This is a genomic window from Paraburkholderia phenoliruptrix, from assembly GCF_019511605.1.
Lineage (GTDB): Bacteria > Pseudomonadota > Gammaproteobacteria > Burkholderiales > Burkholderiaceae > Paraburkholderia > Paraburkholderia phenoliruptrix_A.
Window position 1 is genome coordinate 1 of record NZ_JAEUAV010000035.1, and the last position, 56598, is coordinate 56598.

General features: G+C 63.7%; 51 protein-coding genes and 1 pseudogene. 20 read left to right on the plus strand and 32 right to left on the minus strand.

Features of this window, described 5'->3' with window-relative positions:
• Nucleotides 1-13: 13 nt before the first annotated feature.
• The 13 genes from JNB89_RS28635 to JNB89_RS28695 all read right to left on the minus strand — a co-directional run bounded on the left by JNB89_RS28635 (nucleotide 14) and on the right by JNB89_RS28695 (nucleotide 12345).
• The gene (locus tag JNB89_RS28635; protein ID WP_220364424.1) at nucleotides 14-1066 is read right to left on the minus strand and encodes a TadG family pilus assembly protein; all 1053 of its coding nucleotides are present in this window, start codon (nucleotides 1064-1066) and stop codon (nucleotides 14-16) included.
• A gap of 131 nt (nucleotides 1067-1197) precedes the next feature.
• Entirely contained in the window at nucleotides 1198-1581 is a 384-nt protein-coding gene (locus tag JNB89_RS28640; RefSeq protein ID WP_346655767.1) for a TadE/TadG family type IV pilus assembly protein, read from the minus strand.
• A 296-nt stretch (nucleotides 1582-1877) separates the two neighbouring features.
• Entirely contained in the window at nucleotides 1878-2834 is a 957-nt protein-coding gene (locus JNB89_RS28645) for a type II secretion system F family protein (protein WP_220364460.1), read from the minus strand.
• 38 nt (nucleotides 2835-2872) lie between these two features.
• Nucleotides 2873-3856 carry a type II secretion system F family protein gene (locus JNB89_RS28650; protein WP_220364425.1) on the minus strand — a complete coding sequence of 328 codons (984 nt, stop codon included), beginning with the start codon at nucleotides 3854-3856 and terminating at the stop codon, nucleotides 2873-2875.
• Nucleotides 3857-3898: 42 nt separating this feature from the next.
• Nucleotides 3899-5266: a CpaF family protein gene (locus tag JNB89_RS28655; RefSeq protein ID WP_013341834.1), complete on the minus strand. Its 1368-nt coding sequence runs from the start codon at nucleotides 5264-5266 to the stop codon at nucleotides 3899-3901.
• A 19-nt stretch (nucleotides 5267-5285) separates the two neighbouring features.
• Entirely contained in the window at nucleotides 5286-6497 is a 1212-nt protein-coding gene (locus JNB89_RS28660) for an AAA family ATPase (protein WP_220364426.1), read from the minus strand.
• A 72-nt stretch (nucleotides 6498-6569) separates the two neighbouring features.
• Nucleotides 6570-6908, minus strand: a complete 339-nt coding sequence (locus tag JNB89_RS28665; protein ID WP_013341832.1) for a hypothetical protein — start codon at nucleotides 6906-6908, stop codon at nucleotides 6570-6572.
• A 20-nt stretch (nucleotides 6909-6928) separates the two neighbouring features.
• Nucleotides 6929-8779: a type II and III secretion system protein family protein gene (locus JNB89_RS28670; protein ID WP_220364427.1), complete on the minus strand. Its 1851-nt coding sequence runs from the start codon at nucleotides 8777-8779 to the stop codon at nucleotides 6929-6931.
• Between the two features lie 78 nt (nucleotides 8780-8857).
• Nucleotides 8858-9694, minus strand: coding sequence for a Flp pilus assembly protein CpaB (gene cpaB / locus JNB89_RS28675; protein WP_220364428.1), 837 nt, complete (start codon nucleotides 9692-9694; stop codon nucleotides 8858-8860).
• Between the two features lie 39 nt (nucleotides 9695-9733).
• The gene (locus JNB89_RS28680; RefSeq protein ID WP_220364429.1) at nucleotides 9734-11119 is read right to left on the minus strand and encodes an ATP-binding protein; all 1386 of its coding nucleotides are present in this window, start codon (nucleotides 11117-11119) and stop codon (nucleotides 9734-9736) included.
• A 148-nt stretch (nucleotides 11120-11267) separates the two neighbouring features.
• Nucleotides 11268-11798: an A24 family peptidase gene (locus JNB89_RS28685; protein WP_220364430.1), complete on the minus strand. Its 531-nt coding sequence runs from the start codon at nucleotides 11796-11798 to the stop codon at nucleotides 11268-11270.
• A gap of 93 nt (nucleotides 11799-11891) precedes the next feature.
• Nucleotides 11892-12065 (minus strand): Flp family type IVb pilin, encoded by a 174-nt coding sequence (locus JNB89_RS28690; protein ID WP_013341827.1) that lies wholly within the window; start codon nucleotides 12063-12065, stop codon nucleotides 11892-11894.
• Nucleotides 12066-12171: 106 nt separating this feature from the next.
• Entirely contained in the window at nucleotides 12172-12345 is a 174-nt protein-coding gene (locus JNB89_RS28695) for a Flp family type IVb pilin (protein ID WP_013341826.1), read from the minus strand.
• 988 nt (nucleotides 12346-13333) lie between these two features.
• On the opposite strand from JNB89_RS28695, the gene JNB89_RS28700 reads away from it, so the two are divergent.
• Nucleotides 13334-14800 (plus strand): esterase-like activity of phytase family protein, encoded by a 1467-nt coding sequence (locus JNB89_RS28700; RefSeq protein WP_220364431.1) that lies wholly within the window; start codon nucleotides 13334-13336, stop codon nucleotides 14798-14800.
• 128 nt (nucleotides 14801-14928) lie between these two features.
• Here JNB89_RS28700 and JNB89_RS28705 read toward each other — a convergent pair whose 3' ends face one another.
• The 5 genes from JNB89_RS28705 to JNB89_RS28725 form a co-directional block, all read right to left on the minus strand.
• A complete protein-coding gene (locus JNB89_RS28705; protein WP_220364432.1) occupies nucleotides 14929-15327 on the minus strand; it encodes a hypothetical protein in 399 nt (132 codons plus the stop codon).
• 11 nt (nucleotides 15328-15338) lie between these two features.
• Nucleotides 15339-16007, minus strand: coding sequence for an RraA family protein (locus tag JNB89_RS28710; RefSeq protein ID WP_220364433.1), 669 nt, complete (start codon nucleotides 16005-16007; stop codon nucleotides 15339-15341).
• Nucleotides 16004-17044 carry an amidohydrolase family protein gene (locus JNB89_RS28715; RefSeq protein ID WP_220364434.1) on the minus strand — a complete coding sequence of 347 codons (1041 nt, stop codon included), beginning with the start codon at nucleotides 17042-17044 and terminating at the stop codon, nucleotides 16004-16006. The genes JNB89_RS28710 and JNB89_RS28715 overlap by 4 nt, the downstream gene beginning before the upstream one ends.
• Before the next feature lie 53 nt (nucleotides 17045-17097).
• Complete coding sequence (locus JNB89_RS28720) at nucleotides 17098-18420, minus strand: MFS transporter (RefSeq protein WP_218742091.1); 1323 nt, start codon at nucleotides 18418-18420, stop codon at nucleotides 17098-17100.
• A gap of 126 nt (nucleotides 18421-18546) precedes the next feature.
• Entirely contained in the window at nucleotides 18547-19446 is a 900-nt protein-coding gene (locus JNB89_RS28725; protein WP_013341818.1) for a LysR family transcriptional regulator, read from the minus strand.
• A gap of 78 nt (nucleotides 19447-19524) precedes the next feature.
• Between JNB89_RS28725 and JNB89_RS28730 the strand changes: the two genes are divergently transcribed.
• Nucleotides 19525-20244, plus strand: coding sequence for a haloacid dehalogenase type II (locus tag JNB89_RS28730; RefSeq protein WP_220364435.1), 720 nt, complete (start codon nucleotides 19525-19527; stop codon nucleotides 20242-20244).
• 45 nt (nucleotides 20245-20289) lie between these two features.
• Here the strand turns inward: JNB89_RS28730 and JNB89_RS28735 are convergent, their stop codons facing one another.
• From JNB89_RS28735 to JNB89_RS28765, 7 genes are all read right to left on the minus strand, one after another.
• On the minus strand, nucleotides 20290-21765 hold the full coding sequence (locus tag JNB89_RS28735; protein WP_220364436.1) for an NAD-dependent succinate-semialdehyde dehydrogenase: 1476 nt from the start codon (nucleotides 21763-21765) through the stop codon (nucleotides 20290-20292).
• A 347-nt stretch (nucleotides 21766-22112) separates the two neighbouring features.
• Nucleotides 22113-22433, minus strand: coding sequence for a hypothetical protein (locus JNB89_RS28740; RefSeq protein WP_220364437.1), 321 nt, complete (start codon nucleotides 22431-22433; stop codon nucleotides 22113-22115).
• Nucleotides 22434-22517: 84 nt separating this feature from the next.
• Entirely contained in the window at nucleotides 22518-22712 is a 195-nt protein-coding gene (locus JNB89_RS28745) for a hypothetical protein (protein ID WP_220364438.1), read from the minus strand.
• A gap of 137 nt (nucleotides 22713-22849) precedes the next feature.
• Complete coding sequence (locus tag JNB89_RS28750; protein WP_220364439.1) at nucleotides 22850-24208, minus strand: MFS transporter; 1359 nt, start codon at nucleotides 24206-24208, stop codon at nucleotides 22850-22852.
• A gap of 391 nt (nucleotides 24209-24599) precedes the next feature.
• Complete coding sequence (locus JNB89_RS28755) at nucleotides 24600-24944, minus strand: cupin domain-containing protein (protein ID WP_220364440.1); 345 nt, start codon at nucleotides 24942-24944, stop codon at nucleotides 24600-24602.
• Nucleotides 24945-24984: 40 nt separating this feature from the next.
• Nucleotides 24985-25965: a succinylglutamate desuccinylase/aspartoacylase domain-containing protein gene (locus JNB89_RS28760; RefSeq protein WP_218742096.1), complete on the minus strand. Its 981-nt coding sequence runs from the start codon at nucleotides 25963-25965 to the stop codon at nucleotides 24985-24987.
• Between the two features lie 26 nt (nucleotides 25966-25991).
• On the minus strand, nucleotides 25992-27074 hold the full coding sequence (locus tag JNB89_RS28765; protein WP_220364441.1) for a tartrate dehydrogenase: 1083 nt from the start codon (nucleotides 27072-27074) through the stop codon (nucleotides 25992-25994).
• Nucleotides 27075-27239: 165 nt separating this feature from the next.
• Here JNB89_RS28765 and JNB89_RS28770 point away from each other — a divergent pair, with 165 nt between their 5' ends.
• On the plus strand, nucleotides 27240-28163 hold the full coding sequence (locus JNB89_RS28770) for a LysR substrate-binding domain-containing protein (RefSeq protein WP_220364442.1): 924 nt from the start codon (nucleotides 27240-27242) through the stop codon (nucleotides 28161-28163).
• A 20-nt stretch (nucleotides 28164-28183) separates the two neighbouring features.
• Here the strand turns inward: JNB89_RS28770 and JNB89_RS28775 are convergent, their stop codons facing one another.
• The 4 genes from JNB89_RS28775 to JNB89_RS28790 all read right to left on the minus strand — a co-directional run bounded on the left by JNB89_RS28775 (nucleotide 28184) and on the right by JNB89_RS28790 (nucleotide 32150).
• Entirely contained in the window at nucleotides 28184-28681 is a 498-nt protein-coding gene (locus JNB89_RS28775; RefSeq protein WP_013341808.1) for an Lrp/AsnC family transcriptional regulator, read from the minus strand.
• A 53-nt stretch (nucleotides 28682-28734) separates the two neighbouring features.
• Nucleotides 28735-30156, minus strand: coding sequence for an aspartate aminotransferase family protein (locus JNB89_RS28780; RefSeq protein WP_220364443.1), 1422 nt, complete (start codon nucleotides 30154-30156; stop codon nucleotides 28735-28737).
• Between the two features lie 194 nt (nucleotides 30157-30350).
• Nucleotides 30351-31277, minus strand: coding sequence for a 2-hydroxyacid dehydrogenase (locus JNB89_RS28785; protein ID WP_220364444.1), 927 nt, complete (start codon nucleotides 31275-31277; stop codon nucleotides 30351-30353).
• Between the two features lie 6 nt (nucleotides 31278-31283).
• Nucleotides 31284-32150, minus strand: coding sequence for a GNAT family N-acetyltransferase (locus tag JNB89_RS28790; RefSeq protein ID WP_220364445.1), 867 nt, complete (start codon nucleotides 32148-32150; stop codon nucleotides 31284-31286).
• Nucleotides 32151-32433: 283 nt separating this feature from the next.
• Here JNB89_RS28790 and JNB89_RS28795 point away from each other — a divergent pair, with 283 nt between their 5' ends.
• From JNB89_RS28795 to JNB89_RS28845, 11 genes are all read left to right on the plus strand, one after another.
• The gene (locus tag JNB89_RS28795) at nucleotides 32434-33927 is read left to right on the plus strand and encodes an aldehyde dehydrogenase family protein (protein WP_220364446.1); all 1494 of its coding nucleotides are present in this window, start codon (nucleotides 32434-32436) and stop codon (nucleotides 33925-33927) included.
• Between the two features lie 284 nt (nucleotides 33928-34211).
• The gene (locus tag JNB89_RS28800) at nucleotides 34212-34880 is read left to right on the plus strand and encodes a haloacid dehalogenase type II (protein ID WP_220364447.1); all 669 of its coding nucleotides are present in this window, start codon (nucleotides 34212-34214) and stop codon (nucleotides 34878-34880) included.
• A 100-nt stretch (nucleotides 34881-34980) separates the two neighbouring features.
• Nucleotides 34981-36255 (plus strand): NAD(P)/FAD-dependent oxidoreductase, encoded by a 1275-nt coding sequence (locus JNB89_RS28805; RefSeq protein WP_220364461.1) that lies wholly within the window; start codon nucleotides 34981-34983, stop codon nucleotides 36253-36255.
• A gap of 91 nt (nucleotides 36256-36346) precedes the next feature.
• On the plus strand, nucleotides 36347-37963 hold the full coding sequence (locus tag JNB89_RS28810; RefSeq protein WP_220364448.1) for an ABC transporter substrate-binding protein: 1617 nt from the start codon (nucleotides 36347-36349) through the stop codon (nucleotides 37961-37963).
• 132 nt (nucleotides 37964-38095) lie between these two features.
• On the plus strand, nucleotides 38096-39049 hold the full coding sequence (locus JNB89_RS28815) for an ABC transporter permease (RefSeq protein ID WP_135895818.1): 954 nt from the start codon (nucleotides 38096-38098) through the stop codon (nucleotides 39047-39049).
• Entirely contained in the window at nucleotides 39046-39996 is a 951-nt protein-coding gene (locus JNB89_RS28820; protein WP_135895817.1) for an ABC transporter permease, read from the plus strand. The genes JNB89_RS28815 and JNB89_RS28820 overlap by 4 nt, the downstream gene beginning before the upstream one ends.
• On the plus strand, nucleotides 39996-41837 hold the full coding sequence (locus tag JNB89_RS28825) for an ABC transporter ATP-binding protein (RefSeq protein ID WP_220364449.1): 1842 nt from the start codon (nucleotides 39996-39998) through the stop codon (nucleotides 41835-41837). Before JNB89_RS28820 ends, JNB89_RS28825 begins: the two co-directional genes overlap by 1 nt.
• On the plus strand, nucleotides 41834-42148 hold the full coding sequence (locus JNB89_RS28830) for a (2Fe-2S)-binding protein (protein ID WP_013341797.1): 315 nt from the start codon (nucleotides 41834-41836) through the stop codon (nucleotides 42146-42148). Before JNB89_RS28825 ends, JNB89_RS28830 begins: the two co-directional genes overlap by 4 nt.
• Nucleotides 42133-43512 (plus strand): NAD(P)/FAD-dependent oxidoreductase, encoded by a 1380-nt coding sequence (locus JNB89_RS28835; RefSeq protein WP_220364450.1) that lies wholly within the window; start codon nucleotides 42133-42135, stop codon nucleotides 43510-43512. The genes JNB89_RS28830 and JNB89_RS28835 overlap by 16 nt, the downstream gene beginning before the upstream one ends.
• A complete protein-coding gene (locus JNB89_RS28840) occupies nucleotides 43509-44675 on the plus strand; it encodes an NAD(P)/FAD-dependent oxidoreductase (protein ID WP_220364451.1) in 1167 nt (388 codons plus the stop codon). Before JNB89_RS28835 ends, JNB89_RS28840 begins: the two co-directional genes overlap by 4 nt.
• Nucleotides 44672-45076, plus strand: a complete 405-nt coding sequence (locus tag JNB89_RS28845; RefSeq protein ID WP_220364452.1) for a helix-turn-helix domain-containing protein — start codon at nucleotides 44672-44674, stop codon at nucleotides 45074-45076. Before JNB89_RS28840 ends, JNB89_RS28845 begins: the two co-directional genes overlap by 4 nt.
• On the opposite strand, the gene prpR is transcribed toward JNB89_RS28845, so the two are convergent.
• Complete coding sequence (gene prpR, locus JNB89_RS28850) at nucleotides 45033-47006, minus strand: propionate catabolism operon regulatory protein PrpR (RefSeq protein WP_220364453.1); 1974 nt, start codon at nucleotides 47004-47006, stop codon at nucleotides 45033-45035. The genes JNB89_RS28845 and prpR overlap by 44 nt on opposite strands.
• A gap of 217 nt (nucleotides 47007-47223) precedes the next feature.
• Between prpR and prpC the strand changes: the two genes are divergently transcribed.
• The 4 genes and pseudogenes from prpC to JNB89_RS31190 form a co-directional block, all read left to right on the plus strand.
• Nucleotides 47224-48399 (plus strand): bifunctional 2-methylcitrate synthase/citrate synthase, encoded by a 1176-nt coding sequence (gene prpC, locus JNB89_RS28855; protein WP_220364454.1) that lies wholly within the window; start codon nucleotides 47224-47226, stop codon nucleotides 48397-48399.
• Between the two features lie 226 nt (nucleotides 48400-48625).
• Nucleotides 48626-51223 (plus strand): Fe/S-dependent 2-methylisocitrate dehydratase AcnD, encoded by a 2598-nt coding sequence (acnD, locus tag JNB89_RS28860; RefSeq protein WP_220364455.1) that lies wholly within the window; start codon nucleotides 48626-48628, stop codon nucleotides 51221-51223.
• Nucleotides 51224-51250: 27 nt separating this feature from the next.
• Nucleotides 51251-52432: a 2-methylaconitate cis-trans isomerase PrpF gene (gene prpF, locus JNB89_RS28865; RefSeq protein WP_220364456.1), complete on the plus strand. Its 1182-nt coding sequence runs from the start codon at nucleotides 51251-51253 to the stop codon at nucleotides 52430-52432.
• A gap of 361 nt (nucleotides 52433-52793) precedes the next feature.
• Nucleotides 52794-53142, plus strand: a pseudogene (locus JNB89_RS31190) (hypothetical protein); the annotation flags it as partial.
• Between the two features lie 254 nt (nucleotides 53143-53396).
• On the opposite strand, the gene copM reads toward JNB89_RS31190, so the two are convergent.
• Both copM and JNB89_RS28880 read right to left on the minus strand, forming a co-directional pair.
• Nucleotides 53397-53795, minus strand: coding sequence for a CopM family metallochaperone (copM, locus tag JNB89_RS28875; RefSeq protein ID WP_220364458.1), 399 nt, complete (start codon nucleotides 53793-53795; stop codon nucleotides 53397-53399).
• A gap of 40 nt (nucleotides 53796-53835) precedes the next feature.
• Complete coding sequence (locus JNB89_RS28880; protein WP_013341787.1) at nucleotides 53836-54042, minus strand: heavy-metal-associated domain-containing protein; 207 nt, start codon at nucleotides 54040-54042, stop codon at nucleotides 53836-53838.
• A gap of 247 nt (nucleotides 54043-54289) precedes the next feature.
• Here JNB89_RS28880 and JNB89_RS28885 point away from each other — a divergent pair, with 247 nt between their 5' ends.
• Together JNB89_RS28885 and JNB89_RS31195 are read left to right on the plus strand one after the other, a co-directional pair.
• Nucleotides 54290-55867 carry a tetratricopeptide repeat protein gene (locus JNB89_RS28885; RefSeq protein WP_220364459.1) on the plus strand — a complete coding sequence of 526 codons (1578 nt, stop codon included), beginning with the start codon at nucleotides 54290-54292 and terminating at the stop codon, nucleotides 55865-55867.
• Nucleotides 55868-56160: 293 nt separating this feature from the next.
• The gene (locus JNB89_RS31195) at nucleotides 56161-56400 is read left to right on the plus strand and encodes a hypothetical protein (protein ID WP_431026612.1); all 240 of its coding nucleotides are present in this window, start codon (nucleotides 56161-56163) and stop codon (nucleotides 56398-56400) included.
• The last annotated feature ends 198 nt before the right edge of the window (nucleotides 56401-56598 follow it).

The window sequence follows — 56598 nt, forward strand, 5'->3', positions numbered from 1 at the left end:
GTGGATTAGCGCGTCAGTACGCGAGGCTGGGGGCGGTGACGGCGCCGTAATAGGCCGCCGGGCCTGAGCCGCCTGTCGCCGACGGCGCCTTGTAGCCCGCGATGAAATGCCCGTAGATATAGGGGTTGCTGCCGTTCACCGCGCCGTCGATATGAAACGGCGCGAACGCCACAACCGGTACGGGACTGCCCGTATCGAGCGAATTGACGACGGGCAGCAGCACGTCAGCAGGCGAGGGCACTGAGTTGTAAATCGTATTCTTCACACCGGATTGAATCCAGGTCTTGTCGCCGATGTTCATCGGCAGAGGATTGCCGTTGGCGATCAGGTTGCGAATTGAGGTGACGTCCTGCACGTTGTACTGAAACGATGTCCACTGCCCGGAGCCCACGCCCGCCGCGCACCCGGGGTATTGATAGGTCGAGCCGATTTTGAACACCTGCGGCAGACCGGTTGCCGGATCGTTCACCGGCTGCCCGGTGGAAGCGTTCCAGTACGCGGTGTACAGGCACAGCGAAATAGCGGTGGGAAACAACGCACCTGGTCCCGCATAACCGGGCGCCGAAATGACCGCGACGGCGGTCGCGCTGATTGGCATCGTGCTGATGCCGAGAACCGGCGCAAGCACGAGCGACAGCGGTCCGCCGTTCTGCCCGGCGGCGCGGCTCACCGTGACCTGCACCGCGGGTTTGTCGTAAGCGCCCGGCGAAGGGACCGGCAGCGCCTGCATGCCGGCCGGTGTGCCGGTCACGTTCCAGTAGCCGGTCTGGACTTGGGCCGTCAAAAGCGAAGTGCCCTCGGTCCTGTTCAGCGTGATCGCGGATTGCGCCTTGGTTCGCGCCTGGGTCCAGTTCGGGCTCGCGTAGTTCGGCCCGAGGGAACCTGCGCCGGCGAGCGCGGCGGCGTCGGCGGCGTTTTGCAGTTCATTGCGCACCACCCACGCGCGGCCCAGGTCGACCGCAAGTGCCGTGGTACCGATCAGCACCGTCAGGCACAACGCCGTCATCACGGCGACCGCGCCGCGTTGGCGCCTGAGCGCCGGTTCATGGACTTTTCTGGTTTGCATGTTGGACCTCCATCGCGTATGGATTGCGCCGCTTGGGGCTGCTTGGGGCTGCTTATGGCTGCTGATGGCTGCGTGTGGCCAGGCTTCAGCCATTAGCCGCCAAGCGATTGTCGAGACCTGTTCGCCGCCCGCTATTCGTAGTTCATCGTGGTCACGGCGGTAATCGGCACCGAGCCCACTAGCTGAGTGACGATCGAGCCGAGCCCGACGCCGCTATACGAGTACGTGAGCGTCACCTTGAGCGGCTGGCCTGTCGTCGTGCCGGACGATTGATCCACCGCCACGCTCACCGGCGTCGACGTCCCGAAGGTAATCAGGTACGTGGACGCATAGTTCTGCGCGACGGTGGTGATTTGCGCGGGCGTGAGCGGCGGCACCTTGTACATGACGCCGGCGCGAGCTGCTTCCCGGCTCGCGTTGGTGATAACGGCCTTGTCGTAGAGCGCAATGCTGAACTCGACCATGCCGAACACGAGCAGCAACAGCAAAGGCAGAATGAGACCGAACTCGACCACGGCGACTCCAGCCTCGCGACGCGGCCCGCGTCGGCGCGAAGCGGCCAATGCGCGCGCTGTAGGCTCTGTAGGCGCTGTAGCGTCTGCACGCTCTGCACGCGCCGCCGTGAGCCGCTGCTGCCGGCGCCTCACGTCGCCTGCCACGCTGTGCGTTTGACGAGGCGGCAAGTCAGCGCAAGCCGCCGACTGCGCTCCTGCGCGTGCAGGAAAGTCCCTTGTTTTATGGTTCATTTGTTGTCCCCTGTGCGCGCTGCCGTTTTCTTTGCGCTGCATGGCGCTGTTGCCTGTTGATGCCCTCAGGTGCCGAGCGTGGGCAGCAGCACGCGGTAAATGTGAATGAACGCGGGCCCCATCAGCACCGTCATGAGTGCAGGGAAAATGCAGAAGATCAGCGGAAACAGCAGCTTTAGCGCGATCTTCGCGGCGCGTTCTTCCGCGCGCATTCTGCGGCGCGTGCGCAGCGTGTCCGACATCACGCGCAGCGAAGCGCCGATACTCGTGCCGAAGCGGTCCGCCTGGACCAGCATCGACGCGAACGTGTCGATGTCCTCCACGCCGGTGCGCAATGCAAAGTTGCGCAGCGCCTTCTCCTTGGTGAAGCCCGAGCGCAGTTCGAGCAGCATCAGTTGCAATTCGCTCGCGACCTCGGGGCTCGCTAGCTCGATTTCGCCGGCCACTCGCATCAGCGCTGCATCCATGCCGAGACCGGCTTCCACGCACACTGTCAGCAGATCGAGCGCATCCGGAAAGCCTTCGACAATCGCGCGCTGGCGCCGCGCACGGCAGCGCGCCAGCACCGCGTTGGGCAGGTAGTAACCAATGGCGGCGAGCATCGCAAGAATCAGTGCGCTGACCGCGAACTGTCCGTTGATGAACGGCATCTGTAGCAACGCGACAAGACCCAACGCAGGCAGCAGCAATGCAAGCACGGTCTTGGCCGCGAAATAAAGCGCGGCCGCGGTCGCCGAACGCCAGCCTGCGTTCATCAGACGCAGCCGAAGCGGCGAATCCTCCCAGCCTTCTTTGGGAATGGACAACTGCGAGATGGGCCGAGAGATGTCGGCGATTTTCTCGGCCCATCCCGAAGAGCCTGAAGACACTACCTGCGGTGCGAGCGAGACGCCGCCAGCCTGTTCGATGCGGCGCTGCATGTCCTTGGGCGTCATCCACCACATGATGGCGACGACGGCCGCGAATACCACCATGAACACGCCGCCGAGCAGCAGCACGTTTTGTGAGTCGAGCGTTTGCATCATGATTCTCCAGTGTGTGTTGTGTTCACGCGATGGCGTCAGACGCGAATCCGCACGATGCGCCGCATCCACAACACGCCGAACGCCATGGAAACCAGCACCGCCTCGATCAGCTTGAGGCCGGCGGGGTCTTCCCAGAGCACAGAGAGAAAGCTCGGATTCAATAGATTCATCGCGCCCGTCGCCGCGAACGGCAACAGGCCGATGATCCACGCCGACAGGCGTCCTTCGGCGGAAAGTACGCGGACCTGATCGAACAGACGCAGCCGTTCGCGCACCAGCGAGGCGATGCCGTCGAGAATTTCGGCGAGATTGCCGCCGGTTTCGCGCTGTATCAGCACCGCGATCACGAAGTAGCGCAGATCGGATACGGGCACGCGCGTCGCCAGGTTGAGCAGCGCTTCGTTGAGCGTGACGCCGTAATTGATCTCGTCGAAGACAATGCGGAACTCGCCGCCCGTCGGCTCCGCGAACTCGTTGCCGAGCATGCCGATTGCGCTCGAAAACGAATGACCGGCTCGCAACGCGCGGCTGATCATGTCCGCCGCTTCGGGCAACTGGCGCTCCAGCACGCGCAGGCGTTTGCTGCGAGCGCGCAGCATGCGCAGCGTCGGAAAGGCGAAAGCCCCGGCTGCGGCAAGCACCGTCACGAGCATGGGCAAGGGCACCGGCGAGAAGCTCGCCGCAAGCAGCACGGCCACGCCGGCCACCACGCTATGCGTTGCAAGCCGTCCAACCGTGAGGTTCAAGCCGGATTGCACGATGATCCGGTCCAGCAGATGAATGCGCGGCACACGCATCATCAGCGCATGGACCGGCGCGGAACTGCTCAGCATGCGCTCCTTGAGAATGGAGAGGCGCTCGCCGTTCACCTGCGCGCCTGCCGACAGCGCGCGGATGCGTTGGTCGAGGCGGCGCGCGGCGGGCCCGTGATGACTGTTCCACCATTGATACAGCCCCTCGATCCCGAGGACCACGGCGATGAACAGCAGGAAAGCGAACGCGTAGAAAATCGGATTCATGAAAGCCTCACAAAGATGAGCCGCATGCCGCCGGCGCCGGCATCATGCCGTGTCGAAATGCCTGGCCGGATCGTAGAGATTGTCGGGCAGCGCAATGCCGAAGGCCTGCAGCCGCTCGGTGAATCTCGGTCTCACGCCGGTCGCGCAGAAGTGGCCGCGTACCGCGCCGGTCTGATCGACGCCGGTCCGTCTGAACGTGAAGATCTCCTGCATGTTCACCATCTCGCCTTCCATGCCGGTCAATTCCTGAATGCTGACCACCTTGCGGCGTCCGTCGGTCAGACGCGCAACCTGCACCACCACCGAGATCGCGGACGAAATCTGCTGGCGCAGGTTCTTCGGCGGCAGTGCGAGACCGGCGAGACTGATCATGTTTTCGAGGCGCGTGAGCGCATCGCGCGGCGTGTTGGCGTGGATCGTCGCGAGCGAGCCTTCGTGGCCGGTGTTCATTGCGTTGAGCATGTCGAGCGCTTCGGCGCCGCGCACTTCTCCGAGGATGATGCGGTCCGGCCGCATCCGCAGCGCATTGCGTACCAGTGTGCGTTGCGTGACTTCGCCGCGTCCTTCGACATTCGGCGGCCGCGTCTCCAGACGCAGCACGTGGTGCTGGCGCAGTTGCAGTTCGGCTGCGTCTTCAATGGTCACCACGCGCTCGCCCTCGGGGATGAAACCCGACAGAATGTTGAGCAGCGTTGTCTTGCCGCTGCCGGTGCCGCCCGACACGAGCACGTTGACCTTCGCGCGCGTGAGCGCGTCGAGCAGTTCGGCCATTGGCGGCGTGAGGCTTTGCGACGCGATCAGGTCGCTCATCTGCAGCGGATTCACCGCGAAACGGCGGATCGACATCAAGGGTCCATCCACGGCTGAAGGCGGGATGATCGCGTTGACGCGCGAGCCGTCGGGCAGACGCGCATCGACCATCGGACTGGATTCGTCGATACGCCGCCCGACTCGCGAAACGATCTTCTCGATCACCTTCATCAGGTGCGCGTCGTCGTAGAACGTGACGTCCGTCAGTTCCAGACGGCCGCGGCGTTCCACATAAGTGGTGCGGTGCGTGTTGACCAGAATGTCCGATACGGTCGGGTCGCGCAGCAGCGCTTCGAGCGGGCCGAAGCCGAACATCTCGTCGTGAATGTCGGTGGTCAGTTGCCTGCGCTCCAGATCGTTGACGGGCGCCTTGTCTTCTTCGAGGATACGCGCGATCAATCCGCCGATTTCCTGGCGAACCTGTTCGGCCGGCAAGCGCGCGAGCCGTTCGAGTTCGACGCGGTCGAGCACGGCCTCGTGAACCTTGCGCTTGAGCGTCTGGTAGGCGGCGCGCGCGAGAGCAAGCGGCGCGCGTGCGCCTGGCTGGCGTTCCGGCAGCGCATGCACTGCCTGTGACGACATCTGTTCGCGAAGTGACATGAGATTCTCCTGGCTGACGTTATGACGCCGTCGATTGCCGCTGTGTCGCGGAGCGGCTGAAGAGCCGGCTGAGCAGCGGTTCCTCGCGCTTTTTCTGCGCAACCACGCCCGCCGACTGATTGACGATGCTCTGCGCAAGCGCCCGCACGCCGCGCGCGAGCGCGCTGCTGCGCGCGACCTTGAGCAGGGGTTCGCCGAGGTTGACGGCCTCGCTTGCGGCTTGCGGGTCGTCGGCGATCACGTGCGAAGGGCGCTTGCCGAGCACCTGTTCGAGCGCGCTAGCCGCCCGTTCGTCATGGCGGCGGTGCCGGTTCAGCAAAAGGCGCAGACGCTCGGGCGAATATGCGAGCGACACGAGCATTTCCTGCAGACGGCGCGCGGCTCGTACATACGGCATGCTGGCCTGCAGCACCATGTGGATTTCCGCGCTGCGGTCGAGCGCTACGATCGACAGCGCATTGATGCTCTGACCCAGGTCGAACAGCACGACGTCGTAACGCGGCGCCGCAACGCCGAGAATCCATTCCAGTTGCTCTTCGCGAATGTCGAGTGCCTTGATTGGATCGCCCGCGCCCGCGAGCACATGAAAGCCCGGCGTCACGTGCGTGACCGATGCGTCGAGAAAGGCGGCGTCCATGCGCTCGATCTGCGCGCACATTTGCGGCAAGGTGGAGGGCGGTTCCTGGTCGCTGACGAGAAACGCGGCGTCCGCGAACATCTGGTTAAGATCGACGAGCAGCACGCGCTTGCCGTGCAGCGTCGCGATTGCGTGGCCGACGTTGGCGGCGATCAGGCTCGTGCCGGCGCCGCCTTTGCATGAAATGAACGACACCATATGCGTTTCGTGGCGCGCGTCGGCAGCGTGCGGAGCCATTGCCCGCTGCACGGCGTCGCCGAGCGCGCGTGCGTCGAGCGGCCAGTTCAGCACGTCGCGAATGCCGGCGCGCATCGCGGCGATCAACGTATCCGGCGATGTCTGCGGCAACAGCAACAGGCACGTCAGGCGCGGGTAGCGGTGCACCAGCACGTTGACCGAGTCGAGTTCGGCGCGCTCCGGCGAAGCTGCGTCGATGATCAGCACATCGAACGCATCCAGACTGTCGCCGCGTTCGAGCAACGCTGAAGGCGCGCCCTGCATGCGGGTCGGCGTGCAATTGCCGCAGTCCGTCACGAGACGCACAATCTCGGCCATTCGCCCCGTGTGCTCGGAGTTGATGAGGATATTGATCATGATGTTGTCATCCGCGGATTCGTTGGCTGGTGGGCCGCGCGGCGGCTCTCGCCGCCTGCGGGCCGGGCTCGCCTAGTCGCCGTTTGCGGGCGCGGGCATCGCCGCGCCTTCGCCGGCGGCGCCGCGCGCGCCAATGCCGATCACGAACGCATTTGCGGTTCTCGGCGGCGCCTTGAACGACGCGTTGTAGTTCGCCATCGCGCCGACGGCGGCCTTGCCGTCTACGCCGGGCGTGTACGGGTTTTTCGTTGCCGCGTCCGGATCGATGATCTGCGCGGCGGTGAAGCTCCTCACGGATTCGCCGAAGTGGCGGTCGAAGTCGGGCGTGGTCGACATGCAGCCGTTGAGCGCGAGACACGCCGGCACGAGTAACGCAGCCCAGCGCGAGAAGGAAACGATGCGATTGGTCATGATGTTCTCCGGAGGACGCATTAGTTGTGAGCGCGAGCGGACGGCGAGCGCGGTTTGTCTGCGGGCTGCGCCTCGCGTGCGGCGATCTGCGCAGCCCTTGCTTCCACTTGCGCGGCGTGCGCTGCAAAGTCGTCGGCGGACTTGCCGTTTGGCGCAGGCGTGACGGCTTGCGGCTCGGGCAGCGGCGCGGCGCTCGCGGCGGGCGTCGGCACCATCGCGGAAACGGGCGGTTCGGTCGCGGGCGGCATGGCCGGCGCTTGCGGTTGCGACGGTGCGGGAGCCATGGCCGGTGCAGGTGCGGGAGCCGGCATCGACGGTGCGGGCTTCGTGCTGCCGGCCGGATCGCGGCCTTCCATGTTGCCCATCAGGTAGACGTCGGCTTCGTTCGGCGTTTTCAGCCGGTCCGTTGGCAGCGGCAGATTGGCGGCAGTCTGCAGCGGCTTCACGAGGTGCGGCGTGATGATGAACACCAGTTCCGTGCGGTCCTGCTGATACGACGTGCTTCTGAAGAGCGCGCCGAGCACCGGCACTTCGCCAACGCCGGGTATCGCCTTCAACGTGCCCGCCGCGTTGTTCTTGATGAGCCCGCCAATCGCGAAGGTCTCGCCGTCGTTCATCTGCACGGTGGTGGAGGCGCGGCGCGTGGTGATCAGCGGCAGTACGGTGAGGTTGTTGGTGTTGGTTGCGCCAACCGTGACGCCCGTGGACGACAGCTCCGACACTTCCGGTGCCACCTTCAGGTTGATGCGGCCGCCTGCGAGCACGGTCGGCGTGAACTTCAGGCCCACGCCGAATTCCTCTTCCTGCAGGATGATGGTCGACACACCGTTCAGGTTGCTCTGCGGAATCGGAATGAAGACTTTGCCGCCTGCGAGGAAGGTGGCTTCCTGCCCGCTCAGCGTGACGAGGTTCGGCTCGGCGAGAATCTTCACGAGGTTGTCGCCATGCTGGCCGTCTATCGCGACATTGAACGGCCGGTTGTTCGCCTTGTTCACGTCGACGATGCTCGACACGCCAGCGAGCAGACTGCTGATCAGCGCGCCGCTCCACGAGCCGAAGCCGCCCTGAATGTTCATCGCCGCGCCCAACTGGTTGAGCACCGTCTTCGAGACCTCCGCTACCTTCACTTCCAGCATCACCTGTTGCGGCGAGTCGACGCTCATCATGTTGAGCACGGTGGCCGTCTTGCCGGCCGCAGTGCCGTTGCCGCTCGCGCCGCCATTCGCGCCCGGCAGCGTGCTGCGCGCATACGCCTTGGCGATTTCCTGCGCCTGGGCCGCGGCCTGCGCGCTCGACACCCGGCCCGCGAGCACGAGGTCGCCAGCCACCGTGGAGACGCGAATGTTAGGCTCGTCGGGCATCAATTGGGACAGCGAAGTTTGCAGTCCGCCGGAGTCCGCATTCACCACCACGTTGATCACTTCGCAGGCGCCGCTCTTGCCCTGCACGATCATGTTGGTGGTGCCCACCGCCATGCCGACTACATACAGCGTTTGCGGCGAAACCATTGTTGCCTGGGCGACGAGCGGGTTGCCTAGCGTGCGGTTGCGCACCGGTTCCGCAGTCGGCATCAGCGTGGACTTGCCAACGGGGACCACCACCGTGCGCTGGTCGCTCTGCGTGCGCGTGCACGCGGGGCCGCGTGCGGCGGCGCTTTGCATGGCGCTCGCGGGCTGTGGCGGTGCGGCATTCATGCTGATGGTCATCTGCACGGGGCCGTGCGGCAGGGGCATCGCGGCGGCTCTCGTGTTCTCGGGCGCTTCCTGCGCATACAAGCCGCGTGCCGCGAGCAGCGCCATACATGCCGCCGTGGTCAGCAGCGCGGCGCGTAGGGCGCTGTCCTTGCCGAACTTCTGTTGACTCGATTTCATTTCGTTATCTCCCCGTAGCCCGCTGCGAGCAAGCCGTCGTGCGTCAGACGCCGCGGTGTCGCGTGATTGCGTGTGTGATTAAAAGCATTCCTGACTGCCCTGTGTTCCCGACAGCACGCCGACACAGTCACGCTTCGTTGCCGGGCGCGCGACGTATTTCACCCGTGCAGGCGCTGCCGCGACAACGGTGGCAGGCACCGGTGCGGCCGGTTTGCCGAGCAGCGTGATCTTGGTGGCGCCGCCGGTCGGCAAAGGACGGTCGTCGATCTGATTGCGCAGCACAAGCGAGAGGCTGCCCACGCTGCGCGCGAGGTCGAGCTTCTCCGCCTGGTCCGGCGTGACTTCCAGCGTGACCGCGTTGACCACTTTCGGCTGCGTGTCGTCGCGGCTTACCTGCTGCGCGACCGCGAGCACCAGTATCTTTTCGAGCACGATCTTGGAGATGCTGTGTTGCGGGTCGGCTGTTTTCGCTTCGGGTTCCTGAGTGTTGACGATAACGTCGACGTAATTGCCGGGCAGCGCAAAGCCCGCCACGCCAACCACATCGTTCACACGTACCGTGATGGCGCGCTTGCCTTCGCCGATTACCGCCGACAGACCGCCCTTCGTGCCTTGCGGCGCGAGCTTCGACTCGATCACCGGCTCACCGGGCTCGAGGCTCGTGCGCACCACGCGCCCGTCCAGCGCTTTCGGGTCCTTGAACGCGCCGGGCGGCACGCTGGCGGTCGGCCAGTTCACCGTGCGGATCATGTTCGCATTGAGCGGCTGGCCTAGGCTCACTTCGGCGGTAACCACCGCGACCGGCGTGACGGCCGACGACGATGTCTGCAATAGCCATCGCGAGGCAAAGGCGACAGCGGCAAGACCCGCTAGCAGAGCCATTCCTAACATCACAATTGCGCGACTGGTTTTCATGGTGGGACTCCTTTCGTGAGTTGCTAGGGCAACTGCGGATCAAGCGCCGGCATACCGTTTGTCGGATTGCCCGCTCTGGGATGGATAGGTTTCTTCATGCTCGGGCGCGCCGCCGAAGTAGCAATGCCATGCATGTGTCAGCCGGTATTCGGTAACGGTGGGTGCGTCGCCGTGATAAAGCGCGAACGAGCGCAGCACGCCGAGCAGATCCGCGGGGTAGCAGGCGAGAAACGGTGTGCGGCTGCGTTGATGCAACTGGTTCAGCAGATACTCGAACGCGCCTTCTTCGATTTCGATGCCGAGCGCCTCGCACTGTGTGTCGAAAACGCGCCGGTAGTCGTCGGCGCACAGTGCGCCGACGTGGATCTTCGAGCCGAGCCTGCGCAAGAACGCGTTGTCGTTCAGTTCGGCGGGCGTCAGGTTGGTGGAGAACACCGGCCATACATCGAACGGGCTTACGAAGCGCGCGCCGGACTGCAGTGCGAACTGGTCGACGCCGCGATCCAGCGGGGTGATCCAGCGGTTCAACAGTTCGTTCGGCGCGACGCGCTGACGACCCAGATCGTCCACGACATAGAGGCCCATGTTGGCCTTCATATGCGGCGGCGCCTGATAAAAGCCGCTGTTTGCGTTGTACTGAAGATCGAGCAGCGCGAGCGTCAACTCGCCGCCTGACATGATGACCGGGCGTTCGCACACGCGCCAGCGGCGGTCGGTCACGGCGGCGAGCGCGCCGGGGGCGGCGTCCCTGTGCAGCAACGGGTCGTGTATCTGAATCACGTCGCCGGCCACATACAGCGCATACGGGATGGGCACGGCGCCTCGCAACAGTCTGCCGAGGCGCTCGGCGAGGTACGTCTTGCCGCTGCCTGCCGGGCCGTACAGCATGACGGGGCGCCCCGCATTCAGCGCGGCTACGGCGCAATCCAGCAACGACATATCCGCGACGAAGTTCGCAAACGCCGCGCGCACGTCCGACTGCGCAATATGAATGCCTTTCACCGAATATGCGTTGACCACGCTAACGTACGCTTCCAGCGAGACAGGCGCGGGGCCGCAATAGGTGGAGCGGCTTGCTTCGTGAGCGGCCAGTTCGCGGCCCGCCTCGGTGAGGCGCAGGTGGACGTCTACGTCGCTAGCGCCGCGGTGCGCGATCTCGACGAGATGCTCGCGCACGAGAAAGCCGATGGTCTCCTCGAGTACTGCAGCCGTCAGGCAGTGCCTCGCCATCAGATCGCCCAGCGACGATTTGCCATTCTGCAAAATGGACTTCAGTAACAGATGCGCGACGAAGAGCGCAGGCAGGCCGGTGTCCGCAATGCTGCGGGGTGCACGCAATAGCGTCGCGCAGGTGCTCTGCGTTGCCGCTACGGAGCCTTGCTTGGACTGCGTGGCGTGGTCCGGTCCTGGATTGTTCGCGTTCATGTCTTGCTCCCCGATGTCGCGCGCCGCTTTGTGCGCTGCGAATGTTGCTGTCTTTTGCGTCTCTTGCTTCTCTTGCGTCTGTGCATCCATTTGCATCTGCTTGCATCTGTCTTGCCGGATCGCCGTCCGGCTTGCTGTTACGAGCCGGTCATGCCGTTGCCGTCAGCAGCACCGTGATGGTTCCTGCCGCAATGGCAACGCCGTAGGGCACCGAGCCCACTGATTCGATGGAATCCCTTGCCGTGCCCGGTCCCTGTAACGCGGGATGCGCGATGACACGCAGGTTGGCCCACACTTTTCCCAACTGATGACGCCGCGCGATCAGCGCGAGCATCCATACGCCGCCTACCACGCACGTCACGAGGGCCGCGTAGAACACGAGCAGCGGGCCGATCCATGCGCCGACCATGGCGAGCAGCTTGACGTCGCCGGCGGCCATGCCGCGCACGAGGTAGAACGGAAGAAACAGCGCGAAGCCGGTGCCAGCACCTGCGAGCCATGCGATGGCGCCCGCGCCGATTCCCTTCAGCCAGCACTGCACGATCAGCGCGCTGATCAGACCCGCGCCGACCAGCAGGTTCGGAATGCGCCGGCACTGCATGTCCGTGCTTGCAGCAGCAACCAAGAATGCGATGACGCAAGGTGCAATCGGCGGCAGAACATTGGCGGTAATCAGCATGGCGAGCTCTCGTGAATAGGCCACAGGGCAAAAATTGGTCGGTGCGATGGACGAAGGGCCGAATGCACCCAGTCCATCGGCACCTTGCGCGGATCAGGTCAGATAACCGGCAATCAACATGAACTTCGCTTCGAGGTTCGTGCCGATGGCGGTTACGCCAGTGATAATGGCGAGTGCAATGAGCGTGGCGATCAGGCCGTACTCGATTGCGGTGACGCCTTCTTCGTCGCGCACGAATGCGTCAATAGATTGAATGAGCGATTGCATATCGACTCCCCTTTGAACTTGAAGACGGCTTTGGCGGCCCGGTAACAGACGAGAGGCGGTGGCGGACCGTGCGTTTGCGCGCTCGTCCGCCTGCCTCGTCACCGCGTTACGCGAGCTTCGTGGAGATGAACAGGAACTTGGCGGCGAGGTTGGTGCCGACAGCCGTCACGCCGGTGATGATGACGAGCGCGATGAGCGTCGCAATCAGGCCGTACTCGATGGCGGTCACGCCGTCTTCATCGCGAATGAATGCCTTGGTGCTGTTGATGAGCGATTTCATGGTTTATCTCCCTTAGGATGGCTAATTTAATGTCGTCGGATGACGACGGTCGGTACAGCGTGCTGCTTGACTACAAGGTGCTACACGAAATGGCGCCTCTACGCTGCGTGAGAGCGCGGCCGGGCACGGGCCGCAATCGGCTCGCGACGATTCATGTGCTGAGGATCGTGCTGCCTGCATGGCAGCAGAACGGGCTGGCGATATGCGAGGGTTGGGAGCGGCGCTTTGACGACGACCGCGAAATGCCGCGCCGTCCGGCGACGCGCAATGCGAATTGCGCCCGACAACGCCGTAAGAATCTGGATGAAAGATCGCATCTTCCACTACTCCTTGTTCTCTTCTTTCGCAGCCGGAATGTTCTGGTTGCTACCCGGTGAGCGCGTAGCAACGGAACCCCCGTCGGCATCGATCTGGTCGTTGATCGTGTCGCCGGCTGTGCGCAAACATAAAGGCAAGGAGTGGGCCAGCTTGCATGGGTTCTCGAAGGCATCGGGCTTACAGTCCTTCCACTGCGCTTTCATGAAAGACAGTGAGCGCAGATGTGACCGACTTGACTCAGAACTGCATCATCGGCGCGTCATGCCCGGCACCGTCAAAAGTCGCGCTTTTCGGCCATGAGCATGGCTTCGAACCCAGACTTAGGGATTTGACCCAGGTGAGCCAGAAGTGAATCGGGCCGTTAAATTAGGGCCGTTTTCGAGCGTGGAGTTGGACCGATTCGTTGCAAGTTTGAAACCTGGCTAGTTGAAGCATGCGCTTCAGAGCAGAATCTGGCGCTTTTGCACGGGTCTTCAGCGGACACTGCAGATAGTGCGTCACCGTTGCGTCACATGTCTCACGCAATATGATTGGCGGCCACCCTCGGCCAACACCAACAGGCTGCGCGCCGGCCGTTCATGTCGGGTTTCGAATATCCATGCCGGCAAGCATCTGGGAATGCCCGGCGCCAGACACGTCTAAAACAAGCATTCCATTCAAGGAAGACATCGTGTCTCGTTCAAGACTGTTTGCTCTGACAGCGATTGCCTCGTCGCTGATGTTCGCGACGGCCGCGCAAGCTGCGGTCGATCTTATCGCGGTTGGTCAGCTTGGCGGCCTGACCGGCGACCTCTCGAAGGAAACGGCAGCGCCGCTCGAGAACGGCGTAGCGGGCAACCTGCTCGGCGGCCTCGGTTCGGGCATAGCGTACGCGGGATGCCATACGTTCGTCGCCGTGCCCGATCGCGGCCCAAATGCAGTGTCGTATAACGCAGCCATCGACGATACGGCGTCGTACATCAACCGCTTCCAGACCTTGCGCCTGCGCTTGCAGCCGAGCGCGGCTGGCGCGCCGCTGCCGTATTCGCTGACGCCGAAGCTTATCGCCACCACTTTGCTGCATACGTCGGAGAAACTGGTTTATGGATCCGGCGCAGCGGCCGGCGTGCCCGACGGTGCCCCCGCGCTGAACAGCCGCAATCACACTCACTACTTCACAGGGCGTTCGGACAACTTCGATCCGACCCGCCTGTCGACCAATGATCGCGACGGCCGTTTCGATCCGGAAAGCGTGCGCGTGAGCAATGACGGCGAAAGCGTGTATATCTCGGACGAATACGGCCCATATGTTTACCGCTTTGAGCGGCGCACCGGCCGGCGCATCGACACTTACAAGCTGCCGGACATGTTTGCGGTTTCGACGTTAAGCCCTGTCGGCAACGATGAAATCGCGCAAAACACGGCCGGCCGCGTTGCGAACAAGGGTATGGAAGGTCTCGCAATTTCGCCGGACGGCAAGACGCTGTTCGGCGCGATGCAAAGCCCATTGATTCAGGACGGCGGCACGGACGGCGCATACACGCGCATTGTCAGGATCGACACGCGCACCGGAAAAACCACGCAGTTCGCGTATCCGCTCACGAACATCGGGACCACGGCGAAGCCAAAGTACCCCACCATCAGCGACGTGGTGGCCGTGAACGATCATGAACTGCTGGTCGACGAACGCGACGGCAAAGGCCTTGGCGATAATTCGACGGCTGTTTTCAAGCGGGTTTTTCATATCGACCTGGACAACGCGCAAGACGTCAGTAATACGAGCGGTCAAGCCGGCCTCGCACCGTACGCGGTAAAGAAAGCGCTGTTTCTCGACGTGGTCGCGCAATTGAGCGCGCATGGTTACAACGCGAACGACATTCCCGCGAAGCTGGAAGGTCTCGCGTTCGGGCCGGACGTCGTGGTCGGCGGCGTGAAGAAGCACACGCTCTTCATCGCAAACGACAACGACTTCCTCGGCACGGTGACCGATACGAATCATCCGGCTGGTATTGCCAATCCCAATCAGTTTTTCGTGTTTGCATGGGACCCGAGCGAACTGCCGGCCTACGTCGCGCAAAAACTCGCCGGTGCGAATGCGGGTAAAGGGCGTGGTCACGATGACCAGGTCTGCGTGCCCGGTCACGACGACGAGCATTGATGCACTGTTCGCATAGCGCTTGCGCGAAGGCGGGGCGCTATGCGACGACGGCCCCGTGCACTGCGCTGACCACTCACCTGCCCCGATTCGCGAGCCGCATGTAATTCCACTGGCAAGCGAAGAGTGCGCTATGGCGGCAAGGGTACGTCTTCGATAAGCTCGGCTTTGACGGCGCGGATTCTTCTGTCGACGAAATATCCGCCGCCCTCCGTGTAGTGCAGGTAGAGGCGTCCGCATAATCTGCATGCCCAAACAGCGCAACGGTTGTAGGGGAAGAAGCGCGGCGCAATAGGCGCGTTGGGGGACCAGTAGCTCGTCTTATCCGGCAGATATTCGCTAAAGGTCGGCTCGGCATGCTCTTCCGGCCGTAGTGTGCCGATCTCGTCGAACTGCGTTTCGTCCAGAGAAAGCGGTTGCGATTGCCAGCCGTCGAGCGGTGTTTTAGTGCATACGCAAGGGGCGCTTGCGCGCGCCTCGGCGAGGCGCGCGAGTTCGAGAAGCGTTGTAGCGTTCAGATATTGCGCCATGTGGCTCACATTCAGGGCTTCATCATCCTGTCGCGTTGAGGCGCAACCCACGAGCGGTCGAAGTTGCCTTCGGCAATCGACTTCAAGGCCGCTACCTCTTTTGCATGTTGCCGGCGCGCGCCTTCAATGACCGTATCGACATCGGCTGGCGCGATTGCGAGCAGGCCGTCTTCATCGCCGACAATGATATCGCCAGGATGCACCACCATGCCACCTACGGTGACCGGCACGTTGATTTCGCCAGGTCCGTTCTTGTAGGGACCACGATGCGTGACGCCGCGTGCGTACACCGGAAAATCGCGCTGACGCAGCGTGCCGACATCGCGAATTGCGCCGTCGATGACAAGCCCCTGTACGCCGAGGCTCTCGGCGAAGCTCGCCATGATTTCGCCCATTAGCGCTTGCGTGAGGTCCCCCGCGCCGTCGATCACCAGTACGTCGCCGGGCCTGCAGAAGTCGAACGCGCGATGAATCGCAAGGTTGTCGCCCGCGCGCGTGCGAACCGTCACGGCCGTGCCGGCGAGAGGCTTCGGCCGATGATACGGCCGCAAGCCCAGCATGCCGCTTGCGCGCGCCATGTTGTCGCTGAGCAGTGACACGGCGAGTTCGCGCAACGCGTCGAGTGTTGCAGGCCGCGCTTGCGGCGCCGATTCATATTCGCGCCATCCGATTGGGTTCATGCAATAGCTCCTTGCGCCGCGAGTTGCCGATCGAGTTGACGCGATAGTCGCGGATAAACCGCACGCGCGTTGTCTTCGTAGATACGTTGCCGATCCGCGTCGCTGAGCCATTCGATTGCGTCGATGTAGCGGCGCGTGTCGTCGTAATGGTGGCCTGTTTCGGGATCGATGCCTTGCACGGCGCCTATCGTTTCCGAAGCAAACAGAATGTTCTCGACGGGAATCACTTTGGCGAGCAGTTCAGCGCCCGGCTGGTGATACACGCAAGTATCGAAGAACACGTTGTTGAGCAGATGGTCCCGCAACAGCGGCCGCTTCATGTCCTGTGCGAGGCCGCGATAACGTCCCCAGTGATACGGCACCGCTCCGCCGCCGTGAGGAATGATGAAACGCAGCGTGGGGAAGTCCGCGAACAGGTCGCCGGTGAGCAACTGCATGAAAGCGGATGTGTCGCCGTTAATGTAATGCGCGCCGGTTGCATGGAAGTTGGGATTGCACGACGAAGACACGTGGATCATCGCGGGCACCTCGAGCTCCACCATTGCTGCATAAAGCGGATACCACGAGCGGTCCGTAAGCGGCAGCCCCGACCAATGTCCACCCGACGGATCGGGATTCAGATTGCAGCCGATAAAGCCGAGCTCCTCCACGCAGCGCCGCAATTCGTCGATACAGTTGGCGGGCGGTGCGCCTGGCGCTTGCGGCAACTGACATACGCCGACAAAGTTGCGCGGAAACAGCGCACAGACACGGTGCACGAGGTCATTGCACTCGCGCGACCATTGCGCGTTGGCTTCCTCTGTCGCCAGATGATGGCCCATGCCTGCCGCGCGTGGCGAAAAAATCGTGAGGTCGGTGCCGCGTTCCCGTTGAATGCGCAACTGGCCGGTTTCGATGCTTTCGCGAATTTCATCGTCGCTGATGCCGGGTCGCGGTGGCGGCGTGTGCCCATCCCTCAGGGCGGCGATCTGCTGCGTGCGCCATGCTTCGTGCTGCGGTGGCGAGGTCGTGTAATGCCCGTGACAATCGATAATCATGTTCTGCGGTACCTTTGTCTGGTTGTCGCAATGTTCTGTGCTGGTTTGCTGCGTCAGGCGCGCTTGGCCGCCTCACCGGTTGCGAGCGAGGCTGTTTCGTCCTCACGTGCCGTGACCCGCATGGCGAGCGCGATGACGGTCGACATCAACAGGAACGCGGCAATCGTCAGCAACGCGAGCTTGAAGTTGCCGGTCGCGTTGCGCACGAGGCCAATGCTCCAGGGCCCGACCAGTCCACCGAACTGCGCGATGGTGTTGATGAGTGCAATGGTCGCGGCACCCGCAGCGCCGGTTCTGAACGAAGACGCAAGACTCCAGAACAGCGGATTGCCCGCATAGATGAAGAGACCAGTCACGCACAGCAGCCCATAGGCGAGGACGGGATTCGGCGCATAAGCGCTGCCCGCAATTGCCAGCGCACTCATGAAGTACACGAACGCGAGGTGTTTCTTGCGATCGCCGGTGCGATCCGAACTGCGGCTGATCAGGAACGTGCCGAGCACCCCGAGCAGCGGCGGCGCGGCGGACAGAAAGCCGACTTCGAGGTTGGTGAGATGTCCCAGGCTTTTGACGATCTGCGGCAACCACAGGAACAGCCCATAAATGCCGACTAGCGCGCAGCCGAACAGGCATGCGAGACTCCACACGCGTATATCGCCCGCCACGCGCAGCAGCGGATAGTGGGTATTGCCGCCCAACGCTTCTCGCTCGGCGGCGAGCGTCGATTCGAGCCAATGCTTTTCATCGGTGGAAAGCCAATGGGCGTCGGCTGGGCGCTCGGTCATGAGGCGCAGCGTGAGGAGGCCAAGCAGCATGGCCGGCACGCCTTCGAGAATGAACATCCATTGCCAGCCATGCAAACCGAGAACGCCGTCGGCCCACGTCATCAGTGCCGTGGATAACGGGCCGCCCAGCACCGCCGAAAACGAACCGGCAATGATGTAGCCACCCACTGCGCGCGCCCGGTAACGCACGGGAAACCATTTGGTCAGATAGACCGCGACGCCCGGCAAAAAGCCTGCTTCCATCACGCCGAGCAGAAAGCGCAACACGTAGAAGCTTGTGTCGTTGAAGACGAACGCGGTGAGCGCGGCCACGGCGCCCCATGTCAGAAGAATGCGCGCAATCCAGCGCCGTGCGCCGACCCGATGCAACAGCAGATTGCTCGGCACCTCCAGCAGCATGTAGCCGACGAAGAAAATGCTGCCTGCAAAGCCGAACACAGCGGGGCTGAAGCCCAACTGTTTGTTCATGTCCAACGCGGCGAAACCAATGTTGATGCGGTCGAGATAATTGAAGAACATCATCGCGAAGAGCAAGGGCATCAGGCGCCCATATACCTTTCGCATGGTGGCGGCTTCGTCGATCGGGTTCATGCTGTCTCCTACCTGGCGGCACGGCGACGTGGCCGTGTCTGCGTTCTTTGTCATATGTGGGTCAATGATAAGAACGCGCCGGTGAGCAGTCCAAGACCGGTTGCTTATGCTTGTATAGGCTTTTGCTTATAGTGGCGCGGGCGCAAGCGGCGGCGGCAGGCAGGCGAGAAACGCACGCAGATGCGGCGAGGCGTCCTCGGTCCTGAAGGTTGCTGCGAGCGTCGAGCGGTATCGGGAACCCGGCCCTGCCAGGTGTCGATAGACAACGTCGCTGCGCCCAAGCTTCGCGACCGACTCGCCAATGAACGTCACACCGAGCCCCGCGGCGACCAGCGCGATTGCAGTTTGAATCTCATACGCTTGATGAGCGACGAGCGGCGTGAGGCCCGCGTCGCGATACAACGATAGAACGGAGCGCTTGAACTGCGCGTTCTGATGCTTCGGATAGAGGATCAACGGCGTATCCGCGAGATCGGCCATCGTTACGGTTTTGCGCGCGGCGAGCGGATGCCCGGGTTCGAGCGCGGCCATTACCCGCTCGCGCAGCAGCGGATACGACGTGCAGCCCTCGATTGCCAACGGTTGCCGCCCAATGCCGATGTGAATGCGCATGTCGCGGAGTGCGTCGGTTTGCTCCTCGGTGAGCATTTCAAAAAGCTTCAATTCGACTTGCGGATACGCATGATGAAACGCCTTCAGCGCGGGCGGCAGAATGCTGTACATTGCCGAGCGCGTGAAGCCGATGCTGAGCCAGCCGCGCCTGCCCACGCCGATTTCCTGTGTCGCAAGGCTCGCTTGCTCCAATGCGCCGAGTATCTGACGCGCTTCTGTGCGCAGATAGTGCCCCGCTTCCGTGAGCGTGAGCGGACGTCTTGCGCGATCGACGAGTTGCGTGCCGAGCCGCTCTTCCAGCGAACGGATCTGCTGACTCAAAGCAGGCTGCGCGATATGCAGCCGCTCTGCGGCGCGGCTGAAATTCAGCTCTTCCGCAAGAATCACGAAGCACTGTAGAGCCCTTAGATTCATAGCGATTCTGTTTGACCTCAGTACGCGCAGGATAACCTACACTGTCGCTTTTATCCGCTGAAAGACGAGGACAAAGCCATGCGCCTGACCGACTTCGACACGCTGACTTTCGATTGCTATGGCACCTTGATCGATTGGGAAACGGGCATTTTCGAGGGCTTGCGGCCGCTGCTGGAGCGAGTCGGGCGAACGCTCACGCGCGACCAGGTGCTGGAGGCGCACGCACGACACGAGTCGTCGCAACAGAGGTACACGCCTTACCGGCGCTATCAGGAGTTGCTGCCTGTGGTCTACAAGCGCCTTGCGGAAGAATGGGGCGTGCCGTACACGCTCGCGGATTGCGACGCGTACGGTAAGTCGATCCGCAACTGGCCTGCATTCGACGATTCCGCGCAAGCGTTGCAGTACCTGAAGCAGCACTACAAGCTGGTCATTCTTTCGAACGTAGACAACGATAGTTTCAGCTACAGCAACGCGAAGCTGAAGGTGGAGTTCGACGCGATATTCACCGCGGAGGACATCGGTTCATACAAGCCCTCGCCGCGCAATTTCGAGTACATGCTGGAGAAGCTCGGCGAACTCGGCATCCGCAAAGAGACCATTCTGCATACCGCGGAAAGTCTCTTCCACGATCACAAGCCCGCGAACGCGTTCGGGCTCGCTTCGTGCTGGATTTATCGCCGGCATGCGAAGCAGGGCTTCGGCGCGACGATGGACCCGGGCTCCCAGCCGAAGATCGACTTTCGCTTTAACAGCATGGCCGAACTGGTGGAAGCTCATCGCAATGCGTTGGCGTAACGCCGGCGGCGTTACGCTTGCGCGTCGTGCGCAGCAGGCGAAGCCTTACAGATCGAGCCCGCCCTGGCACAGGTACTTGATCGACAGATAGTCGTCGAGTCCGTACCTGGAGCCTTCGCGGCCGTAGCCTGATTCCTTCACGCCGCCAAAAGGTGCCGCCTCGCTCGATACAGCGCCTTCGTTAATGCCGATCACGCCTGCTTCCAGTTGCGCAGCGACGCGGTTGATGCGCCGCACGTCCTGAGTATAGAAGTAGGCGGCAAGGCCGAAAGGCGTATCGTTCGCGAGGCGGAGCGCCTCTGCTTCGTCGTTGAAGCGGAACAGCGGTGCGACCGGTCCGAAGGTCTCTTCACAACACACGAGCATGCCGTCCTGCGCGTTGGTCAGCACCGTCGGCGCATAGTAGTTCGGGCCCAGTTCCGTCAGGCGCTTGCCGCCCGTCAGCACGGTTGCCCCCTGTTTTACGGCGTCTTCAACGTGACGTGCGATTTTGTCGATGGCACGTGCGTTGATCATCGGGCCGATTTGCGCGGCCGGATCGGTTGCGGGCGCAACCTTCAGCGCGGCCACGCGCTTCGCGAGGAGATCGGCAAAACGCTCATAGACGCCTGTCTGCACATACACGCGATTCGGGCACACGCAGGTTTGCCCGCCGTTGCGGAATTTGGCCGCGATGAGACCCGCGACGGCTGCGTCGAGATCGGCGTCGTCGAAGACGATGAACGGCGCGTTGCCGCCCAGTTCGAGCGAAAGCTTTTTCAACGTGGCGGCCGATTCGCGCGCGAGATGCTTGCCGACCGGCGTCGAGCCGGTAAACGTGATCTTGCGCACGCGTGCGTCGGCCAGCCAGTCGGCCACCGCTTCAATGCCTTGTTCGCGCGAGGCGGACAACATGTTCAACACGCCGTCGGGTACGCCGGCTTCCTGCGCGAGCGCGGCGAGTGCCAGCGCGGTGAGCGGCGTGTCTTCGGCAGGCTTTGCGACCACCGTGCAACCGGCTGCGAGTGCGGGCGCGACCTTGCGGGCGATCATCGCGAGCGGGAAATTCCACGGCGTGATCGCAGCGACTATGCCGATGGGTTCCTTCACGGCGCTCATGTGCTTGCCGCGCTGCTGCTGCGGAATGATGTCGCCGTAAATGCGCGTGGCTTCGTCGGCGAACCACGCGACATACGAGGCACCATATGCGACTTCGCCGCGGCTTTCGGCTAGCGGCTTGCCTTGTTCCGTCGACATCAGCTTCGCAAGGTCTTCGGTATTCGCGACGATCAGCGCGTGCCAGCGGCGCAGAATTTCGGCACGCTCGCGCGGCAGCTTGTTGCGCCAGCCGGGCAGCGCGCGAGCGGCGGCGTCGGTGGCGGCGCGCGCGTCCGCGGCACTGCTGTTCGCGACTTCGACGATCGTCTCACCTGTTGCGGGGTTGATCACAGGAAAGCGCGCGCCGCGCGTGGCGGCGATCCATTGGCCGTCGATCAGGTTGAGTGGGCGGATCAGTTCAGTGCGCGTCAGTGCGAGAGACATTGCGTTGCTCCTTGGCTGGCCCGTTTTGCGGAATTTTGCGGAAGCGGGGCGTGGGGTTTGTTTGGCGTGATTTGGCGTGGCGTCGCTTCGCGCGGCGCGGCACGGCAAGGCGGCATGCATGCGGCCATGCGATAAGCCGATGCTACGCGTGTCGCGCAGTCAATGAATCGCCTCAAAAAGTGGCGCACGGTGCGTATATCGTTTTTTTGGGGCGGCTACAGCATATTCTGCTGAATCGGGCGAACGCTTTCGGTCACGCCGGAAAATGTCGTTTTCCTCGTGACGCGCAAGGCCGTGAACCCGCGCGGGAAAAGCGTCAGCATTTGCAACGATTCTGGGACGCCGAACTACTCACGCCGCTTCTGCGCCGTCGCGCACTCAGACGTAAACGCCATGCTGGCCTGGTCCGGCGTCATGCGCGGCGCGTCTGGCGCGTAGATCCTCTCGATGATGGTGGCAAAAATCCGGTGGTCCGCATCGTCGTGATAGTACCTGGCTGCCTGGTCCAACGCCTGTGCCTTGGTCTTTTTGTGAGCGCGCCATGAGGCGACCTGGCCGGCAATATCTCCAATCGCAAAGCACTGCTCGCTGACCGTTTGTGCCGCGGCTGGAACGGCCGCTTGCGCAACCCATGCTGCAAGCAATGCGGACATGACGACGCGTTTCATCAAGACAAATCCTGTTGGCCAAAGGCCGCAGTTTAACGCGGCAGCGAAGCATTGCTGGCCGCGTCGATTCGTCGCGCAAAACGGCTACTTCTTGTCGGGTTCCGCTTCTGTATTCGTGCCGCTCTTGCCGTTGCTTCGATTGGTGACAGCGCCGGTTTCGTCGAGCTGGTCGTCGAGGTCGTCGTCGTTTTCGTCGGACGGCGGGTCTGCTTGCGTGGCCATGAACGAAGCGGCGATGGGGTGAAGGGGCGGGGTCAAGCGGATTGAGGTGGGCATCATGTCAGTGCTCCGGTCGAGGGATCGTTTGCGTTTGAGCAAACCGCGAGCCCGCGCCGAATTGGCGGAGGTGGATTGTTTGCGCGCAAAGAAAAAGCCGCCTTTGCAGGCGGCTTCATCCAGACCACGCCACGTCCCACTCAATGCCCGAACGACTCCGCTTTCGACACCCCCGCGTTGGACACATAGGGCCGGGCCGCCTGCTTGATGAGCAGCGCAATGCACGCAATGATGCCGGCGACCGCAATCGTCGCGAAGATGCCGGCAAACGTGAAGTGACGGCGCGTGAGTTCCGCCACGAGGAACGAGCCCGCAATCCCGCCGAATCGTCCAATACCCAGCATCCATGCAACGCCGGTGCCGCGGCCTTGCGTCGGGTAAAACGCGGCGGCGAGCGCCGGCATTGACGATTGCGCGGTGTTCATGAGCACGCCCGCCACGAATACGATCAGCACCAGCGCGCCGACATCGCCCGCCGCCTGGCCGATCAGGTACACGCTTACCGCAGTCAGCGCATAGCAGGCCGCGATGATCCGGTTTGCGTTGAAGCGATCCATCAGCACGCCGCACACCACCGCGCCCACGCCGCCCAGCGGGAACAGCGCGGAGATCAGCGTTGCGCGTTGCGGCGTCAGCCCGGCATCCTTCAGCAGAATCGGCATCCAGTTGATCGACGCGTAGAAGATCACGAGGCCCATGAAGTAGGTGACCCACAGCATCACCGAGCCCACGATGTACGCGCGCGACAGCACTACAGCGGCGCCCTTGCCGCCGGTTTGTGGTGCGGTCTCGGTCATCGTGAACGATTCTGCCTGGGCGGCCGCGCTCGACACGCGCGCGAGCGCGGCGCGAATGCGCGCGGCGGGCAGGTTGTTCGCAACCATATATCGCACCGATTCCGGCATGCTGATCATCAGCAGCACAAGCAGTACGAGCGGTGCAATACCGCCGAGGATAAGCACGCTGCGCCAGCCGAAGTGCGGAATCATCCACGCGGCGAGGAAGCCGCCGAATGCCGCGCCAAGCGGAAAGCCGCAAAACATCAGATTGATGATCGTGGCGCGGCGGCTATCAGGGCAGTACTCGCCCATCATCGTGACGGCGTTCGGCATGGCGGCGCCAAGGCCGACGCCGGTGATAAAGCGCAGCACCGTCAATTGCTCGATGCTCGCCGAGAAAGCCGAACCAAGGCACGCGGCGCCGAACAGCAGCACGGAGCCGAGCAGCATCGAGCGGCGCCCGAGCCGGTCGGACAGCGGCCCGGAGGCCAGCGCGCCGCAAGCGAGCCCGAACAGCGCCGCGCTCAGCACCGGTGCGAGCGCCGGTTTGGCAATGCCCCACTCGGCCAGCAACGACGGGGCAATGAAGCCGATGGCGGCCGTGTCGAAACCGTCCAGCAGCACGATCACAAAGCACATGAAAAACACGAGCCATTGGAACGGCGAAAACGGGTGCTCATTGAGGAAGGTCTGAACGTTCACAGCGTCGCTGCGATTCATGATGTGTCTCCTGACTGCAAAAAGGCCCGTCGGAGCGAGCCTTGTCTTACTGACCGGGGCCATTGGCGCCGCGCGATCCCTGCGCCTCGCAGCCGGCCGCTGCATGATTCATGGTATGCGGACGGATTGGCCGTCGCCATCAATTTCGGTATGTTCGTATCTAGAACTGAGATTCTCATAGCGAACAGGCGCCACTGTAAGGAATCTCGGGGCAACGGGTCAACGCGGGATTACCCGACACCGTGGCGAGTTTGCGTCGCTGGCAACAATGGGCAGGCGGGGAGCGAAAAGGTAAGCGCAGAATGGGACGGGGAAACAGAAGCCGCGGCGCGCCAGCGCGCGCCGGGTCAACCTAGAAAGCGAGGGGTGGTGAGGCTGAACGACGGTGGACTCAGAGAATCACGTAAACCTTGCGCATGGTTTCATCCACTTCCCAGAGGCCTTCGGTATTCGCTTCGAAAAACAGCGTGTCGCCGCCCGTGAAATGAACCGTCTCTTCATTGTCCGGCGTAAAGCGCCCATGCCCGGACAGGATATGCATGACCTCCGCCTGCTTGACCGAGCGGCGGTACGTGCCGGCAGAACATTCGAAGATGCCGGTGTCGATCGCCTCGGTGCCCTTGATGACCCGCTGCACGCCGCGCACACGGATTGGCGTGGTGCCCGGCAAGCCGGCCGTGCCCCAGTCCTCGAGATTTTGCAGATTCACGCTTTGTCTGATTTGTTGAACCTTCATGGCTTGGTTGGCCCTTCACTATATGAATGCAGGCGCCTGCTTACAGGCCGCGGGTTGAAGTGTCGATAGTCTGCTCGATCTTGCCAAGACGCACGACCGTCACGCCGGGGCGCAACTGCCGCAACGAAGGCATGACGAGCATGCAGTTGTCGTAAGGCGTGGTGACGGCTTCGCCGTTGGACCAGCCGATCACGGCGCCCGCTTCGGGAAAGATTTCGAGGCCGGTGTAAGGTCCTGCAAAGCGGAAATCCATGCTCGTGGCTACCACCGGTTGCGTGACCCGCACGATATGCTGCACCGGCGGCAAGGGCGCGAGCCAATCCGCTGGCAAGTCGCTTTCGTCGACTACCCCCGCGAGCAGCAGAAAGCGCGCAGTCGTGTCGCGCGCCACTGCGACGGCGCTTTTCTCCCAATGCTGTCCGCATTCGATCAGCAACGCGTTCTTCGCGCTCGCCGGGTCGCCGAAACCTTCGTAATCGCGCATGCGGCGGCCTTCCGGATGCCCTTCGTCGCAAATCACGGTGGCGGGCGTGCCGAGCCGCACGGCAAGCTCGATGCCTTTTTGCAGCGGCCCGGCGACGATCAGCGGCTTGCTCTTCTCGTGCATCGAATGCAGGTCGAGCAGCGCGTCGACGCTGTCTATCACCGGCCGCATCGCCCGGGCGCGCGCAAGTTCGCTGGACTGGCGCGCTGCGTCGTCGAGCACCGCCGCGGTCCACACGCGGTTGAAATCCTGATCGACGAAACGGGCCGCGTCCGGCTTCGCGGGATCGAAACGCCGGTATGCGTCCACGTTGGCAAACGCCAGCGTGAGCCGCCCGCGGCGCGGCCGCAAGCCGCGGCGCAGCAGGTCGTCCACGACAATCGCGCCGCACACTTCGTTGCCGTGCGTGAGCGCGTTGACCATGACGTGCGGGCCGGCGACGCCCGAGTCGAACGTGTGAACGTAGGCAATGCCCGTCGACGACTGTTCATGCGCCGAAATATCGGGGAACTCGACTTCGATTGGATAGTTTTCCATGCTCGTACTCGTGTTCGCTCTCATGCTCAGCCGAGCCTCGCTGCAATTGCCTGGCCGACTTCGGTGGTGTTCGCCTTGCCGCCGAGGTCGCCGGTACGCGGACCCTCGATCAGCGTCGCTTCAATGGCGGCCAGAATCGCGTCGTGCGCCTCGCGCTCCTTGCCCTGGTGATTGCCGAGGAAGTCGAGCATCATCGCGGCGGACCAGATCATCGCAATGGGATTCGCAATGTTCTTGCCGGCGATGTCCGGCGCCGAGCCGTGCACCGGCTCGAACAGCGACGGAAACTTGCGGTCCGGGTTCAGATTGCCCGACGGCGCAAGACCGATGGTGCCGGTGCATGCCGGCCCCAGGTCGGACAGGATGTCGCCGAACAGATTGGTGGCCACCACCACGTCGAAGCGGTCGGGGTTGAGCACGAAGCGCGCGCAGAGAATGTCGATGTGCTGCTTGTCCCACGTCACGTCCGGGTACTGCGCCGCGATGCCCGCCGCGCATTTGTCCCACCAGGGCATGCTGATCGCGATGCCGTTGCTCTTGGTGGCAACCGTGATCTTCTTGCGCTCGCGGCGTTGTGCGAGGTCGAACGCGAATTTCAGCACGCGTTCGCTGCCGTGCCGTGTGAACACCGATTCCTGCAGCACGAACTCGCGCTCCGTGCCTTCGAACATCACGCCGCCCACCGACGAATACTCGCCCTCTGTGTTCTCGCGCACGATCCAGAAGTCGATGTCGCCGGCCTTGCGGCCCGCGAGCGGCGAAGGCACGCCGGCAAAGAGCCGCGCCGGGCGCAGGTTGATGTACTGATCGAACTCTCGGCGGAACTTCAGCAGCGATCCCCACAGCGACACGTGGTCGGGCACGGTGTCGGGCCAGCCCACCGCGCCGAACAGAATCGCGTCGGCCGATTGCAGTTGCGCCTTCCAGTCGTCCGGCATCATCTGGCCGTGCTTCGCGTAGTAGTCGCAGCTTGCCCACTCGATGTGCTGGTACTCGAGCTCGAGGCCAAAGCGTGTCTTCACCGCGTCGAGCACGCGCAGCGCCTCGGGCATGACTTCCATGCCGATGCCGTCGCCGGGAATGACTGCGATCCGATATTTCTTCGACATGTTGCGCTCCTCCATGAAATGCCGTTGCTGATTCGATCACAGTTATTTTATTCCTGCTGTTTGGCTCTAAAATGATCGCTTTAGTTAAGCCACTGTGCACGATCCGTGTACAAATCCGGGCGCCCTTGAGCGCTACTGAGCGCCACCAAGCGACATAAGCGAGCCATGAACGCCGTTCCGTCACCCGATCTCGGCGATTTGCGCGTGTTCTGCGAAGTCGCGCGCAAAGCCAGTTTCAGCGCGGCGGCCGAGTCGCTGCAGGTGTCCGCGGCCTATGTCAGCAAGCGCATCAACGTGCTGGAGACGACGCTCGGCACGCGTTTGTTGCACCGGTCCACGCGCCGCGTTGCGATTACCGAGGCAGGCGAGCGCGTCTACACGTGGGCCGAAAAAATTCTCGACGACGTCGACCAACTCGTTGAAGACGTTTCCACCACGCGTCGCATTCCGGGCGGCAAGCTGCGCATTTCGAGCAGCTTCGGTTTTGGCCGGCGCTTCGTGGCGCCCGCGCTCGCGCGTTTTTCCGAACGTTATCCGCAACTGAGCGTGCGGCTCGACCTGTTCGACCGGCTCGTGGATGTGGCCGGCGAAGGCTTCGACCTGGACATTCGCATCGGCGACGAGATCGCACCGCATCTGATCGCGCGGCGGCTTGCGGCGAATCATCGGGTGCTGTGCGCGTCGCCCGACTATCTCGCGCGGCATGGCGCGCCGCGTCAACTGGCGGAGCTGTCGTCGCATGCATGTCTCGCGATCAAGGAGCGCGATCATCCATTCGGCTTGTGGCGTTTGACCGTGCGCGGCGAGACGGCGTCCATCAAGGTCACCGGACCCTTGTCGACCAATCACGGCGAGGTCGCGGTGCAATGGGCACTGGCCGGCCGCGGCATCGTGCTGCGTTCGATGTGGGACGTGCGGCCGCTGCTGGAAAGCGGCCAGTTGCAGCAGGTGTTGCCGGAGGTGACCCAGCCCGCGAACCTTTGGGCGGTGTATCCGGCGCGGCTCGCGCAGTCGGCCAAGGTGCGGGTTTGCGTGGACTTTCTCAGCGAAGAGTTCGCGCAGTGGAGCCCGCCGGAGGCGGGCGCGTGATTGGAGTCTGCTGTTCGCGGCTAATGATGATTCTGCGAGAACAGCGTTTCCAGCGGATAGTGGCTTTTGACGAACGGCGACTTGATGATCACGTAGCTGAAGTACTTTTCAATGCCAATGTCGCGTTCCAGCAAGCCTTCAATAATGCTCTGGTAGTGACTCACGCTGCGTGTGACGAACTTCAGCAGGTAGTCGTAGCCGCCGCTCGCAAGGTGACACTCGACGATTTCGTCCACGTCGCGAATCGCATTCACGAACTTGATGAAGTCTTCCCGCCGATGATCGGCCAGCGTGACTTCAGTAAAAACGATCTGCACGTCACCGAGCTTTTCGAGCTGGATCTGCGCGCCGTAGCCGACGATGTAGCCGGCCTTCTCCAGCCGCTTCACGCGAATCAGGCAAGGGCTGGGTGAAAGGCCAACCGCATCGGCAAGCTCGACGTTGGTTATGCGGCCTTTCTTCTGCAACTGCGAAAGAATGCGCAGGTCGATACGGTCTAGCTTGCAGTCGCTGCTCATCGTAACGTTGTGGCTCCGGCGGTTGAGAAAAGGGACTGGGGGTGCCCTCTACTCTAGCATGCAGCGGCAGTAGTTTTGACCTGGTGATTGGCCGTGGTTGTGCCCTTCAACGCAGCGCGAACCTCGGCTTGCGCGAGCACGTCGTTCAGGGTTTTCTCGAGCCGCTCGAACATCAGGTCGAAGTCCGATTCGGTGTACGAGAGCGCGGGCGCAAAGCCGAGAATGTTGTCGCCGAATGCGCGGAAAATCAGGCGGTTTTGATACGCGGCCGCGGCTATGCGCTCGGACAGTTTCAACGCCGGGTCGAACTGCGCCTTGGTGTGCTTGTCGGTGACGAGTTCCAGCGCGCCGAGCAGGCCGCGGTGACGCGAGTCGCCCACGAGCGGATGCGCGAGCAGTGCGTCCAGACCGCGGGCAAAACGCGGTGCGCGTGCCACGCCGTTCGCGAGCAGACCGCCTTCGTGATAAAGACGCAGCACTTCCAGACCGATCGCCGCGCTGACCGGGTGCGCCGAATACGTGTGACCGTGGCCGACAATCGCTTCGGCGTCGCCGTCGGCAATGCCCTGATAGATTTCGTCGGACATCAGCACCGCGCCCATCGGCGCATAGCCCGCGGTCAAGCCCTTGGCTACCGTCATGAGGTCCGGCTCGACGCGCTCGCCCTGACACGCGAACAGCGGGCCGGTGCGACCAAAGCCTGTAATCACTTCGTCAGCAACGAACAGAATGCCGAGCTTACGGCAGCTTTCGCGCATCGCCGTCAGCCAGCCGACCGGCGGCACGATCACCCCGCCCGAGCCTTGAATCGGTTCGCAGAAAAACGCTGCGACGTTGTCGGCGCCCAGTTCCGCGACCTTCGCTTCGAGCGCGGCGACGGAGGCGGCAATCAGCGCGGCGGCGTCGGCGAAATCACTGCGGTACGCGTACGGCGAGGGCAGGTGATGCTGGTTGGGCAGCGGCAGATCGAAATTGCGGTGGAACGCGGGTAGCGCGGTGAGCCCCGCGCCGACGCTCGACGAGCCGTGATAGCCGCGTTGCAACGCGATAATGTGCTTCTTCGACGCACGGCCCGTCGCGTTGAAGTAATGCGTGATGAAACGGATTGCGGAATCCACCGCATCTGAGCCGCCGAGCGTGAAGTACACATGCCGAAGCGAAGCGGGCGCGACTTGCACGAGTTTTTGCGCGAGCTCGATGGCCGGCTCCGAGCCGAAATGGAAATAGCTCGTCGCATAAGGCAGTTTCTTCATCTGCGCGGTGGCCGCTTCGACAATGCTCTGCTGGCCATAGCCCACATTCACGCACCACAGGCCGGAGAAGGCGTCGAGCAGTTCGTTGCCGGCCGCGTCGCGCAGGAATGCACCGCTCGCGGATTCGAGCACCGTAACGCCGCGCGCCTCGTGCGCACGGTAGTTGATGACAGGGTGAATCAGATGCTGGCGGTCGGCTTCAATGAGCGATTGAATCGGCATGGTGGGTTCTCGTCGCGGAAAGGGCTGTTGACGCTTCCATACTACTGACCCAGGCCGATTGCCTGCTCACCTAAACAATTGCCTGAAAAGCGCGCGCGACGCGTTTTGATGGATGCCCTTAGCATTTTGTGCTGCAAGGGCCGGAAAGCGGCGGCGCGCGCCGATTGCGCCGCAGTCGATGCGGTTAGGCAGACTCAATAGCCGCGTGTGCGGTCGACCTGACCGAGCATCGGCAGCCCTTCGCGATGACGGCGCAGATTCTCGAGCACGACCTCGACGGCGGTATCGGGCCGCGTCGCGCTGGCAATGTGCGGCGTGATGCGCACGCGCGGGTGCGTCCACAGCGGATGCCCGGCCGGCAACGGCTCGGGGTCGGTCACGTCGAGAATGGCATTGCGCAATTGCCCGCTCTCGAGCACCGCCAGCAAATCCTGCTGATTCAGATGCGCGCCGCGGCCGGTCTGAATCAGCGAGGCGCCGGGCGGAAGCTTCGCGAACAGCTCTGCATTCAGCAAGCCGCGCGTGGCCGGCGTGAGCGGCAGCAGGCAGACCAGAATGTCGGTGCGGGCAAGGAATGCGTCGAGCGACGTTTCGCCCGCATAGCAGTCGACGCCCTCTATTTCACGCGGCGAGCGGCTCCAGCCCGCACACGCAAAGCCGAAGAGGCGCAGCCGCTGCAACACGGCGGTGCCTAGCACGCCGAGCCCGAGTACGCCGATGCGCCGTTGCGCGGCCGGTTTGAGCGGCAGTTCGCGCCACACCTGCTGTTGTTGCGAAAGCGCGTAGTCGAACAGATCGCGGTGAATGGTGAGCACCGCCTGCGTGACGTATTCGACCATGCCTTCCACGAGGCCCGGCTCGATCATGCGTACCACCGGCACGTGCTCGGGCACGCCTGACAGGTCGAATTGATCGACGCCCGCGCCCACGGAAAACACCACTTCCAGATTGGGAAACGTGCGGGTCGGGTCCTCGGGCGGCTGCCATGCGACCAGATAACGGATCGCAGCCGGGTCGCCGTGGTCGGGCCAGATACGAAACGGCACATCGGGTGCCTTCTCGGCGAACAGCCTCGCCCATTGCAGGCCGCGCGCGGGGTCGGCTTTATAGAGTAAGGCCATGACGGTTCAGAAAATTGCCTGATTGATGATGCCGTATTGCAAATAAGGCGACGCGTTGGCCGCCACGTTCTGCGGCTGTGCGTTGCGCACCATTCTGACCACGGTGTCCACGCGCGGCAGGCCGAGTTGTTCGAGCCAGCCGGTCAGGCCGCTGTCGCCGGGCGTGTCCACGCGCACGAACACGCCTTCATTGAGCGCGAGCCAGTGGCTGATGAGCGCCTTCGCGCGGCTCGAATCCCCCGAGGCGGGCGCGACCACCGGGCCGATCGCAAAGCCGCGACCAAAGCGGCGAAAGAGCGCGAAGCCGATCAGTTCGCCGTCGCGATCCAATGCAATGCCGTCCGCGTTCTCGAGCAGCGCCGGCAGCACTTCGCCGCGGTCGAGGCCGCTTGCCTGCGAAGCCAGTTCGACGAGCCGCGCGGTGTCGCTCGAACCAAGCGGCCGCAAGCGCTCGCCCGCCGGCAACGAGACGAGCGGCGGCTGGAACGCGGCGCCCTGGTGCTGATCGAGCGTGCCGGTCGCGCGAAAGCCCAGCTTTTCATAGAGCGGCTGACCGGCGGCAGTTGCATGCAGAAAGGTGATGCGGCCGCCGAGCTCTTCGAGCAGCAACTCCATCAGCTTTCTGCCGATACCGTGTCCTTGCCGCGCTGGCGACACGATCACCATGCCGAGCGACGCGCGATCCCTGCCGTACTTCCAGCAAAGCGCGGTGCCGATCACGCCGCTCGCGTCCTCGGAGACAAAGCCCGTGCCCAGTTGTGCGACGAACTTCCAGTCGTCCGGGCGATGCGGCCATTTGAGTTCGACCGTCAACGCATGCGCGGCGGCCACGTCGTCGAGGGTAAAGCGTCTATATGTGATCGAGTCGGGCACGCCGTGCTCCTGAATGGCTAAAGACTTACGCGTCACTGTGTCATCCGGGGCGCGGTGTGACTAGGACGATCTTTTTATCCGCCGCGCCGAATAGGGCCGCAGCGCAATTTAACGCAAAACGTGCCGTCTGGACGCGCATTACAGGCGGGTTCTGCTGCCGCGCGATTTTTGTCGGCGACATATGCCAGGCGCGCGGCTCTACGATTTTGTCATGACGAGCGGGGCGACGATGCCGCGACGCTCGCGGTTCCATTCAAAGGTCATCTACTCAGGACACTTTCTCATGGACAGCTTCAATCCGGACGATGTCGAGATTCGCAGCGGACATTTCATCGGCGGCCAGTATGTGGAAAGCAGCGGGCAGGGCGCGCGCCGCATGGACGTCGCGCGGCCGTCCGACGGCGCGGTCTACGCGAGCGTGCCGGTAGCGGACGCGGACATGGTTGACCGCGCGGTCCAGAATGCGTGGCAGGCGTTTCGCATGAGCGGCTGGGCTCGCATGGCGCCGCGCGAGCGCGCGAAGATTCTGCGGCGTTTCGCGGATCTCGTCGAAGCCGACGCCCCCGCGCTCGGCCGCCTCGAGGCGCTTGGCTCGACCCGGCCGGTCGCCCAGGCCGTTTCGTGGGACGTGCCTTTTACCGCCGAGGGCATCCGCTTCTATGCGGAGTTTGCCGACAAGCTGGGCGGCGACGTTGCCGCCACCGACCACGATCATCTCGGCATGACGATTGCCGAGCCATATGGCGTGATCGGCGCGATTGCACCGTGGAATTTCCCGCTCGTGATGGCTTCGTGGAAGATCGCGCCGGCGCTCGCCGCGGGCAACGCCGTCGTGCTCAAGCCCTCGGAGATGACGCCGTTTTCCGCGCTGCGCTTAGCCGAGCTGGCGGTGCAGGCGGGCGTGCCCGCCGGCATCTTCAACGTGGTTCAGGGCGACGGGCGCACGACCGGCGACGAGCTCGTGCGTCATCCGCAGATCAGCAAGGTCACGTTCACCGGCTCGACGCGCACCGGCGCCGCGATCATGGCGGCCTGCGCGACGAGCGGCACCAAGCCGGTCACGCTGGAGCTGGGCGGCAAGAGCCCGCAGATCGTATTCGCCGATGCCCCGCGTCTTGACGATGTGGCGCGCCGCATCGCGGGCGCGATCACCGGCAATGCGGGGCAGGTGTGCGTGGCGGGCTCGCGGCTGCTGGTGGAACGCAGCCTTGCGGAGCCGCTCGCCGAGCGCATCGGCAGGATTTTCGCGGAGATGAAGCCGGGCGCGACATGGGCTGCGGGCACGACGCTCTCGCCGATCATCTCCGAGCCGCAGGCGGCGCGCATCGAAAGCATCGTGCAGCGCACGCTTCACGCGGGCGCGACATTGCGGCATGGCGGCAAGCGAGCCGAAGTGCGCGGCGCACCAGCGGGCGCTTTCTATACGCCGACCTTGCTTACCGACGTCAACGCTCAGTCGGAGGCCGTGCGCGAGGAAGTATTCGGCCCGGTGCTCACGCTGCAAACCTTCGACACCGAAGAAGAAGCGCTCGCGCTCGCGCAGCATCCCGAATACGGGCTTGCGGCCGGCGTTCATACCGCCGACCTCGGCCGGGCGCTGCGCTGCGTGCGCGCGCTCGAAGCGGGCACGGTATGGGTCAACCGCTATGGCCGCACGTCGGACTTCATGATCCCCACCGGCGGCTACAAGCGCTCGGGCATCGGCAAGGATCTCGGGCGTCAGGCTTACGAGTCCAACCTGCGTTTCAAGAGCGTCCTGATCGACCTGCGGGAGTGACGAGCACGCGCTTTAGCATGCCGCGAACCCAAGCCGGGTAAGCGTTACGCCGGAGCACGGCAGACTCTGCTGTGCAATGGCCCAAAAACGCATGGTTTGTGTCACGGGCAGCGCGCGAATCAGGAGCATCTATGTTTTTGCGCTGATTAAATCTTTTACAGGAATGAGCTTTCCATTGTCGACCGGACGCGGATGCATGAGCGCCTCGCCCGATCCCATGCAAGCTAGTTGCTGTTTTCGCCAATGAACTCGACGCGAGTTCACCACCACGATAGGACTGCACCATGATCGATTTCGAACCGAAATACATCACCTTTGACTGCTATGGCACGCTGACCAAATTCCGCATGGCCGACATGACGCGCGAACTGTACGGCCACATCCTGAAGGGCGACGACCTGGAAAAGCTCGTCGCGTTCTACGCGGGTTATCGCCGTGACGAAGTGCTGGGTGCGTGGAAGCCGTATCGCGACGTGGTGGTCAATGCGCTGCGCCGTGCGTGCGCGCGCATGAACGTGGAATTCGACGAAGCCGGCGCGCAAAAGATCTACGAAGCCGTACCGACGTGGGGCCCGCATCCGGACGTGCCGGAAGGCCTGTCGCGCCTTGCAAAGAAGTACAAGCTGGTGATTCTCTCGAACGCGTCGAACGACCAGATCCAGAGCAATGTCGACAAGCTCGGCGCGCCCTTCCATGCGGTTTTTACCGCGCAGCAGGCGCAATCGTACAAGCCGCGCATGCAGGGCTTCGAGTACATGTTCGACAAGCTAGGCTGCAATCCGGAAGACGTGCTGCACGTGTCGTCGAGCCTGCGCTACGACCTGATGACCGCGCATGACATGGGCATCAGGCACAAGGCGTTCATCAACCGCGGCCATGAACCGTCCACGCCGTATTACCAGTACTACGAAGTGAAGGGTATTCCGGAACTGGCTGCCGAGCTCGGCCTTTGATTCTCACGCGCGTGCGCAACGAGGCCGCGACAGCAGCCCTGGCACCGCCGCGTCGTAGCCGACCGCTCGCACGCTGACCGCAACCATGGACACGCATACGATGAAGCTCGATTCGTACTGGCTCGACACCGCGCCGCCGTTTCTCGCGGCCTGCGAAGGCCCGGTCGACGGCCACGCCGATGTGGTCGTGATCGGCGCGGGCTTTACCGGGCTGTCGGCGGCTCAGGCGCTCGGCAAGCGGGGCGCGTCCGTGACGGTGGTGGATGCCGGGCGCGTGGGCGGCGGCGCGTCGGGACGCAACGGCGGCCAGGTGAACACCGGCGTCGCGCAAGACTTCGTCGCGCTTGCCGCGCAACTTGGCATCGAGCGCGCGAGCGCGTGTTACCGCGCCTATGCGGATGCGGTGGATACGGTCGAGCGTCTGATCGTCGAAGAGAACATCGACTGCGATTATGTGGCGAGCGGCAAGCTCAAGCTGGCCGCGAAGCCGCATCACTTCGCGCATCTCGAGAAGACGGCAGAGCTGATTCGACGCACGGTGGACCCGCACATCGAGCTGATCGACGGCGCGCGCATTCGTGACGAGGTGCAGTCCGACAGCTTTTACGGCGGATTGCTGCAGCGTCACGGCGGCCAGATGCATATGGGCCGTTTCGCGGTCGGCCTTGCGCACGCCGCGGCGCGGCGCGGCGCAAAAGTATATGAGCACGCTCCGGTTACGTCGATTGTGAAGGACGGCGCCGCGCACCGTGTCGTGACCGCCCGCGGCGAAGTGCGCGCGAAGCAGGTGTTGATCGCGACAGGGCCGTCGCGGCATGGACCGTTTAGCTGGTATCGGCGGCGTCTGGCGCCGGTCGGCTCGTTCATCGTGGTGACCGAACCGCTGCCGCCCGCGCTGCTCGCGCGGATGCTGCCGAACCGGCGCGCCTACACGACCACGCGCCTCATGCACAACTACTTCCGCGTGACACCGGATGCGCGCTTGCTGTTCGGCGGCCGCGCGCGCTTCACGGCTTCCGAGCGGCCCTCCGATGCGAAGAGCGGGCGCATCCTGCAGCAGGGACTCGCCGCGATGTTTCCGCTGCTTGCGGCTGCGCGCATCGACTATTGCTGGGGCGGTCTCGTTGACATGAGCGCCGATCGCCTGCCGCACGCGGGCCAACACGACGGCATCTATTTTTCGATGGGCTACAGCGGCCACGGCACGCAGATGTCCACGCACATGGGCCAGGTGATGGCGGACGTGATGGACGGCCGCACGGATAGCAACCCCTGGGACGAGTCCGAATGGAACGCGATTCCGGGGCACACCGGCAAGCCGTGGTTTTTGCCCCTCGTGGGCACGTATTACCGTATCAAGGATCTTTTCTACTGAAGTCCCGCTGACGCTTGCGTCGTAGTCCCGCTGTTGCAGTCGCCACTCAACCCCGCAGCCCCCACAACTGCCCATCTCGCGGAGAAGTTCGATGAATAAGGAAAACTCACCCCATGGCGCCCTTGACCTCGACAACGGGCTCGGGCAATTGACGGCGAAAGGCGCGTCCCGGCGCGACGTGCTGCGTGCGCTGGCCGCCGCCGGGATGATGTCGATGACGGGAACGGGTCTGCTGGCCGCGAGCGGTTCGGCGCTCGCGCAAGCAAAACCGAAGCAGGGCGGCAAGATTCGCGTGGCCACGCAGTCGGCCTCCGCCGCCGACACGCTCGATCCGGCAAAGGGTTCGCTCAGCACCGACTATGTTCGCTGCAACATGTTCTACAACGGCCTGACCGAGCTCGATTCGCACCTCGGCGCGAAGATGGCGCTTGCTGAATCGATCGACACGAAAGACGCGACCGTGTGGGTCGTGAAGCTGCGCAACGGCGTGCAGTTCCACGACGGCAAGCCGCTTGCGCCCGCGGACGTGATCTATTCGATCATGCGCCACAAGGACCCGGCCACGGCTTCCAAGGCGAAGACCATCGCCGAACAGGTGAAGGAAGTGAAAGCCACGGGCCCCAACGAAGTGACGATCACGCTGCAAGGCGCGAATGCCGACCTGCCGGTGATTCTCGCCACGTCGCACTTCCTGATCATCAAGGAAGGCACGAGCGACTTCAAGACGGCCGTGGGTACGGGGCCGTACAAACTGAAAGAGTTTTCGCCGGGTGTGCGTACGGTCGGCGTGAGAAACGACAAGTACTGGAAGCCGGGCATGCCGTATCTCGACGAGATCGAACTGATCGGTATCGGCGACGAATCGGCACGCGTGAACGCCCTGCTGTCGGGCGACGTGCAACTGATCAGCGGTCTCTCGCCGAACTCGGCGGAACGTCTGAAGACTGCTTCGGGCTTCAAGGTGCTCGAAACGAAGACGGGCGGCTACACAGACCTGATCATGCGCGACGAGGGCGGCGTGACCGGCAACGAAGATTTCCGCCGCGGCATGATGCACCTGCTGGATCGCGAGCAGATTCGCCGCTCGGTGTTTCGCGGCTACGGCGCGATCGGCAACGACCAGCCGATCGATCCGACCAACAAGTACTACCTCGCCGGACTGCCGCAACGCACGTTCGATCCCGAGAAGGCCAGGTTCTATTTCCAGAAGGCGAAGCTCGGCTCGACACCGCTGCAGGTTTATGCGTCGCCGGCAGCAGACGGTTCGGTCGAAATGGCGATGCTGCTGCAACAGGCGGCGGCGGGCGCGGGTCTCAATCTGCAGGTGAGCCGCGTGCCGGCGGACGGCTACTGGTCCAATCACTGGATGAAGCATCCGCTCGGCTTCGGCAACATCAACGCGCGTCCGAGCGCCGACGTGCTCTTCACGCAGTTCTTCAAATCCGACGCTCCGTGGAACGAAGCCAACTGGAAAAACCCGAAGTTCGACCAGATGCTGGTTGCCGCCCGTGGTGAGCCGGACGACGCAAAGCGCAAGAGCATCTACGGCGACATGCAGGTGCTCGTGCATGAAAACGGCGGCATCGGCATTCCGCTCTTTCATAGTTCGCTCGACGCCTACACGAGCAAGCTCAAAGGTCTCGGCTCGATTCCGCTGGCCGGTCTGATGGGTTTTGCATTCGCCGAAAACGTCTGGCTGGAGGCGTGATCTGAAGTCAGGGCGCTGGGGCTTTCAGGCCGCAGCGCCGCTTTTCCGCAATTTCCCGCGATACTTGCACTACATGTCTGGCGCGTCGTTTTTACAGGCGGCGCGCATGCTTCGAAAAGGAGGCGACTTTCAATGAAAGCACACGCGCAACGACTCATCGCCGCGCGCCTCGGTCTCGCGCTGCTCACGCTGCTGCTGGTTTCGGCCATCGTGTTTGCCGTGACGGGATTGCTGCCCGGCGACGCCGCGCAGCAGGCGCTCGGCCAGGCGGCTACGCCGGAGGCCGTCGCCGCGCTGCGGCATCAGTTCGGTCTCGATCAGCCGGCGCTGCAACGCTACGGAGAGTGGCTCTTTCATATCGTCACCGGCAACTTCGGTACATCGCTGTCGAACAACCTGCCCGTCAGCGAGTTGATCGCCACGCGCCTGCCGAACTCGCTCGTGCTCGCCGGGCTGACAGCGGTGGTGTCGGTGCCGCTTGCGTTGCTGATCGGCATTTCGTCCGCGATGTTCCGCGGCTCGCTGCTCGACCGTGTGCTGAATGTGCTGACGCTCTCCACGGTTGCCGTGCCCGAGTTTCTGGTGGCGACCATCGCCGTGCTGATTTTCGCCGTCAAGCTGCGCTGGCTGCCGGCGCTCTCCTATCTGTCCGAGGTCAATTCGTTCGGCGCGCTGCTGCGCATCTACGCCATGCCGGTCATCACGCTGTGCTGCGTGATCGTCGCGCAGATGGCCCGCATGACGCGCGCCGCGGTGCTCGATCAGTTGAATTCGTCGTATGTGGAAATGGCGATACTCAAGGGTGCTTCGCCCGTGCGTGTGGTGTTGCGGCACGTGCTGCCCAACACCATTGGGCCGATTGCCAATGCGGTCGCGCTCAGCCTGTCGTATCTGTTCGGCGGCGTGGTGATCGTGGAGTCCATCTTCAATTATCCGGGCCTTGCGAGCCTGATGGTGGACGCCGTGACGAACCGCGACATGCCGCTCGTACAAGGCTGCGTGATGGTGTTCTGCGCCGCGTATCTCGGGCTCGTGCTGATCGCGGACCTCTGTCAAATCGTATCTAACCCGAGGCTGCGTCGATGATGAGCCGACCTACCCATCGCCCCATCCCGCATGCGGGCACCGAGCTGTACGACGTCAGCCGCGACGAAGCGGTGGCTGCCGAAGCGCCGGTAGTGGCTGCCGCGCCCGCCCGAGCCAATGTGTTGCAACGGCTCGTGCAGCGCTTTTCCGTGCTGGGCCTGCTGGGCCTCGTGATCGTTCTGTTCTGGTTGCTGGTTGCTTTTGTCGGACCGCTCGTCGCGCCGTACAAAGGCGGCGCACTCACTTCAACGGAAATTTTCGGCCGTTACAGCGCGGCGTATCCGCTCGGCACCGACTACCTAGGCCGCGACATGCTGAGCCGCATTCTCTACGGCACGCGCTACACGGTCGGTCTCGCGCTCGCCGCGACCATGCTTGCGAGCGTGATCGGGACGTTCTTCGGTCTGCTCGCGGCGGTATCGGGCAGATGGGTCGACGAAGTGCTGAGCCGCCTGTTCGACGCGCTCATTTCGATTCCGAGCAAGGTGCTTGCGCTTGTCGTGATCGCGGCGTTTGGCTCGTCCATTTCTATGCTGACCACGGTCGCGGCGCTCGCCTACATTCCGGGCGCGTTCCGCATTTCACGATCGCTCGCGCTGAATCTGATGGGACTCGAATACGTGCAGGTGGCCCGCGCCCGTGGGGAAGGGCTCCTGTATATCGCGCGCGTCGAGGTCTTGCCGAACATGATTCATCCGATGCTTGCAGATTTCGGCCTGCGCTTCGTGTTCATCGTGCTGCTGCTGAGCGGCCTGAGCTTTCTCGGGCTCGGCGTGCAGCCGCCGAATGCCGACTGGGGCTCGCTCGTGCGCGAAAACATCGGCGGCCTGTCCGAAGGCGCGCCAGCCGTGCTGATGCCCGCGGTGGCCATTGCCACGCTGACCATCGGCATGAATCTGCTGATCGACAACTTGCGGCGTCGCGGCCGTAGCCACGGAGACGCATAATGGCCGAGCGGGACATGATTGAAGTAAAGGGGCTGCGTGTGGTCGCAGGCGCGGCGCACGGGGCGGTGACGGAGATCGTCAAGGGCGTGGACTTCTCGGTGCAGAAGGGCGAGGTGCTGGCGCTGATCGGCGAATCCGGCTCCGGCAAGACGACCATTGCGCTCGCGCTGCTCGGCTACGCGCGCGCGGGCTGTGCGATCAGCGGCGGCTCGGTGCGAATCGGCGACGTCGACGTGCTGTCGCTCGACGCAAAAGGACGCCGTGCGTTGCGGGCGCGCACCGTCGCCTATGTTGCGCAAAGCGCGGCAGCCGGTTTCAATCCGGCGCGCACGATCATGGATCAGGTAACGGAGCCCGCGCTGCTGCATCAGTTGATGACGAAAGAGGCCGCGCGCGCCAAGGCAGTCGACCTGTTTCGCGCGCTCGCGCTGCCCGCGCCGGAAACCATTGGCGAGCGCTATCCGCACCAGGTTTCCGGCGGGCAGCTACAGCGCTTGATGGCGGCCATGGCTTTGATCACCGATCCGGCGGTCGTCGTGTTCGACGAACCGACTACCGCGCTCGACGTCACCACGCAGATCGAAGTGCTCGCGGCTTTCAAGAAGGTGGTGCGCGAACTCGGCACGACAGCGGTGTATGTGTCGCATGATCTCGCGGTCGTTGCGCAAATGGCCGATCGCATCGTCGTGCTGAACGGCGGCGCAGTGAAGGAAAACGGCGCGGTCGCGCAAGTGCTGGATGCGCCGGTGGATGCCTACACGCGCCAGTTGCTCGCCGCGACGCGCCGCCCGGAGCCACCGCAAGCGCCGCAGCAGGACCGTGCATCGGCACCGCCGCTTCTGCAGATTCGTGCACTGTCGGCGGGCTATGGCCGCATCGACCGTGACGGCGTGCCCGCGGTGCGTGTGCTCGACGACGTGAGCCTGACCCTGCCTCGCGGCAGCGCGCTCGGCGTGATCGGCGAATCCGGTTCGGGCAAGACGACGCTTGCGCGCGTGGTGGCGGGTCTCGTGGACCGCGCACGCGGCGAGGTGCTGTTCAATGGCGAGCCGTTGCCTGCGCAACTATCGCAGCGTACGCCCGAGCAATATCGGCAGATCCAGATCGTGTTCCAGAACGCGGACACCGCGCTGAACCCGAGTCATTCGATTGCGGACATTCTCGGCCGGCCACTCGCGTTTTATCACCGCATGCGCGGTGCGGCCGCGAAAAAACGCATGCTCGCGTTGCTCGACCTGGTGAAGCTGCCCGCTTCGATCGCCACGCGCACGCCGGCGGGACTCTCCGGCGGGCAGAAGCAGCGCGTGAATCTGGCGCGCGCACTCGCGGCCGATCCCGCGCTGATTCTCTGCGACGAAGTGACCTCCGCGCTCGACACGGTGGTCGGCGCCGCGATTCTCGATCTGCTCGCCGAATTGCGCCGCGAACTGGGCGTGTCGTACATGTTCATCAGCCATGACATTTCGACGGTGCGTGCGATCTGCGACGAAGTGATCGTGCTGTATGCGGGCCAGCGTGTGGAAGCGGGGCAGCGCGACGTACTCGTGGCGCCGCCGTATCACCCTTACACGGGCTTGCTGGTTGATTCGGTACCCGAACTAAAACCTGGCTGGCTCGACGCCCGGCGTCACGTCGCCGCCTGTGCGCTGCCGGCGATGGGCGAGAGTGCCGCCGTGCCCGAACTGTGTTCGTTCCGCACGCGCTGCCCGGTGCGCATCGACGGTATGTGCAATGTCACGCCGCCGTCGCTGAAGAAGTTGCCTTCCGGCGCGGAGATTTTGTGCCATCACTCGGCGGCCGAGCTGAGCCGTTTGCAAAATCTGGAGACGATTGCGGCATGAACCAGCGATTTGTACGGCTCGCCGAAACCGGTCGCAAGACCTTCCCGATTACCGTCGACGGCGTGGTGCGCGAAGCCGCCGAAGGCGACACGCTGATGGTCGCGCTGCTCACGAGCGGCAGCACGCTGCGCGATTCCGAATTCGGCGACGGCCGCCGCGCGGGCTTCTGTCTGATGGGCGCGTGCCAGGACTGCTGGGTGTGGACCGCGCAAGGCGAGCGCCTGCGCGCATGCAGCACGCCCGCGGCGCCTGGCATGTCGATCGTCACGAATCTCGCCGAGGCCGGGGAGGGCGTATGGCCCCGCGTGTAGTGATTATCGGTGCGGGGCCCGCCGGGGTGCGTGCCGCACAGACTTTCGTTCAGGCCGGTCTGCGCCCTGCTGTGGTCGACGAAGGCCGGCGCGACGGCGGGCAGATCTACCGGCGCCAACCTGACGGTTTTTCCCGCAGCTACGACACGCTCTACGGCACCGAGGCCGAGCGCGCCGCATCGTTGCATCAAAGCTTCGATGCGCTGAAAAGCAGAATCGACTATCTGCCGGAAACGCTCGTGTGGAATATCTCGGCGAACGCCGTGCATACGGTTTGCGGCACGCGATACGGCACGCTGCCGTTCGACGTGCTGATTGTTTGCAGCGGCGCGACCGACCGGCTCATGCCCGTCAAAGGCTGGCACCAGGCGGGCACCTATAGTCTTGGCGGCGCGCAGGTTGCCCTCAAATCGCAGGGCTGTGCGATCGGCTCGCGCATCGTGATGATGGGCAGCGGGCCGCTGTTGTATCTGGTGTCCGCGCAATATGTGAAGGCGGGCGCGCAGATCGCGGCGGTGCTCGACACGTCGACGTTCATGCAGCGCGTGGCCGCGTTGCCGCGTCTGCTCGCCATTCCCGCCGCGCTGAAAAAAGGCATCGCGTTGACGCGGGTGTTGTCCGCGGCACGCGTACCGGTTTATCGCGGCGTGCGGCCAGTCGAGATAAAAGGTTCGCCGCTAACGGGTGTAAGCGGCGTGGAAGTCGCGTTGGCTGACGGCAAGCGTACCGAATTCGCGTGCGATGCGGTGGCGCTCGGCTATCACTTGCGTGCGGAAACGCAACTGGCGGATCTCGCCGGCTGCCGCTTCGTGTTCGACAGCGATGCACGGCAGTGGCTGCCCGAAATAGACGGCGACGGTCGCAGCAGCGTCAAAGGCGTCTATCTTGCCGGCGACGGCGCACGCGTGCGCGGCGCTGATGCGGCAGAGCGCGCTGGGCGTCTCGCGGCGCTCGCCGCGCTGCACGACCAAGGCGTGCAAACCCCCGGCATCGCCGATATGGACGGCTTGCGCGCCGAGCTCGCGCGCTTCTCGCGCTTTGCGGCCGGCTTGCGCGACGCATTCCCGTGGCCGGCGCAATTGGCCGCGTCGCTGCCGGACGAGACCATTGTGTGCCGCTGCGAAGCGATCACGGCCGGCGAACTGCGCCGCGTCGTGCGCGAAGCGGGCGCGCAGGAAGCCAATCGCGCCAAGGCGTTTTCGCGGGTCGGCATGGGACGCTGCCAGGGCCGCTATTGCGGACACGCGGGCGCGGAAATCATTGCGGCGGCCGCATGCGTGCCGCTTTCGTCGGTGGGGCGGTTGCGCGGTCAGGCACCGGTGAAGCCGCTGCCGGTGGCGCTCACCGAGGAGGAGGCTCAATGAGCGCGACGCGTAACGAAGCCGATGTCATCGTGATAGGCGGCGGCATCATGGGCACGACGACCGCGTTCTTTCTGCGGCAGCGCAATCGCTCGGTGATTCTGCTGGAGCGCGGGCTGACCGGGCAGCAGGCGAGTGGCGTGAACTTCGGCGGCGTGCGGCGCCAGGGCCGCGCGCTGCCGCAACTCGCTATGGCCAATCGCGCGCTGCGCACGTGGCAGCGCTCAGCGCAACTGCTCGGCGAGGACGTCGAATTTCTGCCGGTCGGTCATACCCGCGTCTGTTATCACGAGAAGGACGTCGAGAATTTCGTGCAGTACGCGAGCGACGCGCGCGCCTACGGCCTCGAGCTCGAAGTGCTGCAGGGGGCGGCACTGTTTCAGCGCTTTCCGTTTCTCGGGCGCGAAGTGCTGGCCGCATCCATTTCGCCGCTGGATGGTCACGCGAATCCGCGCCTCGCCGCGCCTGCGTTCGGACGCGCGGCGGCGCGGCTCGGCGCGCAGGTGATAGAGAACACGGAGATCGTGCGCGTCGAAACAGAGGGCGGCCGCTTTCGCGTGGAAAGCGCGCGCGGCGACGTGTACCACGCCGCCCGGCTCGTGATCTGCACCGGCGCGTGGGCCACGCGTCTGACCGAGCAGTTCGGCGAACGCGCGCCGCTCGCCGTGAGCGGACCGCAAATGTGCGTGACCGAGCCGGTGCCATATGTCTTTAAATCGTCGATGGGCGTCTTCACGTCCATCAAGCAGGAGAGCATTTATTTCCGACAGATTCCGCGCGGCAACATCATCGTCGGCGGCGGGCCTGCGGGGCCGGCCGATGCGGTGACGAGCCGCGCGTCGGTGCTGCCGCAAAACACCGTGCGGCAGCTCGCGCAGATGCGGCGGCTCGTGCCCGCGTTGGCGCCGTTGCATGTGATCCGGGTGTGGAGCGGGGTGGAAAGCTACCTGCCCGATGGCGAGCCGGTGATCGGTCCGAGCAGCAAGGTCGACGGGCTCTTCTACGCGTTCGGCTTCAGCGGTTCGGGTTTTCAGATCGGTCCGGGCGTGGGCGAGACAATGGCGGAACTCGTGGATACGGGCAGCACGTCCATTGCGCTCGACAAATTTTCCATTCAGCGTTTTGCCGAGGAGCCGGCGGCTTGCCCTGGCATCGTCACGTCATGAAACAGTCCCTCAGCCTCAATGCCGCGCGGGCTTTCATAGAAGCCCATTTCAACGAGCCGGTGACGCTTGCCCAACTCGCCGCGCTGTCCGCGCTCAGCGTATCGCGCTTTGCGACGGTGTTCCGGCAGCAGTACGGCTCGTCGCCGTATCGCTATCTGTGCGGCCTGCGCATTCAGCGGGCGCAGACGCTGCTGCTCGAAGGCGTACCGGGCTCGGTGGTGGCGACCGAGGTCGGCTTCTTCGATCAAAGCCACTTTGGCCGGCATTTCAAGCGATGCTGCGGCATGACGCCGAGCATGTTCATTCAGCGCGCGGCGGCCAACGGCGGCAAGCACGGCGCCGGCGCGGCACAAAAGGCTAACGCGCCGCGTTCAGCTTCCGCCATAAGGTCGTCTTGCTGATGCCGAGCGCGTCGCATACCGCGTCGCGGTCGCCACCGTGTGCGGCGAGCGCGGCGCGGATTTCATCGGCTTCCACATGACGGCTGCGCTCGCGCAGCGTCAACGCGGTTTTCTTCGGGCGCGCGTGCGCCGGTTCGGCAATTTCAGGGGCGATGCTGCGCAGTATGTCGCGCGTCAGCAAAGGCGGACTGCCTGTTTCCGCGTCGTTGTCGGCCTCCATGTCCGCAAGCTCAACGGCAATCCGTTCGATCACGTTCTGCAATTCCCGCACATTGCCCGGCCACGCATAACGCTGCAACGGCTCGGCGAGCGCAACCAGAACGCGCTCTGCGGCAGCGGCGTCGGGCAGGCGTGCGGCAAGCCGCGGCTCGCGCGCCGCGGCTTGCAACAGCAGTTCGACGGCCAGCGGCAGCAGGTCGGCTGATCGCTCGCGCAGCGGCGGCAGCGCAATGCTCAGAATGTTGAGCCGGTAATAGAGATCGGCGCGAAAGCTGCCCGTCGCGATGCCCTCGGTCAACGCGCGGTGCGTGGCCGCGACAACGCGGATGTCCACGCGTGTCGGCTCCGTCGAACCGAGCCGGACGACTTCGCGCTCCTGCAACACGCGCAGCAAGCGGCTTTGCAACGACAACGGCATCTCGCCGATTTCATCCAGGAACAATGTGCCGCGATGCGCGACCTCGATCAGCCCCGCCTTGCCGCCCTTGCGCGCGCCGGTGAACGCGCCTTCCTCATAGCCGAAGAGTTCGCTTTCGAGTAGCGCCTCAGGAAACGCGCCGCAATTGATCGCAACAAATGCGAAGTCGCGCCTTGCGCTCAACTGATGCATGCTCTGCGCGACCATTTCCTTGCCGGTGCCGCTTTCGCCCAGAATCAGCACGGTTGCGTCCGATCTTGCGTAACGCTGGACGAGCCCGCGCACGCGTTGCATGGCTTGCGAGGCGCCGACCATATCGTCCAGCCGGTAGCGCGCGCTGAACTGCTGCACCCGTTGCCGTGAACGCAGCGTACGGTCCAGCCGTTCCACTGCGCGCGATTCCTGGAACGTCAGCACGGTGCCCGCCGCGGCCGCGCCGCCGCTTGCCAGCGGTCCGCGATGCACCACGTAGCTCGCGCCGCGCACGGTGCAGAACGCGTCGCCGTCCGAGTCGGGGAGACTGCCCGCGAGGTCGGGCGCGAGTTCGAGCAGCGCGCGGCCCGCCGCATTCGCCGCGTCGATGCCGAGCACCGCGGCAAGCCGCTGGTTCATCGCCTCGACGCGTCCATCGGCATCGAGTGCGACGACGCCGTCGCGCAGATGTTGCAACAGGTTGTCGAGCCGTTGGCGGCGCAGCGTCTCGCGCCGCGTCGCCTGCGCGACTTCGAGCGCCGTCTCGAAGCCGGCACGCACCGATGCGCGCGAATAAAGAAACACCGCGCCCATGCCCGCGTTGGCCGCGAGATCGGTGACAAGCCCGGGCCCCACCACCACGTCGATGCCGCGATCGCGCAGGTCGAGCACGACGCTTTCCGCGTCCTGCGCCGATTGATGCGAGGCGAACGTCACATCCAGCCCGAATGCCGCGACGAAGCGGCGGATCTCGTCGGGCGTGTTGCCATGCGTGACCAGTGCAACCTTGGCGCCGTCGCGGCGGGCGCGCGCGAGTGCGTGCATCACGTCGAACCCGGTCGGCGTAATCATGACGACCGGCACGGCCACGCGCGTCTTCAGATAGGCACCGTTCGAGCCGCCCGCAATCACGACGTCGGGCCGGCCGGCGCCGGCAGCCTCGATTTCGCGCACGGCGTCTTCGAAACCTCGCGCGACGATGCGCAGATCCGCGCGCCCCACGTATTCGCCGGCGATGTCGAGAAACAGATCGCGCAGGCGGCTGATGCTGAGCGCCCAGATGCGCGGGCGCGGGGCGGTGTCGAAGGGGACAGTGCTCAAGATGGCGGCTCGCAAGTAGACTCGTGCTGGCCCGCCTATTATGCGCGCACCGGTTTCATGTTTGAAATGCGAAAGTTCCGTTTGTGAAACACCCGCGCTCCCGGAGTACACGAGTAAGTTTGCAAATCAGGCACTTAGCGCATGCGGCCAACGTTGGCCCATTCCTTGCGTTTAAGGCGGCGGTCAAACAATTCCCCACGCATCTGGAGACACACTGATGAGCGAAGCAGACAACAGCGCAAGCACGGCCAACACGGGCGCATTCAAACCGAAAAAATCCGTCGCGCTGTCGGGCGTGACCGCGGGCAACACGGCGCTTTGCACCGTCGGCAAGACCGGCAACGACCTGCACTATCGCGGCTACGACATTCTCGACCTTGCGGGCAATTGCGAATTCGAAGAGATCGCCTATCTGCTCGTGCACGAAAAGCTGCCCACGCAGGCCGAACTGAGCGCCTACAAGGCGAAGCTGAAGGCGCTGCGCGGTCTGCCCGCGAACGTGAAGGCCGCGCTCGAATGGATTCCGGCCGCCGCGCATCCTATGGATGTGATGCGCACCGGCGTGTCGGTGCTCGGCACCGTGCTGCCGGAGAAGGACGACCACAACCTGCCGGGCGCGCGCGACATTGCCGACAAACTGATGGCCTCGCTCGGCTCGATGCTGCTCTACTGGTATCACTACTCGCACAACGGCAAGCGCATCGAGGTCGAGACCGACGACGACTCGATCGGCGGCCACTTCCTGCATCTGCTGCATGGCACGGAGCCGCCGAAGTCATGGGTCGATGCCATGCATGTGTCGCTGAACCTTTACGCGGAACACGAGTTCAACGCGTCGACGTTCACCGGCCGGGTGATTGCCGGCACCGGCTCGGACATCTACTCGGCCATTACCGGCGCGATCGGCGCACTGCGCGGGCCGAAACACGGCGGCGCGAACGAAGTCGCGTTCGAAATCCAGTCGCGCTACCAGACGCCGGATGAAGCGGAAGCGGACATCCGCAAACGCGTTGAGAACAAGGAAGTGGTGATCGGCTTCGGGCATCCGGTGTACACGATCTCGGACCCGCGCAACAAGGTCATCAAGGAAGTGGCGAAGAAGCTTTCGAAGGAAGCGGGCAACAACAAGTTGTTCGACATCGCGGAGCGGCTCGAGTCGGTGATGTGGGAAGCCAAGAAGATGTTCCCGAACCTCGACTGGTTCAGCGCGGTGTCTTATCACATGATGGGCGTGCCGACGGCCATGTTCACGCCGCTCTTCGTGATTGCGCGCACGTCTGGCTGGAGTGCGCACATCATCGAGCAGCGCATCGACAACAAGATCATCCGGCCGAGCGCCAATTACACCGGGCCTGACGATCTGCCGTTCGTGCCGCTCGCGAAACGCGCTTGAGTCGAGCTATTTGCGGCAGATTGCGCCCCGCGGCCGGGGCGCGATGAGAGCCACACCCTTGGTTCAAACCGGTTCAAACCGGCCTTGAACCGGGGCCGTGGTTTGAGAACCGCGAGCTACACTACATTGACACGCGTCACCCGAACGCCTGCGCGCGCCCCGCTCGAAAACGGGCGCTGCGCTGCGCCGCCTTTGTTTGCGCTCCATTACCGATTGTCGCCAAGCCATGAATACTGCCTACCGCAAACGCCTTCCCGGCACCGAACTCGATTTCTTCGACGCGCGTGCCGCCGTCGATGCAATTGAGCCGGGCGCATACGACAAGCTGCCGTACACCTCGCGCGTGCTCGCCGAAAACCTCGTGCGACGCTGCGATCCGGTCATGCTCGTCGCGTCGCTCAAACAGCTGATCGAGCGCAAGCGCGAGCTGGATTTCCCCTGGTTCCCGGCACGAGTCGTCTGTCACGACATTCTCGGTCAGACCGCGCTCGTCGATCTGGCGGGTTTGCGCGACGCCATTGCCGCGCAGGGCGGCGACCCGGCGCTCGTCAATCCGGTGGTGCCGACGCAGCTAGTGGTCGATCACTCGCTGGCGGTGGAATGCGGCGGCTTCGATCCCGACGCGTTTGCAAAGAACCGCGCGATCGAAGATCGCCGCAATGAAGACCGCTTCCATTTCATCAATTGGACCAAGCGCGCGTTCCGCAACGTCGACGTGATTCCGCCGGGCAACGGCATCCTGCATCAGATCAATCTCGAACGCATGAGTCCGGTCGTGCAGGTGAAAGACGGCGTGGCGTTTCCCGATACGCTGGTGGGCACCGACTCGCATACGCCGATGGTCGACGCACTCGGCGTGATCGCCATCGGCGTGGGCGGGCTGGAAGCGGAAAGCGTGATGCTGGGCCGCGCGTCGTATATGCGGCTGCCGGACATTGTCGGCGTGGAGTTGACGGGCCAGCCCGCCGCAGGCATTACCGCAACCGACGTCGTGCTGTCGCTCACGGAATTCCTGCGCAAGGAGAAGGTGGTCGGCGCATATCTGGAGTTCTTCGGCGAAGGCGCGGCGAAGCTCACGCTCGGCGACCGCGCGACCATCGCCAACATGGCGCCCGAATTCGGCGCGACGGCCGCAATGTTCTATATCGACGGGCAGACCATCAAGTACCTGAAGCTGACCGGCCGCGACGACGCACTCGTGAAGCTCGTCGAAACGTATGCGAAGCACACCGGTCTGTGGGCCGACAGCCTCGCGCACGCGCAATACGAGCGCGTGCTCAGATTCGACCTTTCCACGGTGGTGCGCACGCTCGCCGGGCCGTCGAATCCGCACAAGCGCCTGCCGGTATCGGAGCTGGCTGCACGCGGTATCAGCGGCAAGGTCGAGAACGAGCCGGGCCTGATGCCGGACGGCGCCGTGATCATCGCGGCGATCACGAGCTGCACGAATACCAACAATCCGCGCAACATGATTGCCGCCGGGCTGCTCGCGCGCAACGCGAACCGGCGGGGACTCACGCGCAAGCCGTGGGCCAAGACGTCGCTCGCGCCGGGCTCGAAGGCGGTTACGCTCTATCTGGAGGAAGCGGGCTTGCTGCCGGAACTCGAGCAGCTCGGCTTTGGCGTGGTCGCGTATGCGTGCACGTCGTGCAACGGCATGTCGGGCGCGCTCGATCCGGCCATTCAGAAAGAGATCGTGGAGCGCGATCTGTACGCGACGGCTGTGCTGTCGGGCAACCGCAACTTCGACGGCCGCATTCATCCGTTTGCAAAGCAGGCGTTTCTGGCTTCGCCGCCGCTGGTGGTCGCGTATGCGATTGCGGGGACGATTCGCTTCGACATAGAAAAAGACGTGCTCGGCGTGGACGCGGCAGGCCATGCAGTCACGCTGAAGGACATCTGGCCGTCGGATGAAGAGATCGACGCGCTCGTCGCTGCGAGCGTGAAGCCCGAGCAGTTCCGCAAAGTCTACGAGCCGATGTTCGCCGTTTCCGTGGACACGCAAGACAAAGCCGATCCGCTCTACGACTGGCGGCCGATGAGCACCTACATTCGCCGTCCGCCGTATTGGGAGGGCGCGTTGGCGGGTGAGCGCACGTTAAAGGGCATGCGTCCCCTCGCGGTGCTGGGCGACAACATCACGACGGACCACCTGTCGCCCTCGAACGCGATCCTGCCGGACAGCGCAGCGGGCGAGTACCTCGCAAAAATGGGCCTGCCGGAAGAGGACTTCAATTCGTACGCGACGCATCGCGGCGATCACCTCACGGCCCAGCGCGCGACCTTCGCGAATCCGACCTTGAAGAACGAGATGGTGATTGAGGACGGCAAGGTCAAGACCGGCTCGCTCGCGCGCATCGAGCCCGAGGGCAGGATCACGCGCATGTGGGAAGCCATTGAAACGTATATGGAGCGTAAGCAGCCGCTCATCGTGATTGCCGGCGCCGACTACGGCCAGGGTTCGTCGCGAGACTGGGCCGCCAAGGGCGTGCGCCTTGCGGGCACCGAAGCGATTGTCGCCGAAGGGTTCGAGCGCATCCACCGCACGAACCTGGTTGGCATGGGCGTGTTGCCGCTCGAATTCAAGCCCGGCGTGAATCGCCTGACGCTGGCGATAGACGGCACCGAGACCTTCGACGTGATCGGCGAGCGCAAGCCGCGCGCGGACCTGACGCTAGTGATTCATCGCAGGAACGGCGAGCGTGTCGAGGTACCGGTGACGTGCCGGCTGGATACAGCAGAGGAAGTCTCCATCTACGAAGCCGGCGGCGTGTTGCAGCGCTTTGCACAGGACTTTCTGGAGTCGTCGCAGGCGGCGGCTTGATCACCTAACAGTTCAGGACACTCTTTCATGGCGCATCAACCGCAGATCAGAATTCCCGCCACTTACATGCGTGGCGGCACGAGCAAAGGCGTGTTCTTCCGCTTGCAGGATTTGCCCGACTCGGCGCAAATGCCCGGCGCTGCGCGCGCCGCACTGCTGCTGCGCGTGATCGGCAGCCCCGATCCGTACGGCAAGCAGATTGACGGCATGGGCGGCGCGACGTCGAGCACGAGCAAGACGGTGATTATCGACAAAAGCAGCCGGCCCGATCACGACGTGGACTACCTGTTCGGCCAGGTGTCGATCGACAAGCCGTTTGTCGACTGGAGCGGCAACTGCGGCAATCTGTCCGCGGCGGTCGGGCCGTTTGCGATTAGCGCCGGTCTGGTCGACGCGAGCCGCATTCCGCGCGACGGCGTGGCCATTGTGCGCATCTGGCAGGCCAATATCGGCAAGACGATCATTGCGCACGTGCCGATGACAGACGGCGCGGTGCAGGAGACGGGCGACTTCGAACTCGACGGCGTGACTTTTCCGGCGGCCGAAGTGCAGCTCGAATTCATGGACCCGGCCGCGGAAGAAGAGGGCGCGGGCGGTTCCATGTTCCCGACGGGCAATCTCGTCGACGATCTGGAGGTACCCGGTGTAGGCACGCTGAAAGCGACCATGATCAACGCGGGCATTCCGACCATTTTCGTCAATGCGCAAGCAATCGGCTACACCGGCACCGAGTTGCAAGACGCCATCAATAGTGACGAGAAGGCGCTTGCGAAGTTCGAGACGATTCGCGCGCACGGCGCGTTGCGCATGGGGCTGATCAAACATCTCGACGAGATCGCGACGCGCCAGCACACGCCGAAGATCGCGTTCGTTGCGGAGCCGGCCGATTATGTGTCGTCGAGCGGCAAGCAGATTCGCGCCGGCGATGTGGATTTGCTCGTGCGGGCGATGTCGATGGGCAAGCTGCATCACGCAATGATGGGCACGGCGGCGGTGGCCATCGGCACGGCGGCGGCCATTCCGGGCACACTGGTCAACCTTGCGGCCGGCGGCGGCGAGCGCGAGGCCGTGAGGTTCGGGCACCCGTCGGGCACGCTGCGAGTCGGGGCCGAGGCGGCGCAAGTGGGTGGCGAGTGGGTGGTGAAGAAGGCGGTGATGAGCCGTAGTGCACGCGTTCTGATGGAGGGCTGGGTGAGGGTGGCGGGCTAGCGCGGCGGCCGGCGCCTGGCGTTTGTGCGATGACAATCGAGGTTGGCGCCGACGCCCGCTTTCTCCCAACGATCAGGATGCCGATCTAAACGGGGGACCGACAGGCGTTGTGCGAGCCAGCGAGTTGGTTGCACGATTTGGTGAGTGGAGCGCCGTGACGGTCGTGCATCGGCGTGACTTGACGGGCACACTTCGCGACCATTTAGCCCGCCTGGTTGACTGCCAGCGCTCCCTTACTCGCTATAATCGTCAGCCTATTGAGGCATGCACGATGAGCAGGTTTGACAGCCTGCGATCATCACCGCGCCGTTCGTCAACTCCAGGGTGCGGGCGACCCACTGAAGTCTTAAAGAGATCGCACATGAGTAGGAAAAAACAGCCGCCGCAAGCCGATTCTCGCCCGCCTGTCGACGCTCTTCAGTACGAGAAGCTCGCCTTATCGGCTTTTCATCTCTGCGACCGGCAGATGAGCAAACTGAGTACGCTGGTTACGCTCGCGTCCACAATATGTAGGAATCCTGCCGTCACGAGCGAAGAGCGCGACCAACTGCAGGCCACGCTTGCATTGCTGGCGAGCACTGGCGAACAGTACCGGCAGGAACTCGCATGCGACCGCGAACTGTTTCAGGTGATCGCGCTCGATGCCAAGGGCGTGGCCAGCAAGCGCATTACGGCGAGCCGCGCGGCGCGCCTGTTGCAGCAGGCCGCGAATGACGGCGCCGCGCGGGTGCGAGGCCCAGACGGCGCGCGCCCGCAAGCGGCGGCCGGCGTCGACGAGGCGCGCGCGGCGCCTGGCGACACAGTGAGCGACGAAATGCGCGACGAGGTGCGCGATACAGTGCCCGACGAGTTGGGCGACGACGTGCCCGACACAGTGCGCGACAAGATGAAGGTCGACGAAACAGCCGCGGGCCCCGGCCGGGGCGTCACCCGGCACTGAGCCGGTCCGGCGGCGGGAGCAAGCCTACTTCGCGCCGTGCTTGGCCTGCCAGCGTTGCATGAAGCCGATTTCGTCGTGCTGCGCCTTGATGATGTTCCGCGCGAGGCGCTTCAACTCGGGGTCCTTGCCGTACTTGAGCTCCACCTGCGCCATCTCGATCGCGCCCTGGTGATGCGGGATCATGTGCGCGACGAAATCCTTGTCGGCGTCGCCCGTGTAGGCCGGCGCGCTCATGTTTTTCATCATCCTGTCGTCGGCGGCCTTGAAGGCGGGCGTCGAGCCGCCCGAGCCCGCCTCTGCTGACGCCGACATGTCCATGCCGGGCATGGACGCCATGTGTTGTGCCTGAACGGGCATCGCCGCGACCGCGCATGCCACGCCGCCAAACATGCACAGAGCACGCAACGCTGAAAGTTTTTTCATGATCAGTTCCCGTTTCGAAGTTGTGTAAGGTGACATGGGGTCATTCGTTTCGCACTGACGGATGAAATCCCGCCGCCTCGATGGCATCCCTCAACTGCGTGGCTGGCAGTGTCGATGCGATCTTGACGATTTTCGTCGCCACGTCGATATCCACCGTTGCAGCCGGATCGAGACCGGCGATCGCGCGAGCGATGGAGTTGGCACAGCCGCCGCACGACATATCCTGAACCGAAAATTCCGTTTCCATTTCCATTCTCCTGAGACAAATCTCAAGGTGATCTTGGACCTTCCCATGGGGGTAAGGTCAAGTCCGCGTCAGCGCGTCTTTGCGTATTTTGCTGACGCCAATCTGCGCGCGCGATTGGGAACGGTCCTACACAGGCGGCCGCACGCGACCTTGATAATGCGGGCGCGGCCCACAGTGCACCGCGGCATTTGCCGCCTGCGCTATTCAGAGTGCCCCGGTTCATCCACGCAGACCCCTTCTCGCGATCATGCAAAGCCTAACCCCCGTGTCATCCGAAACTATCTCGCTCTGGTTCGAAGAGGCGCAGGAGGCGCGGGTCGCCGGGCGGCTCGACGCGGCGCAGGCGCTGCTCGATCGGATCATTGTGCACGATTGCGCCCACGCTGGCGCGCTCTACGCACGTGGACTGGTGGCGCTCGCGTTGGACCAGTTGCCGTTGGCGCAGCGCTGGATCGAGCGCGCCATCGAAGTCGAGCCGCAGCCGCCGTTCTTCGACACGCTGTGCCTGATCAAGATCAAGCTGCGCATGTTCGCGGACATCGTGGAAACGGCGAGAGCGGGGCTCGCGCTTCAGCCGCAGTCGCTTTCGCTTCACTACTACCTGGGCGTGGCGCTGCAACTGCAAGGGCGTGCGGAGGAGGCCGCATCGGTCTATCGGCGCTTGATCGAACTCAAACCCGACTATGCGCAGGCGCACGCGAACCTCGGCGTCGTCGTGAAAGAGCTTGGCTCGCTGAGCGAAGCCGAGCAGCACATCAGGCAGGCTATGACGCTCGACCTCGCGAATCGCGGCGTGCGCGCAAGCCTCGGCCAGGTGCTGCTCGCGGCCGGCCGCTATGAAGAGGCCTGGCCCTACTTCGAGGACCGCTCGGCCAATTTCGTCGATGCCAACGGCCAGCCCGCTCTGGACACGCCGCGACTGCCTTTGCCGCAATGGAAAGGCGAGCGTCCCGAGCTGGTGGGCGGCGCGCATGGCTTGACAGCCGGCGGCGCGCGTCTGCTGGTGCTGCCCGAGCAGGGCCTTGGCGACAGTCTGCAATTCGTCCGTTATCTGCCGCTCGCGCTCGAACGCTTTGCGCAAGTGGGTTACATCTGCCCGCCGCCGTTGCGGCGCCTGTATGAGGAGTCTTTGTGCGCCCGTTGGCCGGGCCTCGTGATGCTCGACGACGTGATGCCCAACATCGGCAAATGGGATTGGCAATGCCCGTTGATGTCGATGCCGCTCGCATTCGGCACGCGCCTCGACAACATCCCGGCCGCGCCCTATCTGCACGCGCAACCGCAGCGCTCGGCCGACTGGCGCGCAAGGCTGGAGTCGTTGCCGCAGCCGGACCTGCCGCGCGTCGGCGTAGTGTGGGCCGGCGGTCACTCGGCGTTGATCGAAGACCGCGCGCGCAGTCTGACGTCGGCGCAATTCGCGCCGTTGTTCGCGTTACCCGGTGTCCGCTGGATCAGCTTGCAAAAGACCGACGACCTTGGGAAGTGCCCGAGCGCCGCGACGAAAGCGCGTCTTATCGACTGGATGGACAAGGTCGTCGACTTCGCGGATACGGCCGCGATCATCGACAACCTCGATCTGGTGATTTCGGTCGACACGTCGGTTGCGCATCTGGCCGCGGCGATGGGCAAGCCTGTCTGGCTGCTCAATCGCTTCGCGGGTTGCTGGCGCTGGTTGCGCGGTCGCGAAGACAGCCCGTGGTACCCGGGCGTGCGCATCTTCACGCAAGCGCAGCGGGGGCAGTGGCCCGAGGTGATTGAACGTGTGGCGGTCGAACTGGAGCGGCGTTACGGGCTCAACAGTGTGTATGCGTCGTTTGTGCGGTAGGGGCGCGCGGGGTAGGGCGTGGGCGGGGAGGTGAGCGGGGTGCCGTTCAGACGACTGACCTGGCCGCCTATTTCGCCCATGTTTGGCTGCTGATGCTTAGCACTCAATGTCTCTCAAAAACAGATCGCGTGGCCGGCAATTGTCATTAACTGGTCAAAAACAACATGCTTTTCGGTGCGACGCGCGTGCCACTTCACTGGCACTTCAAAGGGGCGTAAGGTACTCCACCCACATACTCGATTGAGCACGCAGTTGCGTCTCATACCAGATAGTTAGCAAGCACTGCTGATCAGATGAAGAGAGCGCAAATGACCGTTACGCAGCAGTCCGAAAAGGATCATGTACTCGAATGTGGCAATGCATTTATCCAGCTTAAAGACGGGAACATCACGCTCGGCGGTCCTGCTGATCTGTTCTTCAAGGTGATCACGATCCAGAAGAAGGGGGCGGCGTCGATGCGGACGTCCTCAAAGCTGCCCGCGCCTAACGACCTCGCCGACGTAGTCGGACATAGCTCAAGGTTCTCCGGCTAACTTCACTCCAATCTGCAACATGGCCTCACCACAAAATCCTCCGACAACTGGGCAGAGCACTTCTGCTGCACCCCAGCCTGCGCCGTCACTGAACTGGCAGTATCCGTTCCCCGCAAAGGACGCCAGAGCAGGCGCAGATCCGCAGACCTTTTACGGCGCGTTGGGCGCCATGAGCGACGGATTCTTTCCGCTCGGTGT

What these genes read in the sequence shown, in the direction of transcription:
- acnD (WP_220364455.1), top strand. Translation starts at nt 48,626, where the DNA reads ATGAATACTGCCTACCGCAAACGCCTTCCCGGCACCGAACTCGATTTC.
- JNB89_RS28680 (WP_220364429.1), bottom strand. Translation starts at nt 11,119, where the DNA reads ATGAACGCGAACAATCCAGGACCGGACCACGCCACGCAGTCCAAGCAA.
- JNB89_RS28830 (WP_013341797.1), top strand. Translation starts at nt 41,834, where the DNA reads ATGAACCAGCGATTTGTACGGCTCGCCGAAACCGGTCGCAAGACCTTC.
- JNB89_RS28805 (WP_220364461.1), top strand. Translation starts at nt 34,981, where the DNA reads ATGAAGCTCGATTCGTACTGGCTCGACACCGCGCCGCCGTTTCTCGCG.
- JNB89_RS28810 (WP_220364448.1), top strand. Translation starts at nt 36,347, where the DNA reads ATGAATAAGGAAAACTCACCCCATGGCGCCCTTGACCTCGACAACGGG.
- JNB89_RS28730 (WP_220364435.1), top strand. Translation starts at nt 19,525, where the DNA reads ATGCGCCTGACCGACTTCGACACGCTGACTTTCGATTGCTATGGCACC.
- JNB89_RS28665 (WP_013341832.1), bottom strand. Translation starts at nt 6,908, where the DNA reads ATGACCAATCGCATCGTTTCCTTCTCGCGCTGGGCTGCGTTACTCGTG.
- JNB89_RS28835 (WP_220364450.1), top strand. Translation starts at nt 42,133, where the DNA reads ATGGCCCCGCGTGTAGTGATTATCGGTGCGGGGCCCGCCGGGGTGCGT.
- prpC (WP_220364454.1), top strand. Translation starts at nt 47,224, where the DNA reads ATGAGCGAAGCAGACAACAGCGCAAGCACGGCCAACACGGGCGCATTC.
- JNB89_RS28670 (WP_220364427.1), bottom strand. Translation starts at nt 8,779, where the DNA reads ATGAAATCGAGTCAACAGAAGTTCGGCAAGGACAGCGCCCTACGCGCC.
- JNB89_RS28690 (WP_013341827.1), bottom strand. Translation starts at nt 12,065, where the DNA reads ATGCAATCGCTCATTCAATCTATTGACGCATTCGTGCGCGACGAAGAA.
- cpaB (WP_220364428.1), bottom strand. Translation starts at nt 9,694, where the DNA reads ATGAAAACCAGTCGCGCAATTGTGATGTTAGGAATGGCTCTGCTAGCG.
- JNB89_RS28705 (WP_220364432.1), bottom strand. Translation starts at nt 15,327, where the DNA reads ATGGCGCAATATCTGAACGCTACAACGCTTCTCGAACTCGCGCGCCTC.
- JNB89_RS28825 (WP_220364449.1), top strand. Translation starts at nt 39,996, where the DNA reads ATGGCCGAGCGGGACATGATTGAAGTAAAGGGGCTGCGTGTGGTCGCA.
- JNB89_RS28785 (WP_220364444.1), bottom strand. Translation starts at nt 31,277, where the DNA reads ATGGCCTTACTCTATAAAGCCGACCCCGCGCGCGGCCTGCAATGGGCG.
- JNB89_RS28755 (WP_220364440.1), bottom strand. Translation starts at nt 24,944, where the DNA reads ATGAAGGTTCAACAAATCAGACAAAGCGTGAATCTGCAAAATCTCGAG.
- JNB89_RS28815 (WP_135895818.1), top strand. Translation starts at nt 38,096, where the DNA reads ATGAAAGCACACGCGCAACGACTCATCGCCGCGCGCCTCGGTCTCGCG.
- JNB89_RS28880 (WP_013341787.1), bottom strand. Translation starts at nt 54,042, where the DNA reads ATGGAAACGGAATTTTCGGTTCAGGATATGTCGTGCGGCGGCTGTGCC.
- JNB89_RS28775 (WP_013341808.1), bottom strand. Translation starts at nt 28,681, where the DNA reads ATGAGCAGCGACTGCAAGCTAGACCGTATCGACCTGCGCATTCTTTCG.
- JNB89_RS28710 (WP_220364433.1), bottom strand. Translation starts at nt 16,007, where the DNA reads ATGAACCCAATCGGATGGCGCGAATATGAATCGGCGCCGCAAGCGCGG.
- JNB89_RS28795 (WP_220364446.1), top strand. Translation starts at nt 32,434, where the DNA reads ATGGACAGCTTCAATCCGGACGATGTCGAGATTCGCAGCGGACATTTC.
- JNB89_RS28760 (WP_218742096.1), bottom strand. Translation starts at nt 25,965, where the DNA reads ATGGAAAACTATCCAATCGAAGTCGAGTTCCCCGATATTTCGGCGCAT.
- JNB89_RS28770 (WP_220364442.1), top strand. Translation starts at nt 27,240, where the DNA reads ATGAACGCCGTTCCGTCACCCGATCTCGGCGATTTGCGCGTGTTCTGC.
- JNB89_RS28765 (WP_220364441.1), bottom strand. Translation starts at nt 27,074, where the DNA reads ATGTCGAAGAAATATCGGATCGCAGTCATTCCCGGCGACGGCATCGGC.
- JNB89_RS28840 (WP_220364451.1), top strand. Translation starts at nt 43,509, where the DNA reads ATGAGCGCGACGCGTAACGAAGCCGATGTCATCGTGATAGGCGGCGGC.
- JNB89_RS28735 (WP_220364436.1), bottom strand. Translation starts at nt 21,765, where the DNA reads ATGTCTCTCGCACTGACGCGCACTGAACTGATCCGCCCACTCAACCTG.
- copM (WP_220364458.1), bottom strand. Translation starts at nt 53,795, where the DNA reads ATGAAAAAACTTTCAGCGTTGCGTGCTCTGTGCATGTTTGGCGGCGTG.
- JNB89_RS28660 (WP_220364426.1), bottom strand. Translation starts at nt 6,497, where the DNA reads ATGATCAATATCCTCATCAACTCCGAGCACACGGGGCGAATGGCCGAG.
- JNB89_RS28720 (WP_218742091.1), bottom strand. Translation starts at nt 18,420, where the DNA reads ATGAACCCGATCGACGAAGCCGCCACCATGCGAAAGGTATATGGGCGC.
- JNB89_RS28745 (WP_220364438.1), bottom strand. Translation starts at nt 22,712, where the DNA reads ATGATGCCCACCTCAATCCGCTTGACCCCGCCCCTTCACCCCATCGCC.
- JNB89_RS28650 (WP_220364425.1), bottom strand. Translation starts at nt 3,856, where the DNA reads ATGAATCCGATTTTCTACGCGTTCGCTTTCCTGCTGTTCATCGCCGTG.
- JNB89_RS28780 (WP_220364443.1), bottom strand. Translation starts at nt 30,156, where the DNA reads ATGCCGATTCAATCGCTCATTGAAGCCGACCGCCAGCATCTGATTCAC.
- JNB89_RS28635 (WP_220364424.1), bottom strand. Translation starts at nt 1,066, where the DNA reads ATGCAAACCAGAAAAGTCCATGAACCGGCGCTCAGGCGCCAACGCGGC.
- JNB89_RS28845 (WP_220364452.1), top strand. Translation starts at nt 44,672, where the DNA reads ATGAAACAGTCCCTCAGCCTCAATGCCGCGCGGGCTTTCATAGAAGCC.
- JNB89_RS28655 (WP_013341834.1), bottom strand. Translation starts at nt 5,266, where the DNA reads ATGTCACTTCGCGAACAGATGTCGTCACAGGCAGTGCATGCGCTGCCG.
- JNB89_RS28695 (WP_013341826.1), bottom strand. Translation starts at nt 12,345, where the DNA reads ATGAAATCGCTCATCAACAGCACCAAGGCATTCATTCGCGATGAAGAC.
- JNB89_RS28740 (WP_220364437.1), bottom strand. Translation starts at nt 22,433, where the DNA reads ATGAAACGCGTCGTCATGTCCGCATTGCTTGCAGCATGGGTTGCGCAA.
- JNB89_RS28800 (WP_220364447.1), top strand. Translation starts at nt 34,212, where the DNA reads ATGATCGATTTCGAACCGAAATACATCACCTTTGACTGCTATGGCACG.
- JNB89_RS28885 (WP_220364459.1), top strand. Translation starts at nt 54,290, where the DNA reads ATGCAAAGCCTAACCCCCGTGTCATCCGAAACTATCTCGCTCTGGTTC.
- JNB89_RS28685 (WP_220364430.1), bottom strand. Translation starts at nt 11,798, where the DNA reads ATGCTGATTACCGCCAATGTTCTGCCGCCGATTGCACCTTGCGTCATC.
- prpF (WP_220364456.1), top strand. Translation starts at nt 51,251, where the DNA reads ATGGCGCATCAACCGCAGATCAGAATTCCCGCCACTTACATGCGTGGC.
- JNB89_RS28645 (WP_220364460.1), bottom strand. Translation starts at nt 2,834, where the DNA reads ATGCAAACGCTCGACTCACAAAACGTGCTGCTGCTCGGCGGCGTGTTC.
- JNB89_RS28715 (WP_220364434.1), bottom strand. Translation starts at nt 17,044, where the DNA reads ATGATTATCGATTGTCACGGGCATTACACGACCTCGCCACCGCAGCAC.
- JNB89_RS31195 (WP_431026612.1), top strand. Translation starts at nt 56,161, where the DNA reads ATGAAGAGAGCGCAAATGACCGTTACGCAGCAGTCCGAAAAGGATCAT.
- JNB89_RS28725 (WP_013341818.1), bottom strand. Translation starts at nt 19,446, where the DNA reads ATGAATCTAAGGGCTCTACAGTGCTTCGTGATTCTTGCGGAAGAGCTG.
- JNB89_RS28750 (WP_220364439.1), bottom strand. Translation starts at nt 24,208, where the DNA reads ATGAATCGCAGCGACGCTGTGAACGTTCAGACCTTCCTCAATGAGCAC.
- JNB89_RS28820 (WP_135895817.1), top strand. Translation starts at nt 39,046, where the DNA reads ATGATGAGCCGACCTACCCATCGCCCCATCCCGCATGCGGGCACCGAG.